At 57.2% G+C, this 55,499-nt stretch carries 62 protein-coding genes (2 of these 62 only partly in view); 31 read left to right on the forward strand and 31 right to left on the reverse strand.

All coding sequences use genetic code 11. From position 1 onward, the window contains the following. A protein-coding gene (locus tag A8B84_RS07665; protein ID WP_064227303.1) for a hypothetical protein crosses the window boundary here: on the forward strand, nt 1-160 show its 3' portion. It extends 1,826 nt beyond the left edge of the window; 160 of the gene's 1,986 nt are visible here — the last part of the coding sequence; the start codon falls outside the window, past its left edge; it ends in the stop codon at nt 158-160. 18 nt (nt 161-178) lie between these two features. Here A8B84_RS07665 and A8B84_RS07670 read toward each other — a convergent pair whose 3' ends face one another. The 5 genes from A8B84_RS07670 to A8B84_RS07690 all read right to left on the reverse strand — a co-directional run bounded on the left by A8B84_RS07670 (nt 179) and on the right by A8B84_RS07690 (nt 5,363). Beyond that, the gene (locus tag A8B84_RS07670; RefSeq protein ID WP_064227302.1) at nt 179-1,450 is read right to left on the reverse strand and encodes an MFS transporter; all 1,272 of its coding nucleotides are present in this window, start codon (nt 1,448-1,450) and stop codon (nt 179-181) included. A gap of 87 nt (nt 1,451-1,537) precedes the next feature. Then, entirely contained in the window at nt 1,538-2,281 is a 744-nt protein-coding gene (locus A8B84_RS07675) for an ABC transporter permease (protein WP_064227301.1), read from the reverse strand. After that, a complete protein-coding gene (locus A8B84_RS07680) occupies nt 2,281-3,228 on the reverse strand; it encodes an ABC transporter ATP-binding protein (RefSeq protein ID WP_064227300.1) in 948 nt (315 codons plus the stop codon). The genes A8B84_RS07675 and A8B84_RS07680 overlap by 1 nt, the downstream gene beginning before the upstream one ends. Before the next feature lie 20 nt (nt 3,229-3,248). After that, a complete protein-coding gene (locus A8B84_RS07685; RefSeq protein WP_064227508.1) occupies nt 3,249-4,403 on the reverse strand; it encodes an ABC transporter permease in 1,155 nt (384 codons plus the stop codon). A gap of 36 nt (nt 4,404-4,439) precedes the next feature. Next, on the reverse strand, nt 4,440-5,363 hold the full coding sequence (locus A8B84_RS07690) for an ABC transporter substrate-binding protein (protein WP_064227299.1): 924 nt from the start codon (nt 5,361-5,363) through the stop codon (nt 4,440-4,442). 188 nt (nt 5,364-5,551) lie between these two features. On the opposite strand from A8B84_RS07690, the gene A8B84_RS07695 reads away from it, so the two are divergent. Beyond that, nucleotides 5,552-6,628 (forward strand): TauD/TfdA dioxygenase family protein, encoded by a 1,077-nt coding sequence (locus tag A8B84_RS07695; protein ID WP_064227298.1) that lies wholly within the window; start codon nt 5,552-5,554, stop codon nt 6,626-6,628. 49 nt (nt 6,629-6,677) lie between these two features. Beyond that, nucleotides 6,678-7,484 (forward strand): substrate-binding periplasmic protein, encoded by an 807-nt coding sequence (locus A8B84_RS07700; RefSeq protein ID WP_064227297.1) that lies wholly within the window; start codon nt 6,678-6,680, stop codon nt 7,482-7,484. Between the two features lie 78 nt (nt 7,485-7,562). Here A8B84_RS07700 and A8B84_RS07705 read toward each other — a convergent pair whose 3' ends face one another. The 12 genes from A8B84_RS07705 to A8B84_RS07755 all read right to left on the reverse strand — a co-directional run bounded on the left by A8B84_RS07705 (nt 7,563) and on the right by A8B84_RS07755 (nt 15,102). Continuing rightward, entirely contained in the window at nt 7,563-8,231 is a 669-nt protein-coding gene (locus tag A8B84_RS07705; protein ID WP_064227296.1) for an HAD-IA family hydrolase, read from the reverse strand. A 73-nt stretch (nt 8,232-8,304) separates the two neighbouring features. Continuing rightward, nucleotides 8,305-9,240 carry a M14 family metallocarboxypeptidase gene (locus A8B84_RS07710; protein ID WP_064227295.1) on the reverse strand — a complete coding sequence of 312 codons (936 nt, stop codon included), beginning with the start codon at nt 9,238-9,240 and terminating at the stop codon, nt 8,305-8,307. Then, nucleotides 9,237-10,451, reverse strand: coding sequence for a serine hydrolase domain-containing protein (locus A8B84_RS07715; protein WP_064227294.1), 1,215 nt, complete (start codon nt 10,449-10,451; stop codon nt 9,237-9,239). The genes A8B84_RS07710 and A8B84_RS07715 overlap by 4 nt, the downstream gene beginning before the upstream one ends. Nucleotides 10,452-10,495: 44 nt before the next feature. Continuing rightward, complete coding sequence (locus A8B84_RS07720; protein WP_064227293.1) at nt 10,496-10,897, reverse strand: GFA family protein; 402 nt, start codon at nt 10,895-10,897, stop codon at nt 10,496-10,498. Nucleotides 10,898-10,962: 65 nt separating this feature from the next. Next, nucleotides 10,963-11,289, reverse strand: a complete 327-nt coding sequence (locus A8B84_RS07725; RefSeq protein ID WP_064227292.1) for a TfoX/Sxy family protein — start codon at nt 11,287-11,289, stop codon at nt 10,963-10,965. A 305-nt stretch (nt 11,290-11,594) separates the two neighbouring features. After that, on the reverse strand, nt 11,595-11,897 hold the full coding sequence (locus A8B84_RS07730) for a type II toxin-antitoxin system RelE/ParE family toxin (RefSeq protein WP_064227291.1): 303 nt from the start codon (nt 11,895-11,897) through the stop codon (nt 11,595-11,597). Beyond that, entirely contained in the window at nt 11,885-12,142 is a 258-nt protein-coding gene (locus A8B84_RS07735) for a type II toxin-antitoxin system Phd/YefM family antitoxin (protein ID WP_022992576.1), read from the reverse strand. Before A8B84_RS07735 ends, A8B84_RS07730 begins: the two co-directional genes overlap by 13 nt. 116 nt (nt 12,143-12,258) lie before the next feature. After that, complete coding sequence (locus A8B84_RS21830; protein ID WP_082905113.1) at nt 12,259-12,480, reverse strand: GDCCVxC domain-containing (seleno)protein; 222 nt, start codon at nt 12,478-12,480, stop codon at nt 12,259-12,261. 141 nt (nt 12,481-12,621) lie between these two features. Beyond that, a complete protein-coding gene (locus A8B84_RS07740; RefSeq protein WP_082905114.1) occupies nt 12,622-13,080 on the reverse strand; it encodes a hypothetical protein in 459 nt (152 codons plus the stop codon). A 14-nt stretch (nt 13,081-13,094) separates the two neighbouring features. Continuing rightward, the gene (locus tag A8B84_RS07745; protein WP_064227289.1) at nt 13,095-13,898 is read right to left on the reverse strand and encodes a hypothetical protein; all 804 of its coding nucleotides are present in this window, start codon (nt 13,896-13,898) and stop codon (nt 13,095-13,097) included. Between the two features lie 174 nt (nt 13,899-14,072). Next, nucleotides 14,073-14,378: an NIPSNAP family protein gene (locus A8B84_RS07750; protein WP_064227288.1), complete on the reverse strand. Its 306-nt coding sequence runs from the start codon at nt 14,376-14,378 to the stop codon at nt 14,073-14,075. Nucleotides 14,379-14,490: 112 nt separating this feature from the next. Continuing rightward, entirely contained in the window at nt 14,491-15,102 is a 612-nt protein-coding gene (locus A8B84_RS07755) for a BRCT domain-containing protein (protein WP_064227287.1), read from the reverse strand. Between the two features lie 180 nt (nt 15,103-15,282). Here A8B84_RS07755 and A8B84_RS07760 point away from each other — a divergent pair, with 180 nt between their 5' ends. Continuing rightward, complete coding sequence (locus A8B84_RS07760) at nt 15,283-16,326, forward strand: IS110 family transposase (protein WP_064227286.1); 1,044 nt, start codon at nt 15,283-15,285, stop codon at nt 16,324-16,326. 463 nt (nt 16,327-16,789) lie between these two features. Here the strand turns inward: A8B84_RS07760 and A8B84_RS07765 are convergent, their stop codons facing one another. The 5 genes from A8B84_RS07765 to A8B84_RS21480 all read right to left on the reverse strand — a co-directional run bounded on the left by A8B84_RS07765 (nt 16,790) and on the right by A8B84_RS21480 (nt 20,373). Continuing rightward, nucleotides 16,790-17,287: a hypothetical protein gene (locus A8B84_RS07765; RefSeq protein ID WP_064227285.1), complete on the reverse strand. Its 498-nt coding sequence runs from the start codon at nt 17,285-17,287 to the stop codon at nt 16,790-16,792. Between the two features lie 510 nt (nt 17,288-17,797). After that, nucleotides 17,798-18,337, reverse strand: a complete 540-nt coding sequence (locus tag A8B84_RS07775; protein WP_064227283.1) for a hypothetical protein — start codon at nt 18,335-18,337, stop codon at nt 17,798-17,800. Nucleotides 18,338-18,431: 94 nt separating this feature from the next. Continuing rightward, entirely contained in the window at nt 18,432-19,247 is an 816-nt protein-coding gene (locus tag A8B84_RS07780) for a DUF6602 domain-containing protein (protein ID WP_064227282.1), read from the reverse strand. Between the two features lie 87 nt (nt 19,248-19,334). Next, nucleotides 19,335-19,961, reverse strand: coding sequence for a DJ-1/PfpI family protein (locus A8B84_RS07785; RefSeq protein ID WP_064227281.1), 627 nt, complete (start codon nt 19,959-19,961; stop codon nt 19,335-19,337). A gap of 115 nt (nt 19,962-20,076) precedes the next feature. Further along, on the reverse strand, nt 20,077-20,373 hold the full coding sequence (locus A8B84_RS21480; RefSeq protein WP_138103019.1) for a hypothetical protein: 297 nt from the start codon (nt 20,371-20,373) through the stop codon (nt 20,077-20,079). Nucleotides 20,374-21,201: 828 nt separating this feature from the next. Here A8B84_RS21480 and A8B84_RS07790 point away from each other — a divergent pair. From A8B84_RS07790 to A8B84_RS07815, 7 genes are all read left to right on the forward strand, one after another. Beyond that, the gene (locus A8B84_RS07790; protein WP_064227280.1) at nt 21,202-21,534 is read left to right on the forward strand and encodes a DMT family transporter; all 333 of its coding nucleotides are present in this window, start codon (nt 21,202-21,204) and stop codon (nt 21,532-21,534) included. A gap of 28 nt (nt 21,535-21,562) precedes the next feature. Next, nucleotides 21,563-22,276 carry an SGNH/GDSL hydrolase family protein gene (locus A8B84_RS07795; RefSeq protein WP_064227279.1) on the forward strand — a complete coding sequence of 238 codons (714 nt, stop codon included), beginning with the start codon at nt 21,563-21,565 and terminating at the stop codon, nt 22,274-22,276. Between the two features lie 106 nt (nt 22,277-22,382). Beyond that, nucleotides 22,383-23,690, forward strand: coding sequence for a short-chain fatty acid transporter (locus A8B84_RS07800; protein ID WP_064227278.1), 1,308 nt, complete (start codon nt 22,383-22,385; stop codon nt 23,688-23,690). Nucleotides 23,691-24,049: 359 nt separating this feature from the next. Further along, nucleotides 24,050-24,832, forward strand: coding sequence for a DUF5602 domain-containing protein (locus A8B84_RS07805; RefSeq protein WP_082905115.1), 783 nt, complete (start codon nt 24,050-24,052; stop codon nt 24,830-24,832). A gap of 97 nt (nt 24,833-24,929) precedes the next feature. After that, nucleotides 24,930-25,436: a YciI family protein gene (locus A8B84_RS21690; RefSeq protein ID WP_201257866.1), complete on the forward strand. Its 507-nt coding sequence runs from the start codon at nt 24,930-24,932 to the stop codon at nt 25,434-25,436. A gap of 24 nt (nt 25,437-25,460) precedes the next feature. Next, nucleotides 25,461-25,751 carry a VOC family protein gene (locus A8B84_RS21695; RefSeq protein WP_264753890.1) on the forward strand — a complete coding sequence of 97 codons (291 nt, stop codon included), beginning with the start codon at nt 25,461-25,463 and terminating at the stop codon, nt 25,749-25,751. 23 nt (nt 25,752-25,774) lie between these two features. Beyond that, nucleotides 25,775-26,257 carry a VOC family protein gene (locus tag A8B84_RS07815; RefSeq protein ID WP_064227277.1) on the forward strand — a complete coding sequence of 161 codons (483 nt, stop codon included), beginning with the start codon at nt 25,775-25,777 and terminating at the stop codon, nt 26,255-26,257. 18 nt (nt 26,258-26,275) lie between these two features. Here A8B84_RS07815 and A8B84_RS07820 read toward each other — a convergent pair whose 3' ends face one another. Together A8B84_RS07820 and A8B84_RS07825 are read right to left on the reverse strand one after the other, a co-directional pair. Then, entirely contained in the window at nt 26,276-27,934 is a 1,659-nt protein-coding gene (locus A8B84_RS07820; RefSeq protein WP_064227276.1) for an acetolactate synthase large subunit, read from the reverse strand. A gap of 58 nt (nt 27,935-27,992) precedes the next feature. Further along, complete coding sequence (locus tag A8B84_RS07825) at nt 27,993-29,606, reverse strand: FAD-dependent oxidoreductase (RefSeq protein WP_064227275.1); 1,614 nt, start codon at nt 29,604-29,606, stop codon at nt 27,993-27,995. An 88-nt stretch (nt 29,607-29,694) separates the two neighbouring features. On the opposite strand from A8B84_RS07825, the gene A8B84_RS07830 reads away from it, so the two are divergent. From A8B84_RS07830 to A8B84_RS07890, 13 genes are all read left to right on the forward strand, one after another. After that, nucleotides 29,695-30,708 carry an AraC family transcriptional regulator gene (locus A8B84_RS07830; protein WP_064227274.1) on the forward strand — a complete coding sequence of 338 codons (1,014 nt, stop codon included), beginning with the start codon at nt 29,695-29,697 and terminating at the stop codon, nt 30,706-30,708. Nucleotides 30,709-30,837: 129 nt separating this feature from the next. Next, the gene (gene phnC, locus A8B84_RS07835) at nt 30,838-31,677 is read left to right on the forward strand and encodes a phosphonate ABC transporter ATP-binding protein (protein WP_064227273.1); all 840 of its coding nucleotides are present in this window, start codon (nt 30,838-30,840) and stop codon (nt 31,675-31,677) included. Then, on the forward strand, nt 31,674-32,537 hold the full coding sequence (phnD, locus tag A8B84_RS07840) for a phosphate/phosphite/phosphonate ABC transporter substrate-binding protein (RefSeq protein WP_064227272.1): 864 nt from the start codon (nt 31,674-31,676) through the stop codon (nt 32,535-32,537). The genes phnC and phnD overlap by 4 nt, the downstream gene beginning before the upstream one ends. 8 nt (nt 32,538-32,545) lie before the next feature. Next, nucleotides 32,546-33,376 carry a phosphonate ABC transporter, permease protein PhnE gene (gene phnE, locus A8B84_RS07845; protein WP_064227271.1) on the forward strand — a complete coding sequence of 277 codons (831 nt, stop codon included), beginning with the start codon at nt 32,546-32,548 and terminating at the stop codon, nt 33,374-33,376. Between the two features lie 9 nt (nt 33,377-33,385). Then, nucleotides 33,386-34,396 carry a phosphonate dehydrogenase gene (locus tag A8B84_RS07850; protein WP_064227270.1) on the forward strand — a complete coding sequence of 337 codons (1,011 nt, stop codon included), beginning with the start codon at nt 33,386-33,388 and terminating at the stop codon, nt 34,394-34,396. Continuing rightward, on the forward strand, nt 34,390-35,250 hold the full coding sequence (locus A8B84_RS07855; protein ID WP_064227269.1) for a LysR family transcriptional regulator: 861 nt from the start codon (nt 34,390-34,392) through the stop codon (nt 35,248-35,250). Before A8B84_RS07850 ends, A8B84_RS07855 begins: the two co-directional genes overlap by 7 nt. Nucleotides 35,251-35,352: 102 nt before the next feature. After that, nucleotides 35,353-36,585, forward strand: coding sequence for an RNA polymerase sigma factor (locus A8B84_RS07860; RefSeq protein WP_064227268.1), 1,233 nt, complete (start codon nt 35,353-35,355; stop codon nt 36,583-36,585). Nucleotides 36,586-36,669: 84 nt separating this feature from the next. Then, nucleotides 36,670-37,029 carry a YciI family protein gene (locus A8B84_RS07865; RefSeq protein ID WP_064227267.1) on the forward strand — a complete coding sequence of 120 codons (360 nt, stop codon included), beginning with the start codon at nt 36,670-36,672 and terminating at the stop codon, nt 37,027-37,029. A gap of 14 nt (nt 37,030-37,043) precedes the next feature. After that, entirely contained in the window at nt 37,044-37,397 is a 354-nt protein-coding gene (locus A8B84_RS07870) for a DUF1428 domain-containing protein (protein WP_064227266.1), read from the forward strand. 127 nt (nt 37,398-37,524) lie between these two features. After that, complete coding sequence (locus A8B84_RS07875) at nt 37,525-37,911, forward strand: cupin domain-containing protein (RefSeq protein WP_064227265.1); 387 nt, start codon at nt 37,525-37,527, stop codon at nt 37,909-37,911. 150 nt (nt 37,912-38,061) lie between these two features. Next, the gene (locus tag A8B84_RS07880) at nt 38,062-38,670 is read left to right on the forward strand and encodes a sigma-70 family RNA polymerase sigma factor (RefSeq protein ID WP_064227264.1); all 609 of its coding nucleotides are present in this window, start codon (nt 38,062-38,064) and stop codon (nt 38,668-38,670) included. Further along, a complete protein-coding gene (locus A8B84_RS07885; protein WP_064227263.1) occupies nt 38,667-39,398 on the forward strand; it encodes an anti-sigma factor domain-containing protein in 732 nt (243 codons plus the stop codon). The genes A8B84_RS07880 and A8B84_RS07885 overlap by 4 nt, the downstream gene beginning before the upstream one ends. Nucleotides 39,399-39,515: 117 nt before the next feature. Further along, nucleotides 39,516-39,944, forward strand: coding sequence for a hypothetical protein (locus tag A8B84_RS07890; protein WP_064227262.1), 429 nt, complete (start codon nt 39,516-39,518; stop codon nt 39,942-39,944). 50 nt (nt 39,945-39,994) lie between these two features. On the opposite strand, the gene A8B84_RS07895 is transcribed toward A8B84_RS07890, so the two are convergent. From A8B84_RS07895 to A8B84_RS07910, 4 genes are all read right to left on the reverse strand, one after another. Next, nucleotides 39,995-41,320, reverse strand: coding sequence for a sensor domain-containing diguanylate cyclase (locus tag A8B84_RS07895; protein ID WP_064227261.1), 1,326 nt, complete (start codon nt 41,318-41,320; stop codon nt 39,995-39,997). After that, nucleotides 41,317-41,553, reverse strand: a complete 237-nt coding sequence (locus A8B84_RS07900) for a hypothetical protein (RefSeq protein WP_064227260.1) — start codon at nt 41,551-41,553, stop codon at nt 41,317-41,319. Before A8B84_RS07900 ends, A8B84_RS07895 begins: the two co-directional genes overlap by 4 nt. Nucleotides 41,554-41,642: 89 nt before the next feature. Beyond that, a complete protein-coding gene (locus A8B84_RS21585) occupies nt 41,643-43,139 on the reverse strand; it encodes a fibronectin type III domain-containing protein (protein ID WP_082905116.1) in 1,497 nt (498 codons plus the stop codon). A gap of 368 nt (nt 43,140-43,507) precedes the next feature. Continuing rightward, nucleotides 43,508-44,464 (reverse strand): helix-turn-helix transcriptional regulator, encoded by a 957-nt coding sequence (locus tag A8B84_RS07910; RefSeq protein WP_064227258.1) that lies wholly within the window; start codon nt 44,462-44,464, stop codon nt 43,508-43,510. 150 nt (nt 44,465-44,614) lie between these two features. On the opposite strand from A8B84_RS07910, the gene A8B84_RS07915 reads away from it, so the two are divergent. Both A8B84_RS07915 and A8B84_RS07920 read left to right on the forward strand, forming a co-directional pair. Continuing rightward, entirely contained in the window at nt 44,615-45,250 is a 636-nt protein-coding gene (locus A8B84_RS07915) for a glutathione S-transferase family protein (RefSeq protein ID WP_064227257.1), read from the forward strand. 170 nt (nt 45,251-45,420) lie between these two features. Continuing rightward, nucleotides 45,421-45,915, forward strand: coding sequence for a gamma-glutamylcyclotransferase family protein (locus A8B84_RS07920; protein WP_064227256.1), 495 nt, complete (start codon nt 45,421-45,423; stop codon nt 45,913-45,915). A gap of 13 nt (nt 45,916-45,928) precedes the next feature. On the opposite strand, the gene A8B84_RS07925 is transcribed toward A8B84_RS07920, so the two are convergent. Beyond that, entirely contained in the window at nt 45,929-47,209 is a 1,281-nt protein-coding gene (locus A8B84_RS07925; RefSeq protein WP_296625164.1) for an NAD(P)/FAD-dependent oxidoreductase, read from the reverse strand. A 185-nt stretch (nt 47,210-47,394) separates the two neighbouring features. Here A8B84_RS07925 and A8B84_RS07930 point away from each other — a divergent pair, with 185 nt between their 5' ends. Beyond that, nucleotides 47,395-48,912 (forward strand): aldehyde dehydrogenase, encoded by a 1,518-nt coding sequence (locus A8B84_RS07930; RefSeq protein ID WP_064227254.1) that lies wholly within the window; start codon nt 47,395-47,397, stop codon nt 48,910-48,912. Between the two features lie 69 nt (nt 48,913-48,981). Here the strand turns inward: A8B84_RS07930 and A8B84_RS07935 are convergent, their stop codons facing one another. Further along, nucleotides 48,982-50,346, reverse strand: a complete 1,365-nt coding sequence (locus A8B84_RS07935; protein ID WP_064227253.1) for a glutamine synthetase family protein — start codon at nt 50,344-50,346, stop codon at nt 48,982-48,984. Between the two features lie 403 nt (nt 50,347-50,749). On the opposite strand from A8B84_RS07935, the gene A8B84_RS07940 reads away from it, so the two are divergent. From A8B84_RS07940 to A8B84_RS07955, 4 genes are read left to right on the forward strand one after another with little or no spacing between them, the layout of a single operon-like run. Next, nucleotides 50,750-51,856 (forward strand): polyamine ABC transporter substrate-binding protein, encoded by a 1,107-nt coding sequence (locus tag A8B84_RS07940; RefSeq protein WP_064227252.1) that lies wholly within the window; start codon nt 50,750-50,752, stop codon nt 51,854-51,856. Between the two features lie 3 nt (nt 51,857-51,859). Continuing rightward, entirely contained in the window at nt 51,860-52,978 is a 1,119-nt protein-coding gene (potA, locus tag A8B84_RS07945) for a polyamine ABC transporter ATP-binding protein (RefSeq protein ID WP_064227251.1), read from the forward strand. Nucleotides 52,979-52,982: 4 nt separating this feature from the next. After that, nucleotides 52,983-53,912: an ABC transporter permease subunit gene (locus tag A8B84_RS07950; RefSeq protein WP_064227250.1), complete on the forward strand. Its 930-nt coding sequence runs from the start codon at nt 52,983-52,985 to the stop codon at nt 53,910-53,912. Then, nucleotides 53,905-54,732, forward strand: a complete 828-nt coding sequence (locus tag A8B84_RS07955) for an ABC transporter permease subunit (protein WP_064227249.1) — start codon at nt 53,905-53,907, stop codon at nt 54,730-54,732. The genes A8B84_RS07950 and A8B84_RS07955 overlap by 8 nt, the downstream gene beginning before the upstream one ends. Before the next feature lie 24 nt (nt 54,733-54,756). Here A8B84_RS07955 and A8B84_RS07960 read toward each other — a convergent pair whose 3' ends face one another. Continuing rightward, nucleotides 54,757-55,499, reverse strand: the 3' portion of a protein-coding gene (locus tag A8B84_RS07960; protein WP_064227248.1) for a LysR family transcriptional regulator. It continues 148 nt past the right edge of the window; 743 of the gene's 891 nt are visible here — the last part of the coding sequence; the start codon falls outside the window, past its right edge; the stop codon is at nt 54,757-54,759.

Here is a 55,499-nt window from a genome sequence, read left to right on the forward strand (position 1 = left end):
CTCCCTGCCCGTAGCCGAATTCACCTCCAGGCTGTACGCCTTCCACTACGACACCCTGGAGCTGGGCGACCTCTCAGCCATACCCGATGAGGAAGTGGCACGGGTGATGGATCTTGGCTACACCAGCTGGGCGGCGCGGACCGATACATCCGAGGAGTAACGCTCCCGGCTATCCGCCCTAATAACTCTCGGTCTTGCCAGTAACCGGTGAATAGGGTTCGCCTTCCTCGTCTTGAAGCTGATAGTCGTAGGCCGCCTGCAGACCAGTATCTTCTTCCGCCTCTTCTTCCGGTTCATATTCCAGATACCGTGGATAGAACGGAGAGAGCATGGCCACGACGATCCCGATGGCGCAGAACATGCCAAAGGCATCAGCGTAACCCACGCCGCCGACCAGCATACCAACCACCGGCGAGCCAGCCGCCTGGCCCAGGGATACCGCTATGAATGGCAGCACCGGCCCCATGGACAAACGCCCCGGCAACAGGCGAATGCCAGTCATCAGATACAGCCCGGTCAGACTCATGTAAGCCAGACCAAAAACCAGCGCCGAAAACGCCGAAATCAGCAAGTTGTCGGGGCTGGCAGCCAGCAACGCCAGGCTCGCAGCCAGCATCATCAGCATCAGGGCCTGAGTGATCGGCGGATTGTTGCGATCGGCCAGATCGGCCACCACCGCGCCACCCAGACCTGCAATACCAACGCCCAACCACAGCCAACCGGTGGCGTCAGATGGCATGGACCCGAGGTTAACCACCAGGTCGGGCGCGAAGATCCAATAAGCGGCAGAGACAAAGCCCATCATGAAAGCGAACAGCGAGAGCCTGAGCAGGCGCCACCACTGGTCGGCGCTGATTGGCTGCACCGGCGCCGCATTGGCGGGGACAACACGGGAAACAGACGGAATAAAGAACCAGGTGGCAACGACACCGATAACCGCCAGCACCGCAAAGGAAGCGTAGGCGTAGCGCCAGGCACCGGCCAGGAACAGTATGGTCGGCACCGCGATCATGACACCAACACTCGTGCCTGCATTCATTACCGAGCTGACCCGGCCGTGGAGAGAGCGTCGAACCAGCGCCTGCATGGCCGCTGTAAGCGCCGGCATCATCAGGCCCGTACAGATGCCACAGAGAACCACACCAACTCCAAGGGAAACAGCTCCCACCGCCTGACTGATCAGCGCCAGGCCAACAACACCAAAAATACCGGAGGCCATGGCGGTATTGCGGGCGCCGAGCCGGTTTGCCGAGAGCGGCGCAACCATGGTTGCGAATACGAAACTGATCAGTGGAAGCGCACCGATCACACCAATCACATCCGGCGCCAGCCCCAGTTCTTCCCGGATAGGAGGAACGAACAAACCGAACGCAAAGCGCGCAAGCCCGTAACTGATCGCGATCAGTGCTGCGCCCAGGAGTGCAAATGACGTGCTCGAAGGAAACTTCATTCCGATGTGCTCCTTGCGCTGTGCATGCCTCTCAGCCTAAACATCAAAGCAAGGTATTTAAAGCACCGGGCAGCCGCGGCGCGGCTTTCAGCCTGCGGTCTGGGGCAGAAACCGACGGTCCCAGACCCGCTCAGCGGCTTCAAACAGGCTATCCACCGTGAGCGCCAAAAGGCCAATCAGAATCGCACCCTGCAACACATAGGCCGTGTTGCCATTTACCAGCCCCGCAATCACCGGATCACCGAGGGTTCGGGCACCGATTGTTGAGCCAATGGCAGCGGTGGCAATATTGATCGTAACCGAGGTCCGGATGCCGGCCAGGATCACCCTACCCGCCAGCGGCAACTCCACCTGCAGCAACACCTGAAAAGACGACATGCCCATACCCAGCGCAGCCTGCCGGACGGTGGCATCCACTCCTTCAAGGCCCGCCAGTGTGTTGCGAAGAATGGGCAGCAAGCCATACAGAATCAACGCCACCAGAATCGGTGCCTCACCAAAACCAAGAACCGGCACCGCCAGGGCCAGAACCGCCACCGGCGGAAAGGTCTGGCCAATGGACGCGATCTGGCTTACCAGCGGCAGAAAGTCCCGGCCCGAGGGACGGGTTGCGAAGATACCGCCCGCTACCGCAGCGACGGTTCCAACAAGTGCGGAAATCACCACCAGCATCAGATGGTTCTGAAGCAGAAACAGGAAGCTCTCCCGCTCGTAGATCACGTTCTGTTTATCCGGCTGGACCCACTGGAACAGCGGCTCCAGAACCGGCATGCCGGCGCTCAGGGCACACAGAAGCGCGGTCAGCAGTACAGGCGGCAACCAGATCCGCATCAGGCACCTTCCCGGATAATGCGTTCGCGGGTGATGGTTCCGGTTTCCTCGCCATCGGCATTGAACACTGGCACCTGATTCCAGTTCTGCCAGAGCATAATCGAGAGGGCCACTCTCAGGCTGTCGGCTTCCTTGAGGCCGTCGGCGCCGGGCTCAGGCTGCCTGGGCTGCGGGTAGCTCTGCATCAGGTCTCGTACAGTGCGCAGGCTCATCAGCTTCAGGCCCCGGTCCTGCTTGCCCACCAGATTCTCCACAAAATCGGAGGCCGGCCGTCGGAGAATGTTCTCCGGCGTGTCGTGCTGGATGATGCGGCCCCGGTCCATCACGGCAATGCGGGTCGCCAGCCTCAGGGCTTCGTCGATATCGTGGGTCACAAACACGGTGGTTTTCCGCAGCTGGCTCTGGATGCGCAACATTTCAAGCTGCAGGTTTTCCCGGGTGATAGCGTCCAGTGCGCCGAAGGGTTCGTCCATCAGCAGAATATTGGGGTTGGCCGCCAGCGCCCGGGCAACGCCCACCCGCTGGGCCTGGCCGCCTGACAGTTGCTGAGGATACTTATTGGCGTGGGTGGCCGGGTCGAGATCCAGCAGTGTCAGCAGCTCATGCACGCGCTCGTCGATCCGCTCGCGGGGCCATTTCAGAAGCTGGGGCACCATGGCGATGTTGCGGGCCACCGTCCAGTGCGGAAACAGGCCCGTGCCCTGGATGACATAGCCCATGTTCAACCGCAGCTGCTCCGGGTTCATGGCGGTAACGTCCTTACCGTCCACCAGAATCTCGCCCTCGCTGTGGGGCAACAGCTGGTTGATCATCCGCAGGGTGGTGGATTTGCCGCAGCCTGAACTGCCCACCAGCACGCAGACTTCTCCGGATTCGACCGTCAGGTTGATCCGGTCCACGGCCACGGCATCGCCGAAGCGGCGGGTTACGTTTTTCAGTTCGATCATTCGGACATACCCTTTTCCTGTCAGGCCGTCGCCGGTGTCGGCTTGAGAATGGCCGCCAGCATGGTGAGCAACGCATCAGCAAGCAGAGCGAGTGCGATGGTGGGCAACGCACCAAGCAATACCAGATCCATCGCCGCCTGCCCCAGGCCCTGAAAGATAAAGCTGCCAAAACCGCCGGCGCCGATCAGCGCGGCAACCGCCGTCAGGCCGATGGCCTGAATCGTGGTGATGCGAACGCCCTCCACCATCACCGGCAGTGCCAGGGGTAGCTTGAGTTTGAAAAACAGCTGCCGCTCGTTCATGCCCATGCCTCGCCCGGCATCCGCCAGGCTTTCAGGCACTTCGGTAAGGGCGACGAAGGTATTGCGCACCATCGGCAGCAGACTGTAGGCCACCAGCGCCAGCAGCGCCGGCGCCCAGCCAATGCCACGGATGCCGATGGCCTGAAGCGCCGGGAAAGCAGCCGCCAGCGCGCTGAGCGGTGCGATCAGCAAGCCGAACACCGCCAGGCTGGGAATGGTCTGGAGAAAACTGACGGCGCCGAGGATAGGCCGGCGCCAGACCACACTGCGAATCATCTTCAGCGCCAGCAGAAAGGCCAGACAGGCGCTGATGCCGACCGCACCGAAAGCCAGTGCCATGTGAGTCCAGAAGGCCTGCTCAAACTTATCCGGCCGGGCGTTGAACTCCCGAACCAGAGACAGACTCTCCAGGCCGTCACTCCGCAGGAACCACAGCCAGCTTCCACTGATAACCGCCAGGATCAACAGTTGCAGCCCTCGGCCACTTCCGAGGCGCCCCAGGATTTCGATCAGCATCAGGGACAACAAAAACAGCAGGCACCAGAAACCGGCTCCGATGGAAGATCGGGCATAGGGGGCGTCTTCCGGCAGATGCCGGCCTGCAAAGACCTCAAGCAAAAGAGGCAGCAGCGCCAGAGAGAGGCCCACCAGAGCCAGGAGCGGCAGGTACCGGCGGCGCACCGGCAGAAGAGACAACACAACGCAGCCCGCCAGAATCAGTGAGACCAGCCCAGCCCCTGCTCCGCCTACCGCCGACCAAAGACCATGCCCGGTACCCGGAACGATCCGGTTGGGTTGAATGACGCCCAGTTCCAGAAGCCAGACCAGTGCCAGGGCCAGCAACCCCAGCACGGGCAGGACACGGTTCGGCATGGAGTTCGGGGAAACGGAGCTGAAAATCGACAAACCTCAGTCCTGGGCCAGGGAATCCAGGTAATCCCGGGCAACGGTATCCGCCGGCACACCGTTCACGGCTACCTGGCCATTCAGGCGCTGCAGCGTTTCGAGATCCAGCGACTCGAAGATGGGGGTCAACACCTCCCGGATCTTCGGATAGGTTTCCAGCACCTCGCCACGCACGATGGGTGCAGGCTGATAGACCGGCTGAACGCCGGCGGTATCTTCCATTACCTTCAGATCCAGGGCATCCAGGCCGCCATCGGTGCCATAGGTCATCGCCCCGTTCACATCGTTGTTGTTCAACGCCGCCGCGCGGAGGGTGGCCGCCGTGTTGCCACCGGAAAGAATCAACAGCTGGTCGGACTCAAGCTCGAAGCCATAGGCCTCCTGGAAGGCTGGCAGGGCACTGGCGGATTCCACAAACTCGGCGCTGGCCGCAAACTTGAAGGCACCGCCTTCATTGATATAGCGGGCCAGGTCCTCAAGCGTGGCCAGGTTGTTGTCACGCGCCAGATCCCCCCGCACGCTCATGGCCCAGGTGTTGTTGGCCTCTGCCGGTTGCAGCCAGACAATGTTGTGCGCCTCTTTATCCAGGCGAGCAGCTTCCTGGTAAGCCTTGTCGGCATCCTTCCAGATATCCCGGTCGGCCTGGTCGTGGAAAAACGCGGCATTGCCGGTGTATTCCGGATAGATATCGATTTCTCCTGCCTTTATGGCATTGCGGACAATGCTGGTGCCACCAAGCTGGAGCCGGTTCTCAACTGGAATGCCGGCCTCTTCCAGGGACTGCAACACCATCTGCCCCAGCACCGAGCCTTCGGTATCAATTTTCGACGACACCACCACCGGATCAGCAGCCAATACCGATCCGGACATTGCCAACGCTATCAATGCCGCTGTGCGGCGAAAAAGGGATTTGGGAGTCACGGCCATTCCTCTGGGTTTTTAGTTACCTATATCAGTCTAGAGGGCCCATCTACGAAGGCAAACGCGAATTGGTCTTGCCCCCGCAGGGCCACCTCGCCCAATTCAAAACATGTACATGGAGATATCAGGTTTGAATTTCAAAAACCCGCTGGGTTACGCTGGCTATAAAACGAGCAGCATGGTAGTTGAACGCTATGGCACAGCCCCTGGAAACACCCCGCGAACCAACCTCCACCGTAGCGCCCCTGAACCCGGAGAATGTGGCCCTGCTCGAACAGGAAGGCTTGGCGCTCAAGCCGCTGGATCCTATTGGCGTTGAAATCTACGGCGCAGACGTGCGCAACCAGCTGCCAGAGCCGGCTATCAAGGCGCTGGAAGAGGAAATGGCAAATCGCGGGTTCATTGTTTTCAAGCACCAGGCGGGCCTCTCGCCCGAAGAACTGATTGATGCCTGCAAATGGTGGGGCGGCCGTGAGATCCACTCCACCCACGGTGTTCATCCCGCAACGCCTGGCCGTAATCGGCACATCTTCCGCTGCTCCAACGATGGCCGCCAGGGGATTCTCGGCGTCGGCCCGCAGTGGCACAACGATGGCAGTTTCGAAGCTGCCACCTTCTCCCACAGCGCCTACTACATGGCCCGCGCACCAGAGAACGGCGGTGGTACCCACTTCGCACACCAGGGCGCCGCGTTTGATTCACTACCGCCGGAAAAACAGGATCTCTGGGAACGGCTGGTGTCGGTGAATTCCGCCTCCAGCGTGACCCACCCCGTGGTTCATACCCATCCGATTTCCGGCCGCAAAAGTGTGTGGCTGCACCTGGGCATGACCGGTGCCGTAATCGAACGCCTGCCGGACGACGGGCTGACTGTCGACCAGCTGAAGACCCTGCCCGCCCCCGCCGACAGCTTCCGGTTGCTCAACGAAGCCGCCATGAAAGAGCTGTTCAACGATTACAACGACCTGCTGAACGATTCCTTCCGGGATGGCTACGGCATTCGCTACGAATACGACACCGGCGATCTGCTGTTTATCGATAACTGGGCTGTAGCCCATCGTGCCTCACCGGAGGCGCACCTACCGGCAGAGCAGCAGGGCCTGCGCATCATGGACCGGGTAACCATCAAGGCCCCGCGGAACCTGGCACCCCACTTTGGCCTGCCGCAATACATCAACATGGCCGGCCCTCACCCGTTCAACAAAGATGGCGTATGGCAAGCCGGCGGCGTGGGCTTTCGCTGGAAAGACGACATTCGCATGCAGAACTAGGCGGGGCGGTTTAAGATAACCCTGTTATTGCAATTTGCTGGACTCTGCCATGAAAGCGCGTGTGCAGTCTTACCTCGCACTGATCCCTCTCTGCCTATTCCTGGCTGCGTCCCTGCCTGCGGTTGCCGAAACTGTCCTGCATGTTGCCTATGAGGATAAAACCCAGTTCCCCTACTACATGGGTGACACCGAAAAGGTTCTGGAGAATCCCGGCGCAGCCGTGGAGCTGGTCAGGTTGGTAGAGGAACGGATACCGGGGTTGCGGATCAAGTTCAGCCGATACCCCTGGAAACGATGCCTGGCCATGCTCGAAACCGGCCAGGTGGATGGTATTTTCAATGCTTCTTACAATGCTGCGCGTACCCGAATTGGCGAATACCCCCGACGGGACGGCCAGGTTGACCCCACCCGACGACTGACGACCATCAGCTACCATTTGTACGCCCTGCCAGATACCGATCTCGGCTGGAGCGGCGAGGCCTTCAAGGATACTGACCTGGAGATTGGCGCGCCCCTGGGTTACTCCATAGTGAACGATCTGGAACAGTTGGGCGTTTCCGTGATGAAAGTTCGCAGTTCCAGGCAAAGCCTCCAACTGCTGATCGCGGGACGAGTCCATGCCGTTGCCCTGCAATCCGTCACCGCCGATTTCCTGTTGAGCCGTAACGCCGATCAGCTCCCGGGCATTGTCCGGATTGAACCACCCCTGAAAACCAAACCTTACTATCTGATGCTCTCGCGGGAGTTCAAAGCGGCAAATCCGGAGCTTGCAGAGCAAATATGGGATGCCATCGGCGAACTCAGAGAAGAAAAGCTTGAGACCCTGGCACAGCCCTATCTGTCGGAACCGGGTTAATCATATTTTCGAACGCTGGTTGAGCAGATTGATATGCCACCCCTCAGGGCCGAAGCCCCGAGGAAGTGGCAGTGGATTTCAATGCAGCCCCATAAGTTTGTCGGCAACCTCAACCAGAGTGCTGCCAGTCACATCGGCGGGGATGAACACATCGCCGGGCTCGCATTCAAGGCGATCACACCAGCCCGCCTGGGCCCCGGCTTTCTTGGCGCCGTGGCAGTCCCAGGCATGCACCGCAACCAGTGCCAGGCGCTCAATCGGGATACCAAGGCGCTTGGCGGCGTGGCGGTAGATATCCGGATGAGGCTTCCAGACACCGGCGTCCTGGGCGGTGATCACGTGGTCAACAAACCCGGAAAGCCCTGCCCCTTCCAGAAAGTCTCGGGTTTTTTCAGGGCTGTTGACGGTAAGGCAGCCAACGGATGCGCCCGCCTCCGAGATTTTCTTCAGCGCCGGAGCGGTATCATCAAAGGTAGGCAGCGTGGAGAACCCCTCAACCACATACTCAATATCACGCTCATTGAGCGTGTATTTGGTTTCCGTGCGGAGGGATTCCCGTGCGAGAGGTTCGAACGGTGCCGAGTCGCCGGCGAGGGTCAGTGCCATGGCATCGCGCTGGAAGCGCAGGAACCAGGGCTGCAGGGTGGTCGCTGGCTGGCCCACCTCTTCAAGCCGTGCCGCCAGCGGATCCAGATCGATCAATGTCTCGAGGACATCGAATAAAACGACGTTCGGTCGGTCAGCCATAACCAGCCTCCCTATGCCGTGTGCGTTCACAGGAAGTGTAGTTCAGGTTATGGCTATATGCTGACCTGCTACATCATTCGGCGGTCTTTGAATGGGCCAACCCGTAATCGATCGCCGCACACACCGCAGCAGCCTGCGCGGCATTGCATTGCTCGGGGGTTACACTAGGGCTATCGGGGTAAACCTCGGTGGTGGTCCGGTAGGGCGCTCTCGTAATACCGGCGCAAAGGCCCCACTGCGTGAGCGGATACGCGATCACGCCCCGGGCGACCACGGGGGACCCGAAGATCTCGCCGCTGTCATCGGCCGGCGCAATATGCGTCACCTGCTCCACCGCCCTGATCAATGCCTGCTGGAATTCAGGCTGTGGATTCTCGCTGTCGTCGACCACATAAAAGCCATCGGGAATCCCGGCCGGCTCGAACGGCTTGCCGTCACGGGCAGCCAGCGCCGGGCGAAACTCCGATTCGTCGGTATCGGTGGTCTCGTGCAGGTCGATATGAATCAGGGCACTATCACGAACAGGCGCTACCAATCGCATAAGTGCAGCTGACTCCTCCGCCCGACTGCCCTCGTGGAATGAACGGTTGGGATCAATCGCATTATAGTTCCAGCGATGAATGCGCTCATACGCCCAGGGACTGACACAGGGCGCAACCAGCAAGTTCACGCGGCCGGCGTAATCCGCTGCGTGCTTATCCAGGAACTGCAGCGCGCCATGCACACCACTGGTTTCATAGCCGTGAACCCCGCCGGTTATCAGCACCACCGGCAGATCGTTATTCCAGTCGCGGCTGCGAATCGCCATCAGCGGATAGTAATCCGGGCCGTAATCCAGAGCGCCGTACTCTTCCACATCAAAGCGCGAGCGCAGGCCCTCGATCACACTCAACACCGCCGCCTCGTAACTGCGCTGACGAGTCTGCCGTGACAACCACTCGGCGAGTTCCGCATCGCCCCAGGGAGTGCCGGGGGTGCCGATTGGATAGGGTGTTGAAACTGTGTTCATAGCAGCGCTCCGTTAACGATCGCCCGTAACTCCTGACGGATGGGGTATGTTGATGAGGGAATCAGTTGCGTCAAGAAGATCATCACCAGTTCCTCCACGGGATCGACGAAAAAGTTGGTGCTCGCAAGGCCACCCCAACCGTACTCACCGACCGATCCGTTGGTCTGGGATTTGGCGACGTCGGTTTTTACCGAAAAGCCCAGACCAAAGCCAGTCCCGGCATAAGGTGTCTCGCTGAATGCACCGACAGACAGGCCCGGTAGGTCCTGATTGTAAGGCAGGTGGTTACGACACATGAATTCCAGAGTTTTTCGACCAATAATCCGCCGCCCCCGGAACTCGCCACCCTGACACAACGCCTGGGCGAAGTGGAAATAATCGTCAATGGTGGAAACCAGCCCGCCGCCGCCGGACACGAACTGAGGCTTGCGCCGGAAGGGAGACGTCTCGGGGTCATCCTGGAGCGTGAACTGATCTCCAGCCTGGTACTGATAGCAGGCAGCGAAGCGGTCAAGCTGATCATCCCGAACATGGAAGCCGGTGTCAGGCATATCCAGAGGCTCAAAAATATGCTCCCGCAGATACTCATCAAACGGCTTACCCGACAGCAACTGCACCAGATACCCCAGCACATCCGTGCTGACCGAATAATTCCAGGCAGTGCCCGGGGAAAACTCCAGCGGCAGCTCTGCCAGGTGATCGACCAGGGCTTCCAGCGTCATACTCCGGCTGCCATCCAGCTTAAGCTCGCGGTAGGCAGCGTCAACGTTGGTGCGCTGCATAAATCCGTAAGTCAGGCCTGACATATGCGTGAACAGGTCGCGAATTGTCAGGGTACTGGATGCAGGCGTGGTCAGGAAGTTGGGGTAAACACCGCTTTTATAAATCCGCCGGGTTTTCCAGGCAGGAATATACTTGTGTACGGGATCATCCAGTAAAAACCGCCCCTGCTCATAAAGCTGCATCATGGCGATAGATGTGATCGGCTTGGTCATGGAATAGATGCGGAACACCGTATCCTGGCGGACCGGCTTGTTGCGTTCCACGTCCATCAGCCCCTGGGCTTTCACATAGGCAATTTCCCCTTGCCGGGCGACCAGTGTCAGCGCGCCGGGTAACTTACCGGGCTGGATGTAGCAACGGTCAAGGTGGCTTTCAATGTTTGAAAGATGATCCGTAGACAGGCCAGCAACCTGAGTGTGTTCCGTCATAGAGGGGGCACCTACTTGCGGGTTTTCGGATTTATGCGACCAGCTTACTCTGGCAGGCCCTCGAACTCTGGCACGTCGCCAAAGTCGCCATCCCAGGGTGCTTTACTGGCTGTGAAAATGTGGGCTGTGGGTACCATGGAGATTCCGGTGTCCAAACAGCCCGCCGGAACGACGAGAACACCTTCAAGCGGACTGCTCGGCAATGCTGACCCGCACAACTTACAAAAGCTCCTGTTGTGACGAGTGCCAGAGAGCGTAAAGGAAGTCACAGCGCCTTCACCGGACAACCAGGTCAATTCAGCGGACTGCGAGAACAAATTTGCCGCATGAGCAGATCCGGTATCTTTTTGGCAGTGTTGGCAATGACACAGATAAAAACTGTCAAAACTGCCTTGTACCTCAAATTTCACAGTGCCACACAGGCAGGAACCAGAATGAACAGTCATCGGTTTTTCTCTATCGCCTCTTACTGAGACACCTGAAACATCGCGAACAGGCAGCCCGGCAGTGATTATTGTTTACGTGATCTTAGTGCTGCACCGTAGGCCATTGTCGCCCAATGACGCATTTCTGATGGGTCTTCCAGCGCCTCTTCGGGTGCCAGGTAGTATGACATTCCCACCATTCTCTGCCCCTTCGGATACATGAACTGTAATAACCCACGTTCTTCGAAACAGCTGACGGACTCCGAGTCTACTTTCAGGTAGAGCATGTCGTCGGCGACAAGGCCTATCATCACATCATCGTGGTAGATGCCGTAGCCACCAAACATCTTTCTGGCGCGAATTTCACCGAATTCGGAAAAAGTTTCTTTTAGGTATTCGATGTATTCACTCACTCTTCAGCACTCGCATATCTAAAAGCCTGTTGTGCGGCAGGGCATCCAACCATTGAACAAGAGGAATTTCGAATGCCTTATGTCAATATCAAGGTCACCGACGACAACTGGGGCGTCAAAGGGGAAACTGTCACCGAACTGCGAAAGCGATAACCAACTAACAGGGGAGCAGAACTCACGGGCGCCTACCAATAATCGCCAAAACAGTTTCAGGGGGCTTTCTGCTACGGAAAGTCTCCTTGATTTAACGCTTGGCTTTGCTATGTAGCGAAGCGGAGACAAAGGCATCCGAGTGCCGCGACTGTTTAGCTGTTCCCAAGCATGTACGCCCGAAGCTGTCGCTCCTCTCGCATGACATAGAGAATGAGAACTCGCTTATCATCCTCACGATAAAAAATGCGACACGGTGGAACCACTACCTCCCTGTATACTGATTTAGGAAGTTCTGGAGGAATCCGTCCGGATTGGGGAAAATCTTCCAAACGCTCGGTCTTATCGAAAACCTCCTGGACCAGGTGACTTGCGGCTGCAGGATTATCCAGAGCAATGTACTCGGCGATGGCCTCCAACTCTTGAATGGCGGGCTCCGTCCAGATTACTTCAGCCATTTACTCATTTTCTCCCTGGCCTCACTCTGGCTGTACGTTCTTCCCTCAAGTACAGCACGCTCTCCCCGTGAGAGCCCCTCAAGCAGCTCAAGTCGACGCTGCATAAACTCATAATCCTGCACATCAACAAGGTATGCGGATGGCTGACCATGCTCCGTGATCAGTATCGGCTCCTTAGACAAGTGCAAATCTGCAAGAATCTTTGTGGCTTGGCGCTTGAGGTTCGTAACAAGCTCAACTTTCATGGGCTCACCCTGATCTAAATTTATAGTGATACTATAGTATCACTTAGCGGGTAAGGCAATCACAGCTAACGCGAAAACGAAGCGGCGCGTCTCACGCGTCCGCCTTACGTGACTTGCTATGGGCCAGGAGCACAACACCCTGCCCCTTGCTGAATTGGCGGGCACGGTACTGTGCCGTATGAACAAAAGACACAGCAGTCGCCATGCTTGGGCTTCAGTAAAACATGGCACGACTCACACTCGTAAAAATACTGGCATGAGTCGGTAGGCATGGTTTCCGTTTTCTGATGGCCACAGTTTGGACATTTGATCGTTGATTCCAAAATCATATCTACCATAGCCATGCCCTCCCGAAAGGTATGGATTAGCCTAACCTACATTGGACTAGGCTGTGCACAGAAATCGACCAGGCCTATAACGCTTGCCATCAACGATGACATAACGGCACCGGAGGTTTTGGCATTCGGTGCATAGCCTGGTTATGCGCTCTCACGGATAGCACGGATATCTTCGATATCCACCCGACGTGAGAGCGCGCTCTTATACTGGACCAAGTCGTCCTTCAACATTAAGGGAAGCTCAAGGCCCAGCAAATGCACGGTCGCATATCGAGAAAAATCTATGCTAAGCGGAACCCAGGTTTCGCTTCCGGCATCGTATATTCTTGGACCATCAGCGCTACCTACCTCCACTTTGATGCCTTCATACTTGAACTGGACATAGGTTAGATCCCAGCCTTCCTCCTGTCGGTGAGCGGCAGCTTTAGATACAAACTCCTGGCCAGCCTGAACCACTGAAGAAAAGTATTCACCAGGAACGAATAGGTCGATGTCATTCAGATCGCGCTCAGAGCCATATCCCTTTGCTGCGAGTCCGCCACAGATCAGAAAGGGAATATTCCTATCCCTCAATAACCTCACAATCCATTGGGATGCCAAATGATGCACGCCAGCTACCCGGGTGGATTCGCTGGCGGAAGTGCTCCGACCTGCTCCTGCAGATCGATGAGCGGCTGCTGGCTCACCTTTAGGAATCCGTCGCGCGGTCGATCGAGATCGACCACGAGGGTGATAACCGCACCAAGGAGGGCAATCAACACGATGGTAGTGAGGGGGCTGCGCCGCTGGATCAAGCCTACGTTGTAGCCCACCATCCCCAGCGCCAGCATCGAGCCGCAGAAGAGGAGGAGGATGACCGTTTCGGGTACGCGTGCGTAGATGCCCGCCGTTACCCGCGTCTCGTTCAGGTCGATCGTCTCGTTCAGTGAGTCAATGAACAGGGCCAGGACGTCAGATTCGGGTGTGGCGCGGGCCAACTCCTCGGCAACTGACCAGAGCTTCTCCTGGAGCTCGACCGATCGAGCTATTCTCGCTCGGACTTCTGCGAGATCGTCGGTCGCGATGCGCAGGGGAACGTACTCACGGAGCAGATGCCGGATCTCACTCGAGGCCGGCTCTGGCAGGTAGCCGGCCCTGAGGTAAGTGGTACCAATGGAATTCGCCTCGGCCAGCACGAGCCCGCGGCGCGTGTCGAAGCGATCGGATGCCATCCCCATCGCGACCGCGAGCAGGAACGCCATAAGGGCCAGGAGCGAGCCCACGATCATGCCCGTGGGGCCCTCCTTCTCGTCATGCGTGCGCTCCTGCCACCAATATCCGTAGCGGTAACCAACCTCGATAACGGTCAGCGCGAAGATAGCGAACGCTACGAAGACGCCACCGATCGGCAGTGAATCAAGTACTTGCTGGAAACTCACCTTCCCTCACGCTTCGGTAGTAGGCGGGTTCGCGAGATGTCGCGAATAGCCGTTTTATCTGGCATAGGATAGTCCTTGTGTCATGCCGCCCAACGCTTGCATAAGGGGCGCCCGACTACGGCGTCCGGTGGAGGCCCTTCGGGCCGGAACAGACTTAATGCACTTGTTACAAGCTCACTCAAAAACCCGTCTCATAAAACTGCGCTTACAGCTTAGTACACAACGAGTTTCTTCGGCATATCGGAAGGCGGCTAGGCAATCCGAGTCTTTGAACGAGGCCTCACGATACTTTTCATAGGCTGCCAGCGACTCGAACGTGAATAACGCGATAGCTATATTGTTTGCGCCCTCGGAGGGCAAGAAATACCCATGATGCTGACCGCCGAATTTCTGGACCAAAGGTATCCACATTTTCGAGTAGCGCTCGAACTCGGCGGTTTTGTAGGGATCTATGACGTACTTCAGATAGCAGGTAACCACTTGAACTCCCTTTCAGTTGGCCTGGTAACGCCAATATTCAGCGGCGGCTGAAAGCCGTCTGGTGGGCGGCCATCAGGCCGGCCACGAACTTGATTGACTGGTTAAGCAGCACTTAGGTCAGCTTGCCCGATTGGGCCCAATGTTCCTCAGTCAATATAACGATAGGCACACCGCTATCTCTATACTCAACCGCCTTCTCAATTTTTCGACCGAATGTCTCGTGAGCCCAACTGTCCGTCACATAAGTTCCGAGAACAAGATAGTTGAGATTTTTGTTAACGGTTTTCGAGATAGCTCCTCCGAGAGCCTCGGTTGCTTCATGGCATTGCTTGCGAGTCCCGAATGCGCAGGTTCCGGTGAACAAAAAAGATGCTCCCTCAAATCCTATTTCGGGAAGAGGCTCATTAATCGGAAGTGAAGAGGTTTTCGCTAATTCACCGATCTCAGCCGAATCACCAGAAATTTTGCGAAGTATTCCCAATAGCTCCTCTGACTCTTCTTTGTCGAGCACACCGTCCTCGAGCATAGCGGAGACTTTCTGGAGTAGATTGATAATTACCGGATTATCACTGGATTGACGATTTTGAATCAGCCAGCTCATCAGAAACTCGGCTTCGGCTTGATTTACAGTTCCGTCAGCCAAAACCCCTTTGCTCAAACCTATGAGCGTATCGATTTGACGGTCTTGGATGTTCTTTCTATTGAATTTCACAAAAACGTCCATGGTATAAATTTCCTCCTTGATGCTTAACGCCTGCAGCAGGCGCGGTTTTGGCGTTGTGACGAAGGAGCAAAGACTAAACCGTCGCTCTGCCTGCACTTGATACTGATTGAGCCTTCTCCCCAGCCCAACGGTTGCCCGCTAAGCTGGAAGGCGACCAAGCTCTACAAGGGAGAAGACTCAATGAACTTTTACCATAGCACCCACCGCCATTATTGTGGAATCGACCTGCACGCCCGCAGCCTGTATGTCTGCATCATCGACCAACAAGGCGAGGTGTTGCTGCACAAGGAAATCAAAGCCCGCCCGGAACCGCTACTGGCGCTGCTGGAACCCTTTCGCGATGATCTCGTCGTGGGTGTCGAATGCATGCACTGCTGGTACTGGATATCAGACCTGTGCGAAGAACACGGCATCAACTTCATTCTGGGCCATGCGCTTTACATGAAGGCGATCCATGGCGGCAAAACCAAGAACGACCGTATTGATTCCTTCAAGATCGCCATGCTCATGCGCGGTGGTAATTTCCCGCTGGCTTACGTCTATCCCAAGGAGATGCGGGCCACCCGCGATCTGTTGCGCCGCCGGACTCGCATTGTCCGTCATGGGGCCATGCTCAAGGCCCACGCGGTGAATACTCTGGGCCAGTACAATCTGCCACCCAGCAAAGCCAACCTCAACAACCCTGGCGGCCGGTCACAACTCACCGCTGCTTTTAGCGATCCAGACGTTCAACGCAACATCGACCTGGATCTGGCGATCGTCGATTGCTATCAGCACGAACTCAAAAAGCTTGAATGGCATCTGGAGAAGCAGGCCAAACAACACGACCCGGCGTCACTCAACGTGCTGAAGACCATTCCCGGAGTCGGTCGCATTCTGGCGCTGACCATTCTCTACGAAGTTGGCGATATTCAACGCTTCGAATCCGTTCAGAAGTTCGCGTCCTACGCTCGCCTGGTGAAATGCAAAGCCGAATCCGCCCGCAAGATCTACGGCACCCAGGGCAACAAGATCGGCAATGCTCATTTGAAGTGGGCGTTCTCTGAAGCAGCCGTGTTGTTTATTCGCAACAACGACAAGGCCAAACGCTACGTTGAGAAGCTTCAGAGGCGGATGAACAAACCCAAAGCTCTGTCGGCTGTGGCCCACAAACTGGGACGTGCGGTGTACTTCATGCTCAAAGACAAAAGGGTGTTCGATGAACAACGGTTCCTGAAAGGTTAGTCACGCCACGGGCTGAGCAAGACGTCTAACTGGATCAGAAAGGATGACACCGAAGACTGCAAGTCCGCTGACTGGTACCCGATACCCAAGCGGTTTTCTGTCACCGATGTTGAAGCCAGAGCGACTTGATTAGCCAGCCCGTGGGCGTGCCTTAATACCATGAGCCAGTGCGCTTACACCGGTCCTGAGCCTGACACTAACTGGAGCCATGCAGCCCGACGCTTGAATAGCGCCAGTGACCGGTTAACCGATGAATGTCTGGTACCCCTGACCCACCGATGGAACGACCGGTCAGGCTGTGGCCTAAAGCCACGTAAGAGAGCCCCTATATGTGTTTGCTGTAAGTGCCTGACAGCTCCGCGAGACTGACGAAGCAGGCGTTCTTGCTCATGGGTTTAGGTTGGCCGCTGGCGCGGCCAAAAAAATGACTATTGCCTGTTGATTCCGAGAAGGCTCATATGGGTTATGTGCTTTCCTTTAGCTCACCTCGCTCTCCGGCGAACCATTTACCCCAGAAAAGATAGGCATCAACAGAGCTATCGCATACCGCCACTTTTTGGCCATTCTCAGTTGTGTAATACCACTCAGGAAGATCCTCACCCTCTGTGGGTTGATCGAGCTCAGTGCGCTTCCTAGTAGTGAAACTTGAATCCAGCTTTGCCCGATGCTTTACGTCATTCGAAAAAAGTCTGACAGCATTTAGGGCTGCTCCCTCGATCGGATAGTGACGCGAAATCTCGCCGATTAAAACGCCTGCGCTTGGATAATTCAGTTTGTGGGCGACCTTATCTGCCTGGTGATTTAATGTCAGGGAGAGATTCACCATCTTGCGAAATACCCTGGTTAGCTTTCCTCTATCGCACACCTCGTCAGACTGAAAATCCCAGTAGAAATCGGTGAAATTAGGATCCACGATTTCCCTGAAAAAGCCAAGGGTATCGTCCAAATTCAGGTTTCCCACTTGCACTCCTGAAACACATAACGCCCGCAGCATGCGCGGCTTTGGAATGGAGGCGAAGCCGCAATGGAAAAGACGTCGCCGTGCCTGCGATGGTTATGCCTTAGGCACAATAAACTTCTCATAACATTCGGAGCAGAGCCAGGTGCGGCCATCAGTTGTATACCCTACACCTGACTCAGGATTATCCGTCTCGTACAACGACCACCAACATATTTCACAATGGTCGTGACTCCAACCATCCTCTACGAGCCTTGTATACTCAGGACGATAACTTTGGCCAACGTACTCTGACGTTTTACCTTTAGATACGAGAGCAGCTCGTGGCAGCCACTTTTGCTTTTTCCACACTTGCTCCCGCGCCCACTTTATTTGCTCATTAATATCGAAAATTTTCCATTTATCGCCGTGTATGGATACGTACTCTTCCATTTCCTCACCTGGCATAACGCCGGCGTAACGGGCCGGTTTGTGGAGCGGCAGCGGAACAAACCGGTCCCGCTGACGCACTGGTTATGCAGCTTGCGTGTACCGAGTAGCTGGCTCACCAACACGCCGATGCCACCAAAACTCAATTAAGCCAAGCTCAATTCTGTTTTCCCGATCGCCGAACTCTATTTCTTTGGCTTTTTCAATGATCTCTGAGAGGTCGCCGTCACCATAGAATAGATACACTGCTCTTTTGTATTCCGCATATCTTCGAAAGGCCGTTAGTGTCGATAAATCCTTAGAAATTCCTGCTCGAGAACAATTGATGGGTTTGACTTCGATCAATGTGTGATTGCCACCCATGTTACCGGGTATATGGATCAACAAATCTGGCTTGACCCTATCTAGGTTATTGCCCCTGATAAGGGGATGCCCAGATTTATCAACCTCACCGCTTAGCTCGAATTCTGAATCCTCAGGCCATGCCAATCTCATCTGGTGATAAAGCTCATAGCAGTAGACTCTTTCCCGATAAATCGGAACATCTTGGCCATCAATGGGTAACTGGAAATAGTTCTTACCGATACGCTCCGTAGCAGAAGACAAAAGTCCATCAATATCCATACTCTCTGTCTCCTTGCATAACGCCGCTCAGCACGCGCGGCTACGAAATGGAGGCGAAGCCGCAATGTAGTAGACGTCGCCGTGACTGTGATTGTTAGGAACCCCACTGCAATCCAGGCAACTTAAAAGAGGACAAATAAGGAACTGCATTAAGCCATCTACCTTCGATATTCGCAGTGGCCCCTTGAATCATCAGAAATAGCAGCAACAAGTTGCCTTCCGGTGTATCTGAAAATATCCATTTTGACGAAGGATTTTGCTGCCTATGCTCTTGATTTGAGAAGCCTAAAGGGACGTTGTCATAGTAAAGAAGCCCCTTCCCCAGAACAAAAACGGCATCTAGTGCATCTGCTGGCGTGGCTACTCGCTTTTTATCATCAGTAGGTATAGGAGTTTGAGGTATGCCAAGTTTCTGGTATTCAGTTGAGATCCATCCATGCACGGTTTTCATACTCGCTGGCCCGTCGTAGGCGACAACATAATTTAGGATAGATGGTGGGATATACCCTGAATGAAAGCTGGTTACGACGTTAGATTTCAACTTCTTACTGTTGTAGGCGGCGTTTGCTGCGATGCTAAATTCCTGCTGTGTTAGTGTTGATTTCACTTCGATTGTCGCAATAACCGACTCGACAAGAAATCCAGACACCCCACCACCAAAATCAAGTTTTGGATAAGATCTTTTATAGATGACAATATCATATTGATTTCTTTTTTGGCCCGGCCGAGAGTTTGCGTCAATTATTTCGCCCGTTCCAATAGCCACATTAGATGGCAAGTGAGCTTCCAAGTATTCCTTTATAAATGCCTCTCGGGGAGTCCCTTTATGAAGAGAGTGCCCCGAATTCGCTGGAATATGGCTGATAGCTATAAGCGATTTCTCTATCGCATCCATATGGCTTTTTAGCATTTAGACTCCTGCCTGGTAATGTTCCTAACGCCGTGGTAAGCCGCTGGGACGAAGCGCAGCGTAGTGCCGGTCGGCTTCACCTACTGGTTAACTGCGCTTTAAGTACGCCGGTGCGTCCGGATGCAGCACGAACCCACCATAATTAGTTGAGGCGGGATAATACTCAGAGTTGAATTGCACCTCTCCCGCTACTTCGTCTCCAGCGATACTCGCAATAAAAGCAAGCATAAGGTCAATTCCAGCTGATACGCCCGCAGACGTCCATATATTGCCGTCCCTGACAAAGCGTTTTTCCATCACTTCCACGTTGCCTAAAGCCCTTAGACGACCAAGCGAGGCCCAATGCGTTGTTGCCTTTTTATCGGCCAATAACCCGGCAGCGTGAAGAATAAAGGCACCGGTGCATACGGATAGCACGGCCTGGCAATGTCGTGCCTGGCTCTCGACAAACTCCAACAGAACCCGATTTTGAACTTCCTTCCTTGTTCCTTGGCCTCCTGGAACTAACAGGTAGTCAAGCTTCGGACAGTCTTCGAAAGAAATCTGGGGATTAACAGACAAACCACGAGCGCAACTAATAGCAGTTTGTGATTCACCAACGATGAAGCAATTTTCAGGGCCGTCGGCAATTTTGGACCAAATTTTGAGGATCTCCCATGGCCCAACGAAGTCGAGCTCCTCCACGCCATCAAACACTAAAATACCAAAATTCATGCCCGCTCCTTGAGCAGTTAACGCTTTTGTTTAGCGGCGCCCCGACAGGGGAGTCCGGTGGAGGCCGCAGGCCGGAACAAACTACAACTACTGGTTAAGTGCGGAATATGATGAATCACTCCCATTTCTCATAGGCTTCACTACAAGAGCCACCTAAAATCATGTTGAGGATGCACTCTGTATTTTGATCTTCTTTCGGGGGTTCGGTACCCCCATAAAATTCACATTCGTCCTGATACTGGCGATAGTTATCCTGATTACTCAGGTCATCTGTTGCTCTTTTTTTAAGGTTTAAACAGTACTCCGAGGCTCCGGAGTACCTATCGCTGCCCGCAAAGGATCCGCGGTCTTGATTTGAAGCGCATCCAACCAGTACGACCCCGAAAAAAAGAACCAATAGACGTTTCATCATTCCCTGTAACACCTAACGAAATATGTTCACGTGCCGGAGCGAAGCGCAGGTCGCGTGCAACGTGTTGTTAAACGGAACGTCCAGAAAAAGCATCATATTGCTTCTAACAACAAGCCATTCCATTCCCGGAAGACAAACCTGGATAGGCATCAGGCTAATCGTCAGCGCAGGCAACCAAGATGAGAAGGCACGGAACAAAGGCGACTACGATCGAGCTTTGATCGGCTTTCCCTCAAGAGCCAGAGCAGACGCATCAAGCCGCGACTTATGCGTCTGCTCTGGCTCTTGAGGGTAGCAAGGAGAGCGCTCAACGGCGATCCGCATTATTTGTTTTCTTGCACTCGATTCCAGACGCAAAATGATACTGTTTACTTATACAGTGCTTTGGCGATAACCTACGGTGAAACGGCAAGAAAACCTTTGCAATCAACCCACCGCTTTAACAGCTAATTATACGAACGCGTTCGTATATCACCCGTTCGTAAAACCCCATTCAAACGCGCTCAAATAACAGCATCTTCTTCAATAGAAACAACCGCTTGAGCACCAACCACCACTGCTACCGCCGGAGTTATACGCCCTCTTTTGAGCCACCCCTGCTCCCACCGTGGGCGTATAGTTCCACCCTTCCTTTTCCAACTTTCCAACCCTATCAGATAGTTACGTTCATTTCTCATCCTGCATTCCGGAGTTTTGCGAACGCGTTCGTATAACTCCGGCATGCACTACCAGCTTAGTGCAGTTTCCCTTTTCTGCAGTCACCCTGTAAGAAGGCACTGCCGGCTGGTATCGTCTGCTTCCCAATTCGTGCGGTACTGGAGATTCAATGTGAAAAGTTGGTTATTTCTGGGCATTGCCATTGTTGCGGAAGTGGTCGCAACCAGCGGCCTGAAAGCCAGTGAAGGATTCACCAAGCTCTGGCCCAGCCTGCTGGTGATTGCCGGCTATGCCGTGGCCTTCTACTTCCTTTCGATCACACTGAAGGAAATCCCGGTGGGCGTGGCCTATGCCATCTGGGCGGGGATGGGCGTTGTATTGGTTACACTTATCGGCTGGCTGATTTACGGACAGTCTCTGGATGCCGCCAGTGTGATCGGGATGGCGCTGATTATTTCCGGTGTTGTGGTGATCAATGTATTCTCCAAGTCAGTCGCTCACTAGTCTGTCGGCATAACCGGAGCCCCTTGAGATGCACTTCCCTTTCTGGCTGACCACCGCACTGCTCTTCCCGGTACTGCTGTACCAGGGCAAGCAGGCGCGCCGCACAACGCCCAGGCTGCCGGAAGCGGGAGGCTCTCCGTCTGGTCAATATGGTGAAGGTACTCCGGCCAGGCGAATCCTGGTGATTGGCGAATCCACGGCGGCCGGTGTCGGTGTTGAAACCCACGATCAGGGCCTGGCCAGCCAGTTGGCGAAGCAGATTTACGAGCGCACCGGCCAGACCATTGCCTGGCACACCTTCGGGGTTAACGGCATTCGGCTCGGGGCGCTGATTGGCGAGCTGAAAACCGCCGAATTGCCAGAGGCGGATGTGGTGCTGTTGAGTATGGGGGTGAACGACACCACGGGGTTCACTCCCCGTTTTCGTTTCCGCCGGCAGTTGCGGGAATTTCGCCAATTGCTCGCACCTCGGTATTCGGGGCCCATTCTGCTTCTCAGCGTGCCGCCCATGCACCTGTTCACGGCGCTGCCTTCGCCGCTTCGGTACGTAATGGGTTGGCGCGCGAAGCAGCTCGACAGGATCTACCAACAACTGGCCAGGAACGCCTCTGCAGACTTTGCCTACCTCAACTACCCAACCGTGACCGATCCGCATCTTCTCGCCAGCGATGGCTATCACCCCGGCCCAAGAGGCTACGCATTTATTGCTGATGCCATAGCCTCGCGAATCCGGGCGTCCTGAGTTCCCTCTGAAACACAATGCTCCGAAAGAATAATGGGTTAAGGAAGCGCTTTACGTTTAGGTTGCTACACTCGCACAGAGTCTAAATAAAACAACGAGGTAACAAATGCTAGACAGAGCGTCCAAACCAATGGTCAGCCTGGTGGATAAGTACCTGCCAGACCCATACCTCTTCGTCATTATTCTTACCCTGGTAGCCTTTGTTGCTGCCATGGTGTTTCAGGGCCATAGCCCCATGGCCGTGGTCGAGATGTGGGGCGACGGTTTCTGGAACCTGCTCACCTTCTCCATGCAAATGCTGCTGGTGCTGGTCACCGGCTTCATGATGGCCAGCACACCGCTGGTGCGAGGCATCCTGAACCGCATTGCGATGCTTGCCAAAACGCCTGGCCAGGCGATTGTGCTGGTAACCTTCATTGCATTGATTGCAAGCTGGATTAACTGGGGGTTTGGCCTTGTTGTCGGGGCCCTGTTCGCCAAGGCACTGGCCCGCCAGATCCGCGTCCACTACCCGCTTCTGATTGCCAGCGCTTACTCTGGCTTTATTGTCTGGCACGGCGGCCTGGCAGGCTCCATCCCCCTGACCATTGCCACCGAAGGCCACTTCACCCAGGACACCATCGGCATTATCGGTACCGGAAAAACCATCTTTGCGTTCTTTAACCTGGCCATTGTGGTGGCTCTGTTCATCATCGTGCCGCTGGTCAATCGGCTGATGCTGCCAGAAGAAAGGGACAGTATTTATGCCGACCCGAAGATTCTGGACGACGAGCCAGACACCTCTGTGGTGATCAACCGCCCTGCCGACTATCTGGAGAACAGCCGCACCCTGGCCTGGCTCATCGGCTTTAGCGGCATCGCGTTTATTTTCCAGTATTTTGTAGATGGAGGCGGCCTGAACCTGAACATCGTTAACTTCATGTTCCTGTTCATTGCCATCATCCTGCACCAGACCCCCAAGCGCCTGCTGGCCAGCCTGAACGAGGGCGTTAAGGGCGGTGCCGGTATCGTTATCCAGTTCCCCTTTTATGCGGGCATCATGAGTGTGATGACGGCCTCTGGTCTGGCTGCCAGCATTTCCAGTGGATTTGTTTCCATTGCCAGTGCCGAGAGCCTGCCGTTCTGGAGTTTCATCAGTGCCGGACTGGTAAACATCTTCGTTCCCTCAGGCGGCGGCCAGTGGGCGGTGCAGGCTCCGGTTATGCTGCCGGCGGCGCAGGAGCTGGGTGCGGATATTCCCAGGGTGGCCATGGCTGTAGCCTGGGGTGACGCCTGGACCAACCTGCTTCAGCCGTTCTGGGCGCTACCGGTGCTGGCTATTGCCGGGCTGAAGGCCAAGGACATCATGGGCTACTGCCTGATGCTGCTGATCGTCGCAGGCATCATCATCAGCGCTGGCCTGACTTGGCTGTAACGTCTACCCAACCACTGAATCCGGGGAGCTCTCAAACTCCCCGGATCCTCCCGATCTCTCCCAGGCCCAAACATTCCACGATGCGCCTCAGCGTCTTGGAATTCGAAAACGGCAAACACACCAAGCAGGCCATAAAAATCAGTTCTCGGCTCTGAATCTGGTGGTATATTAAACAAACCCAGCCAAATCCCGTTGTGGCGGTAGTAGGGAGAAGCGTGCAGACAGGAAGCGCGTTTTACTGCTGTCAGCCCAGCCTGCCAATTCCGATCTCCTCTGTGTCAGCCCGAAGGGCGATGGCTTTCTGGCCATAGCGGCCGCTACGTAATGCCGAACGGCATGTGTCATTGAGGAGTGATGAAATGAAGACTGCTCTTTGTCTGTTCCAACCTAACCGTTCCATCCTTGCTGCAGCCTGCCTGGGTTTTGCCAGTGTTGCGCTCGCCGCCGACCCTGTCGTTTTCACCGGAGCCCCAGTGCCGGTCGGTAATGGCACCGCGCGTGTGGAAGTCATTGCTAACGGGATGGACGAACCTGAATCTGTATCTGTCGTCATGACAAAGGATGCCCTTCAGGGGCTTCCCGCTGTTCAGGCTAACCAGATGGTCTGGGAGTTTTCATTACCCATGCCGGATGCAGGCCCCAGGACGGGATACGATCACGTGGTTCTTGACTGGAACCCGGCCGGCCATATTCCTGATGGGGTCTACACGGTTCCCCACTTCGACGTGCATTTCTACCTGATCAGCAATGGTGAGCGTGAAGCGATTACCTTCCATGGCGAGGGCCGTGAACTGGCCATGGCAGCACCAGACCAACAACTTGTGCCCGCTGGCTATGTGATTCCGCCAGACGCCGCAGTGGACAGGATGGGAATGCACGGCCTTGACCCTGCGGGGCATGAATTCCATGGCCAACCGTTCAGCCACAACTTCATCTACGGCTATTACAAGGGCGAGCTGATGTTCGTTGAGCCGATGGTGTCCTTGAGTTTTCTTGAGTCACTTCCAGACATGACGTCACCGGTTAAGAAGCCGCAACGGTACAGCTATCCGGCCTGGTACCCGGCAGCCTACCGGATCGGATTTGACGCAGGGAAAGGTGAATACACCATCGCGCTCCAGAGTCTTCAGAGGTCCGACTGAGATTCCCTCAGGAATCTTTTTTTCTCGGTGTCGATATTCAACAGGCTTGCGCGACTAACCAGTGAAAACAATCCGAAATTCACTGGAGACCAGCACTATGAAGTACATGTTGATGCGCAAGGCCGATGCCGACACCGAGAATGGCGTTATGCCCTCAGAGGACATCCTGCAGGCAATGGCGAGTTACAATGAGCGAATGACCCAGGCCGGTGTTTTTGCTGACGGCCAGGGGTTGAGGCCAACGAGCGAAGGTTGCCGCATTCAGTTCAGGGCCGGTGAGCCCAATGTTATTTCCGGCCCGTTCGAGCCGGCCGGCGAGCTGCTGGCCGGTTTCAGTGTGCTCGAAGTGGATTCACTGGAAGACGCCATCGCCTGGGCCAAACAATGGCCCCGGGAAGATGCCGGCGGAAACGTGACCCTTGAGCTTCGGCGTTTCTTCGAGCTTGAGGATTTCGAGCCCAGCCAGGCACTTGAGCAACATCGATCCCTGGGCCGCCTCCCACGGGAGATGAATGTGCATGTGGCGTTTGCGGGCACCTGCAGAGAAGCCATGGAGTTCTACTCGAAAGTTACCGGCGGCAAACTGGAAGGTGTGATCACCTAAGGAGAAACACCGGCGGCAGCGGATGTGCCGCCAGAAATGCATGACAAAATCGTACATTCGTCCCTGAATCTGCGCGGGAGCCGGTTGATGGGTGCCGATATGGCGGGCGACTGCTATCAGCCACCCCAGGGTGCCCAGATCCACCTTGAGTACGACGACCCGGAACAGGCCGAGCGGGTCTTCAATGCCCTGTCCGATGGGGGCTCGATCATCATGCCGTTTGCGGAAACCTTCTGGGCTTTTCGTTTCGGAATGACCACAGACCGATTCGGTGTCCAGTGGATGATCAGCAACCAGATTGAACACTGCCAGTAACGCCAGCCAGGAGGATCAGTTCGATGACCCATCCAAGAAATACCATTTGTCTCTGGTATGAGAGCGAAGCAGAAGAAGCCGCCCGATTCTACGAAAAGACCTTCCCTGATTCATCGGTGGGCAGAGTGCTTCGTGCGCCTGCGGACTACCCCGCAGGCTCGGAAGGCGATGTGCTTACGGTGGAGTTCACCGTGTTGGGCATCCCCTGCCTTGGTCTCAATGGCGGACCGGCCTTCCAGCACAACGAGGCCTTTTCGTTTCAGGTGGCTACCCCGGACCAGGAGGAAACGGATCGCTACTGGAACGCCATTGTTGGCAATGGCGGCGAAGAAAGCGCTTGTGGCTGGTGCAAAGACAAATGGGGCATCTCGTGGCAAATCACCCCGGTCGCCCTCACCGAAGCGATAAACGATCCTGACCCCGCCGCCGCCAAGCGGGCCTTCGAGGCCATGATGACCATGGGCAAGATCGACATCGCCGCCATTGAGGCGGCGCGTCGGGGCTGAGGGCGTTTATTGCACCTGTCAGGGTGCCAGTTTGCGCTTCAATGCCTTGGAAACCGACAGCGGCAGGCTAGGCAGTGAGCGCAGCATCCACGGCAGTATCCGGCGCTTGACCCCGCTCAGGGATTCCGGGATCACGGCTTCAATGAGGTGTGGTCCCGGCATTCTCTGGGCGTATTCCAGGGCTTTTGCCATTTCCTCGGCGGTGTGCACCCGCACGGCGTGAACGCCCATGCCGTTCGCCATTTCCGCGAAGTTGATCACCGGGCCGCGCAGGTCCAGCTGGGATTTGGCTTTTTCTCCGGCCTCTTCCGCGCCTACCCGTTCCAGTTCGATGTTGAGCACGGAGTAGGAGGCGTTGTTGAAGATGATGGAGGTTACATTCAGCTGTTCCCGGGCCATGGTCCAGAGGGCCTGAATGGTGTACATGGCGGTGCCATCACCGATCAGGGCGATGACCGGCCGGTCCGGGCAGGCCACGGCGGCACCTACGGCGTTGGGCAGGCCCTGGCCGATGGCGCCACCGGTGAGGGTGATCATGTCGTGGCGGGGCGCGCCGGCGGTCATTACCGAAAGCATCAGGCTGGAGGTGATGCCCTCGTCCACGATAATGGCGTTCTCGGGCATCAGCTCACCCACCGCTTTGCAGACTTTCTCGGCGGTGAGCTTGCCCCGTGGCCGGCCCGGCCGTTTCGCCGGTTGTAGCTTCGGTTCGGCCTGGCTGGCGCCAACGGCATCGTTGAGTTTGTTCAGGCTGGCCAGGATGTCCTGGTCGGGCGCCACCAGGGTATGTACCTGGCAGGTATCCGGCACCAGGTAGCTCTTCTTGCCGGGATAGGCGAAGAAAGAGACCGGCGTCTTGGCGTCCACCAGGATCAGTTGTTCCACGTCCGTCAGTTGCACTGTGGCCAGTTCAGCCAGGTAGGCCAGGCGTTCGATGTAAGGCAGTCCGGCGCCCCGCTCAATGCGGGTTGGGAAGGTTTCCGCCAGCAGGGTCACGCCGCTGTGCGCGGCCAGTTTGGCGGCCGCCAGCATGCTCGGTTCGCGCAGGGAATGGCCACCCATCAGCAGGGCGGTTTTCTTGCCGGAACGGATGGCCGAGGCAATGGCCTCTACCGTGGCATCGTCTGCCGGCTCCGGTGTCGGCGGTGCCAGGGGCGCGCTGGGCACACCGCCCTTCCCCCAGGACACATCGGCCGGCAATATCAGTGTGGCAACCTGCCCTGGCGCTGTGCGGGCAGCGGCAATGGCTTCGGCGGCATCCTGGCAGAGGGTTTCCGTGCTCTTTGCGGTGCGGACAAACCCCGGAGACACGTTGCGGGCAACGGTCTCGATATCAGACTGCAGCTGGGCATCGTATTTCACGTGGTAGGTAGCGTGGTCGCCAACAATGTTCAGCACCGGCACCTTGCCCTTACGGGCGTTGTGCAGGTTGGCCAGGCCGTTGCCCAGCCCGCAGCCCAGGTGCAACAGGGTGGCGGCGGGTTTGTCCGCCATGCGGGCGTAGCCGTCAGCGGCGCCGGTGGCCACACCTTCGAACAAGGCAAGAACCGCCCGCATTTTGGGCTCGTCATCCAGGGCGGCCACAAAGTGCATTTCACTGGTGCCGGGGTTGCTGAAGCAGACCTCAACACCGGCATCCACCAGGGTTTTCATTAGGGCTTGTGCGCCGTTTGTCATTGTTGTTCTCCAAGCTTTCCGGGTTCAGGGTTTCGGTTAAATAATTTGCCCACAGGATTCAGCCTCCGGCCACGATGGCCCGCACCGCCGCCCGGGCTGTCATGATGCAGCCGGGCAGGAAGGTACCTTCCAGGGAACGTTTTCCGTTCGCACCGCCGCCACCAAAGCCTGCCGCCTCGCCGACGCAATACAGGCCTTCAACCGGCTGCCCGTGGGCGCCCAGGACTCGGCTCTGCAGATCGGTTTGCAGGCCACCCAGGCTCTTGCGGGTAATCAGCTGCATACGGATGGCGATAAAGGGGCCTGCGCCGGATTTCTGCAGCGGGGCCGGCTTGCAAGTGCGCAGACGGTCCGGCTTCCATTCCCGGGCATGCTGGATCATCCGGATCTGGGGATCGTCATGCAGGCTGGTACCTGCCGTGAAGTTGGCATCAAAGGCATCCGCGGTGGCCTTGAGTGTTGCCGGGTTGATGTCGTTGCTGCAGGTCAGCGCGTTCATCTTGCCGGCCAGATCCGTCAGGCTGTCCGCCACCAGGAAATCCCGGCTTTCATGCTGCATCTGCCGAATCAGGGCGTGGTTGCCCAGCAACAGCTCTTTCACAAACTGGGGGAACTGTTTATCCCGGATGCGGGCATTGTGCTCCGCGCCGGAGATGGCAAATTCCTTGGCGGCAATGCGCCAGTTCAGCAGGTGCCAGGTCCAGGGCTTTTCTTGTTCCGCCACCCGCTGGCAAAGCCAGTGGGTATCAAAGCCGGTCACCAGGGGTTCCGGGCCAATCCGTTCACCCCGATGGTTCAGCCACAGGGCGGATTTGCAGGGAATGGTTGAAAGACCATGGCCGGGAAAGTGGGGGTACGGATGCGGGAAGCCGGCTGCGTAGTTCCACATTTCGCCGGCATGGGTAATCCGGCCTCCGAGGGTGTCGGCCACCCAGTGATGCATGCGGCCATCGGCATAGGGGTGGGCACCGTTCAACATGCGGGTGGGTTGCGGGCGATCCACCGGCCAGTTGGCCCGGCATTCCTTGTGGCTGCCGTTGATGCCGCCGGTGGCCAGAACCACCGCGGAAGCCGCGAAGCGGACTTCCTCACCGGTGGCTTCATTGACAGCCAGGGCCCCACTCACTTTTCCCGCTTCGTGGTCCAGTTCAGTAATACGATGCTGGTTCAGCAGGGTGAGCTTGCCGCTGGTGTTCTCCCGGTGCAGCGCCGTCATCAGGCGCCGGACCAGTTCCCGGGCGGTTCCCCAGACCACATGGTAACGAGGCAAACGGTTGCCGTCGCCAAAACGGCCACGCTCAACCCAGTTCACCGCCGGCAGGAATTTTATGCCTTCGTTGCTGAGCCAGTCGTAAACCTCGGAGCGTGAATGCTCCACATAGTAACGGGCCCATTGCAGGGGCAATTCATCGTCGGGCGCCAGCTCGCCAAAGCTGAGCCAGTCATCCAGGGCAATCTCAGGTGTGTCGGCAATCTTCATGCGTTTCTGCAGCGGCGTGCCCACCAGCATCATGCCGCCGAAGGCCCACAGCGCCAGGCCTCCCATGCGTTCTTCGGTATCCCGGTCTGCCAGCACAACGGACTTGCCGGCGCGCAGGCCTTCCAGAGCCGCGACAATACCGGCCAGCCCGCCGCCGACCACCAGAATATCTGAGGTAATTACCTTGGCCATATCGCATCCGACCTGATCGCAATGAGTTGTCAGCGTTAAAGATATACCGGTACCATGGCTTTAAAATTGACTTTAGAGGCCAACAAAATTGACGTTAGAGGCCACGGTTTCCATTGGCTGGGTCAACACCGTGATCGGTGCTGCAGAGAGGCTGTCGGTAACGGCCGAGCAACTGCTGGCCGCGGCGGGTATTGCGCACTCCGCCTGCGAACTGGAACGCTGGCCAATTGACGACATTACCCGGCTCTGGCACGCCGCCGAGCGTTGCACCGGTGACCCGGGCTTTGGCCTGAAAGTGGGCGCGGAGTTTTCTCCCATGAGTATCAGTGGTGTCGGGTTTGCGCTGCAGTCCGCCGCCACTCTGCGGGAAGCTATCGTGATGGTGCAGCGTTTCCAGCGGCTGATCTCCGATGGCGGGCGTTTCCAGGTTGTTGCCGGCAACGCGGCCACCTGGCTGGTTTACCACCCCAGGCAGGGCCGGCTGGCATTCAGTCCGCATCAGATTGAGGCGGTGCTGGCCTCGGTGGTGGGCTTCGGGAGCTGGGTTACGGGAACCCGGATGCAACCGGCCCGGGTGCAATTCAGCCAACCGCGACTGGGGCCGTTGGCGGGATATCAGACGGTATTCAACTGCCCGGTGGAATTCGAACAGGCTTTCAGCGGGGTACTGATCGACAATAGCGTTCTGGACCAGCCACTGCCCCAGGCCGACCCTCAGCTTGCGCAAGTGCACGAGCGCTACACAACCGCTCGCCTCGCCGCGCTTTCCATCAACAGTGCCTCGGTGCCCGAAATACGGAGATGGCTCACCGCCCGGATAGGACCGGTTCTGCCCCGCCGGGCAGACGCAGCGGAAGCCCTTGGCATCAGCGAGCGCAGCCTGGCCCGGCGACTCCATGAACAAGGCCAGACCTTCGATGGGCTTGTAGACGACGTACGCCGCGAAAAGGCCCTGCAGGCGGTTGCCGATGCCACCTCTTCCCTGCCGGAAATCGCTGAAGCACTGGGTTTTGCCGAGGCAAGCACCTTTTACCGCGCGTTCCGGCGCTGGACGGGCATGCCGCCGGTGCGGTGGCGCAAGCAGGGAAATCTGACTGAGTAAATCTTCTTTGGCTGGCGCAAATGGTCATTAAGGTGTCACCTCACTGACACTGCACTGTCACCTCCCAGGATTAGCGTTTGCATTGTAAGTCGCAATCAAGCGAGCTTATTCATTGCAAAAGGTGATCCAATGACGCCTGCTTCATACCCCGACATGATGCTTCGCATTGAGGACATGGGGGTGACTTACCCCGGCAATGTCCTTGCTCTACGGCCCACCACCGTTGATTTCAACAAGGGCGAGTTTACGGTCCTGCTCGGCCTTTCCGGTGCGGGCAAATCCACGCTGCTGAGGTCACTCAACCACCTGGTGCAGCCAACGGCTGGCAAGGTCGTTTCGGCGGAATTTGGTGACCTTGATAACCGCAGAACCGTGCGGCTGCATCGAAGCCGCACTGCCATGGTGTTCCAACATCATCAGTTGATCGAGCGCCACACTGCACTCCAGAACGTGCTGACAGGCAGGCTTGCCTATCACAGCACCTGGCGCAGCCTATTACCACTGCCCAGGTACGATCTTGAACTTGCCCTTCACTGCCTTGAACGCGTTGGGCTTGCCGACAAAGCTCTGGCCAGGATTGACCAGCTGTCTGGTGGCCAGCAACAGCGAGTTGGCATCGCCCGTGCGCTTGCACAACAGCCCTCAATGATTCTCGCGGATGAACCCGTTGCCAGTCTCGATCCGGCCACGTCGGAAAAGGTACTGGGGTTACTTCGCGATATCTGTCAGGAAGATGGTATTACCGCTGTTATTTCACTGCACCAGCTGGAATACGCCCAACGCTTTGCAGACCGAATCATCGGCCTGGCCAATGCCCGGATTGTGTTCGATGCACCACCTGCGCAATTGAAGCAACACCACCTGAATGAGATCTACCACGGGAACTACGAAACCAAACCCCGAACCGTCCCGGTTCCCGGCAATACAACCGTTAACCCCCAACCGACGAAACTGGAGATAGCCCGATGAAAGCGTTACTGAACCTCTTGATCGCACTCTGCCTGGTGACAGGATTGAATCCGCAGGCACTCGCAGCAGATCCAGACCCTGATCTTCTGAAAGTTGCTCTCCTGCCCGATGAGAACGCCTCTGAACTGATCAAACGCAATCAACCACTGAAAGACTATCTGGAAAGCACGCTTGGCAAGGAAGTTGAACTGATCGTTACTACCGATTATTCCTCGATGATCGAAGCCATGCGCTTCGGACGTATCGACCTGGCTTACTTCGGCCCCCTGTCCTACGTGATGGCCAAAAGCAAGAGCGACATCGAACCCTTTGCAGCCATGATTGTGGACGGCAAGCCCACGTACCGCTCCATCATCATTGCCAACGCAGATTCCGGGGTTGAATCCTATGCCGACATCAAGGGCAAGAAAATGGCCTATGGTGATCGGGCCTCTACATCGAGCCACCTGATTCCCAAAACTGTCCTGATGGAATCTGCGGGCCTGGAAGCCGGCCGTGACTATGAGGCACATTTCGTAGGGTCCCACGACTCTGTTGCAGTGAATGTGGCAAATGGCAACGCAGAGGCCGGCGGCCTGTCCGAGGTGATTTTCCAGCATGTGATGGATCGTGGCCTGATCGACCGCAACAATGTGAAGGTTCTAGGATATAGCGGCGAGTTCCCCCAGTATCCTTGGGCCATGCGCTCAAATCTCGCCCCTGAGCTGAAAGAAAAGGTTCGAAACGCCTTCATCAGCATCGACGACAAGGAAATCCTGAGCAACCTCAAGGCTGAAGGCTTTGCTGCTATCTCCGATTCGGATTACGACGTAATCCGGCGCATGGGTAGCCTCCTGAACCTCGACTTCGCCAAGATGTGAGGAATTCCATGAGTTATACCCCGACGGAACCGGCGACTCTGTCGTCGGCTCCGTCAGCGCCGGTGCTGGATGAGCATGCCCGGGGCTGGCGGAGAAAACTCCTGCAGGCAGGCCTGGTTCTTGCGGTGATTCTCATTGCCAGCTGGTACGTGGGCCTGCTCAATTTCAAAACCCTGGCCAATGGCGTGCCGGCGATTGGCGTCCTGTTGGGTGAATCGCTGCCGCCCGACTTTACCAATGTGATGAACTGGGTGTCGCCACTTGTCGATACCCTAGCAATGAGCATTGCCGGCACTGCAATTGCGGTTGCCGCTTCGGTACCGTTAGCTTTCCTTGCTGCCCGGAATACGTCGCCACATCCCGCGGTTTTCCACATAACCCGTACCATGCTCAATGGCCTGCGCTCGGTACCCGAACTGATCATGGGGATTATCTTTGTCGCTGCCGTCGGCTTTGGCGCGCTACCGGGCGTTCTTGCCCTCGGCCTTCATTCTATTGGGATGGTCGGCAAATTCTTTGCAGAAGCCATTGAACATGTGGACGAAGCCCCGGTGGAAGCAGCCGATGCTGCCGGAGCGACCCGCCTACAGGTTCTCTGGCACGCAGTTCTGCCTCAGGTTCTGCCACAGTTCGCCGATGTATCCATCTACCGCTGGGAGTACAACTTCCGCGCCTCAACCGTCATGGGCATGGTAGGGGCCGGAGGCATCGGTTTCGAACTCATGGGCTCGCTGCGCATCATGCAGTACCAGGAAGTCAGTGCCATCCTGATTGTTATCCTGCTGATGGTCACGATTGTCGATAGCCTGAGCGGCTTCCTCCGTAAGAAATTCAAGTAAGGAAAACGAATGAAACCAAGAGTTGTGATAACTCACCGGGTACACGATGAAGTCCTGGCTGCCCTCGAACCACATTGTGAGCTGGTAACCAATCAGTCAAACCGCACGCTCCCGCCAGATTCGGTAAAGGCCAGGGTATCCACAGCCGATGCCGTGATGGCCTTCATGCCGGACAGAATCGGCGAGGAGTTTCTGGCTGATTGCCCTAACCTGAAGATCGTGGGCGCAGCCCTGAAAGGTTATGACAACTTCGATGTGGACGCCTGCACTCGCCATGGGGTGTGGCTGTCATTCGTGCCGGATCTTCTAACCGTCCCCACCGCAGAACTGACCATCGGACTCACCGTTAGCCTTACCCGGCAGGTAAAGGCAGCGGACGAATTTGTTCGTTCCGGAGAGTTCAGAGGGTGGCAGCCGAAGTTCTACGGGCTGGGGATTGAGGGCGCAACCATTGGCATTGTTGGAATGGGTGCCATTGGTAAGGCCATCGCTGCCCGTCTGCAAGGATGGGGCGCGAACCTGCTGTACTCACAGCCGGAGGGCTTGCCTTCTGATGAAGAGAGGAAATTGGGACTGGCGCACACAGGGCTGGAAGAGCTTCTCGCCCAATCCGATATCGTAATATTGGCATTGGCACTGAACGAGCATACCTTTCACACCATAAACCCTTTACGCCTGGCACTGATGAAGCGGGGAGCCTATCTGGTCAACCCATGCAGGGGTTCCGTGGTGGATGAGAACGCCGTATTGGCGGCACTGGCTTCCGGACAGTTGGGTGGTTACGCCGCCGATGTGTTCGAAATGGAGGACTGGGCGCGATCGGATCGTCCGCATGAGATCAGTCCGGAGTTACTTGCCCATCCGAACACATTATTTACCGCTCACATCGGCTCGGCCGTACAAAGTGTAAGGCTCGCCATTGAGCAACGGGCGGCCGAGAACATTCTGCAGGCATTGAGGGGTGAACGGCCGCGGGATGCGATCAATTCTCCGTCGGTACGTGAGAACTCTCCATGCTGAATCCGGTCTGGCTCAAGAGCTTTATCGCGTTGGTCCAGCATCAGAGTTTTCAGGCCGCTGCCGAGAATCTTGGAATCGCCCAACCCACTCTCTCCCAGCATATCCAGAAACTGGAACAAGACCTGGATGTGTTGTTAATTCGAAGGGGAAGATCAGGCTGCGAGCCCACCAGGGCAGCTTTGGCACTGGCACCATTCGCAAACAGTATATTGCGCCTCGACAAACATGCCCGTGAAGCGGTTCGGGGGGCCGGCGTTCGGATAGGGGCGAGCTCAAACATCGGCATATACATGCTCCAGCCCTATCTTCGGGCCTTCAGGGACGATACAGCCTCGCCCGACGTAGACCTCGTAATTGATAATAACCCCTCAATTGCCCGGCAACTGACAATCGGTGAACTCGACATAGCCATAATGGAGTGGTGGCAGCCCAAACCCGGATTTCTGTCGCAGGATTGGCGGCAAGAACAGATGGTACTGATTGTTCCACCCGATCACCCATGCGCAGATCTTCAAAGCATAGATCGGGACACCCTCGCAGAAATGACGCTTCTTGGCGGAGAGCCTGGCACAGGCACAGGCCGGCTACTGGCACAATTTTTCGGTGATCAGGGACCGTTCCCGAAAGTGTCCATGCAACTGGGTAGCACAGAGGCTGTGAAACAGGCCGTCAAGGCTGGACTGGGAATATCCCTGGTTCTCGCAGCCAGTGTGACCGAGGAGGTTCGCGCAGGCACCTTGCAGGCCATTCCCGTTAGCGAGCCCGGGCTGGCAAAGGAGCTTGTGGTTGTCTATCCGGAGGCTTTTGCGGCCCACCCCCCAGTGTCCGCGTTCCTTGGTCATCTATGCCATTGAGATCCAGGCCTGGCAGTCAGGCCTGATCTCTGATAAAGAAACATTCAAGTACAGGAAAAAAGACATCTCGAACCCTGGAATTCAAGGGACCCCAGTTTAACGATGACTACCGATGATCAATGGATTGAACAGATCTACCAGCAGCATTCACGCCGCGTGCTTGCAACGCTGATCAGGCTGCTGGGCGACTTCACGCTGGCCGAGGAGGCCATGCAGGAAGCGTTTACCTCTGCCGTGCGGCAATGGCGGCAGGAGGGTTTTCCCGACAACCCTTCGGCCTGGCTTATCCGGGCCGGTCATCGCAGGGGTATAGACCACATTCGCCGTTCCCAGACGGCACAACATTATTCTCACCTGATCGATCAGCCGGAGGAGACCGGTACCAGCGCTATCGGGCAGACCTTCGACGACGATCAACTCCGACTGTTATTTACCTGCTGCCACCCCGCCCTGCCCCTGGATGCCCGCGTGGCTCTGACCCTTCGCGAAATGTGCGGACTGACCACCGAACAGGTGGCCAGTGGGCTCTTGCAGAAGCCCGCAACCCTGGCCCAACGGATCGTACGCGCCAAGAGAAAGATCCGGGATGCCGGCATTCCCTATGAGGTGCCGGAGGCGAAGGAGCTGCCGGAGAGGCTGCCCGGAGTACTCCGGGTAATCTACCTGGTGTTCAACGAAGGTTATTCCCGCAGTGATGGTGAGCAAATTTTCGACGTTCACCTTTCGGCAGAGGCCATTCGCCTGGCTGAAGTGCTGGCAAGACTGCTACCAGAGGGCGAAGTGTTCGGCTTGCTGGCTTTGATGCAGCTTCAGAACTCCCGACAGAACGCACGTCAGGATAACGAAGGAAATCTGATCACTCTGGAAGATCAGGATCGCTCACTCTGGGACCAGGCCAGCATAGATTCTGGCTTCAGATGGCTGGAGGCCGCCCTGGCCCGCACGCCAACCGGGCCTTACACCCTTCAGGCTTCTATCGCAGCGGTTCACGCCGAGGCGCCAAAAGCCAGCGAAACCAACTGGGCCCGCATAGTGCGCCTGTACAACGCTCTGTACCAACAGCAACCGTCTCCGGTAATTGCCCTCAACCGGGCCGTGGCCATTGCCATGCGGGACACCCCGGCAGATGGCCTGCAGCTCCTTGAGGAGCTGATGAGCCACAAGGCCTTTGCTGGTTACCACCTGTTCCATGCTGCCCGGGCGGACCTTCAGCGCCGGGCCGGCAACCTTGAAGAGGCAAGACAATCTTATGAGCGTGCACTGGGCCTTGTCTCCCAAGGTCCCGAACGGCGCTTTCTGGAGCGCAGGCTGACAGAGCTTGAGAAATTTTCCTGATTTCCCGCCTTTCTCTGTCGATTTTGCTCAGCGCTACGCGACTACTTATCGAAAACATCGAACAACACACATGGAGGAGCGCACATGAAATACGTGGCCCTGGTGTATTACCAGGAGAGCATCATCAATGCCATGACAGAACAGGAATGGCACGACCTCAACCAGGAGTGTATCGCTGGCGTGGAAAGGCTGGCACAGCAGGGCAACTTCATAACCGGCCAGCCACTGCAACCCGTGGAGACGGCAACGACGGTACGTGTGCGGGAAGATGAGGTGCTGGTGTCTGATGGTCCCTTCGCCGAAACCAAGGAGCAGCTGGCGGGGTTCTACCTGCTGGAAGCCAGGGACCTCAATGAGGCGCTGCAACTTGCCAGCCGGATTCCACCGGCCCGTTTTGGCAGCATAGAGGTACGGCCAGCGCGGGAACTGCCCCCTAAAGATTGAAAAGGAGACGCACCATGAGCTATGTCGATGGATTCGTTGCCGCCGTTCCAACCGCCAACAAGGAGAAATACATCAAGCACGTCAGCGATGCCGCTGTGGTTTTCAAGGAGCACGGTGTCCTGCAGATGGTCGAGTGCTGGGGCGATGATGTCCCGGAGGGTGAACTGACCTCGTTTCCCAAGGCTGTCCAGTGCAAGCCCGATGAAACCGTTGTGTTCGCGTGGCTGCTGTGGCCGTCACGGGAGGTGCGTGATAAGGCCATGCCACGAATCATGGATGATCCGCGCCTCCAGCCGGACGTAAACCCCATGCCATTCGATGGCAAGAGACTAATTTATGGAGGATTTTCTGTCTTAGTTGATGAATGAATACCGGTGACCCGGAACAAACCGAAAACATCGGGCAATCTATGCTATTTTGGTGGTCAGGGCCAAACCCGAAGTAAGCGTGCAGTGGGTATGGCCCTGGCAACAAATCGACACGGAGGTAATCTTTATGCATATCGCAAAAGAAGATGTACCTGTTCGGATCGATGCCCCCGGTGCAATAGCTCGGCAGAAAACCGATTTCGGTGATGTCACGGGCTACGGGAAGATGGGCGCTGAGTATTTTTCGTTTGGCGCCGGCACCGATATAACTGAGTTGCTTCACGGGCTTGAAAACGACAGTTGTCAGAGCCCCCATTGGGGATATGTTGTTAGCGGCGAAATCACCGCGATTTACACCGATGGCGAGGAAGAAACTTCCCGCAGTGGTGATCTATTCTACTGGCCTCCCGGGCACAGCGTGAGGGCAGAAGCAGACACCGACATTGTGATGTTCAGTCCACAGCACGAGCATGGCGAGGTGATCGACCACATCGGGCGCCAGATCAGCGGCTGAGCCGTTGCCCACAGCCCCTGCGTGAGGAGGGGAGGTAACCTCCCTTCCTCACATCCACCCGCTTCAGCCGACAGACTCCGGGCAAATTCCTGTTGAGCAGCGGCGAACCAACAAGTAACCTGCTGATCAGACACCAGAGCCTGAGGCACCATGAAGCCTGACTCCCATCAGCTCCCAGACAATGCCATCGGCGCGACGAGTTCGCAGTCGCCCTCAGACACCCCTGAGCGTGTTGCTGAGCTGATTCACCGTGTGGCTCGGAAAGACCGCCAGGCTTTCGCCCTCCTCTACCAGGCAACTGCTCCGAAACTTCTGGGCACCGTATTGCGTATCCTCAGAGACAGAGGATGGGCAGACGATGTTATCCAGGACAGTTACCTCAAGATCTGGCAGAAAGCAGAGCAATTTCAGGACGGCAAATCCTCGCCTATCACCTGGCTGGTTTCGATTGCCCGTAACAGTGCGATTGATGAGCTTCGCAAACACCCTGCCGGACGCACCACGAACAGCGATGAGCTGGACGAGATGCCGGGCAGACAGTCAACGGCTCAGGAACAGCTGGAAGACCAGCAGGCGGCAAATAAACTGAATCACTGCATAGACCAACTGGAGAAAGACCGACAGGACATGGTGCGGCTCGCCTACCTCAATGGCTGGTCCCGGGAAGATCTGGCAAGCCAGTTCGAGCAGCCGGTCAATACGGTGAAAACCTGGCTACACCGCGCCCTGAAACAGATCAAAAGGTGCCTGGAATCATGACGGAACGCGACGACCTGGACATGCTGGTTGCAGAGTTCGTTCTGGGTACCCTACCGGCCCAGGAACGGGAGTATGTTGAAACCCGGCGCAGCGAGGATCCGGAGGTGGAGGCCCTGATTCTGCAGTGGGAAGAGCGATTGGGCCGGCTAGCTGAAGAAACAGAGCCCGTGCAGCCGTCGCCAGCGCTGTTCGCAAAAATCGAGAAGGCTCTGGACCGAATCGAATCGACACCCCGCAAGGCTGCCGAAGCCTCCAACGTGGTTGCACTGCGCAGTCAGCTGAAGCGCTGGCGCTGGAGTACGGCGATTGCTTCGGCGGCTGCCCTGCTGTTGATGGCAGTCCTGGTGTTCCAGCCACAGCCCACACCTCAAACGCAGTCGTTTGTAGCGGTGTTCCAGCATAATGATGAACAGCCGGCCTTCCTGCTAACGGTGGACCTGAAGGAGCAACGGCTGAATATCCGGCCGGTGACCGCCGAGCCAAGACCCGGAAAATCCTATCAGTTGTGGATCAAGGCGGACGAGCTGGGACCAAACCCACGTTCGGTGGGCGTTCTGGGCAACGATTTCAAACTTGATGAGGGGGCCTTGAGAAGTTATGACCCGGCCCTTCTCAAGGAAGCCACGTTCGGGATCAGTGTCGAGCCCGAAGGCGGCTCACCCACTGGCCAGCCCACCGGGCCAGCGATTCATGGTTACCTCTACCCCACCGACGGCAACAATCAGTAGTCGGGACCACAAAAAATCAACGGTGCCTGAAACTTTGCGTACCCGCTCCCGTAGCTGCAGTTAAGCCGTCCAATAACAACCCAATGGACGGTAAACACTGAGACTTAGGAGAACGCAATGACCAAGCACGCAAAAACATCCGTACTTCTGGCCGCCCTGGTTTCCGGCGCATTCGCAACCGGCTCGGCACTGGCCGCTGAGCATAAGGCCGGTGTCTGGACCAATGATCAGTCCGTCGCCAACGGCGTAGTATCCGCCAGAAAGGTGGTTGCCGAGCAGAATGGCTGGCTGGTGGTTCATCGCACCGACGAATCCATGAAGCCCGGCCCTGTCGTTGCCCATGCACCATTGCGCAAAGGCATGAACATGGATGTCGCGGCTATCCTGACCGAGGAAGTGCAATCCGGTGACATGCTCATGCTGATGGTTCACAGCGAAGACGGCGGCATGAAAACCGGAATTTTCGAATACACCCTGGGCGCCAAGGAAGACGGCCCGATCAAGAAAGATGGCAAGCTGGTGATGCAGACCATTACCGCAAAATAATCGCTGACGCTAGGGCTGGCCGCTTGCGTATTTGACGCATTCAGCCAGCCCTACTGTGCCTGACGCTTGCTCGCGTACATTGCGGCATCGGCTTTGCTGACCAACAGCCTCGCGGTTTCCCCATCTTCCGGGTACATGGCCGAACCAATACTGCAAGACACGCGAACCGTTGTTCCGCCGAGAACTACGGGTAAGCTCAGCATATCGCGAATCTTGGCCATGGCGTTTTCGACAGACTCACGACCACGAACGTCGGTGAGTAGCACTGTAAATTCATCACCGCCCATCCTTGCAACGGTATCTGCCTCACGAGTGCAGTCCCTGAGTCTCTGGGCCATCTCGATCAGCAGTTGATCGCCAGCTTCATGACCCAGGGTATCGTTAATCTGCTTGAAGTCGTTCACATCGAGGTACAGCAGCGCCAGCCGACCTTCGTTCCGGCTTGCCGATCGCAGGGCGGTCTCCAGGCGGTCGTAGAACAGGGAACGATTGGTTAACCCGGTAAGCCCGTCGTGATGAGCGAGGAATCGAAGATTTTCTTCTGCACGCTTGCGCTCGACAACCGCAGCAACCTGGGTTGCCACGAACTCCAGTAATGACTTGTCGGCCTCGTCATACGATACGGCCATTGTCGCTCGCTCAATCACCAGGACGCCCAGAACGGACTCGTGGAAAACCAGAGGCACCGCCAGCCAGTTGGCAACCTCTGAGCCGGTTCTAGTGTGCATCCCAAGACCCGAATGCGCCGGATCCTTGGCCGCCATGAGCGATTTTCTGGTGTCGATAACCTCTTCGAGGGCAGATCCAGGGGGCACTTGCCAGTCGATCCAACCGCTGTCCGTGCGCCAGTCTGGCGAGCTGAGCCGACCAGACTGTGACTGATTGAAACCCAGATAAAGATCAGACTCCGGGAAAAGTTCACCAATAATGGAGTGAACACCATCGCACAGATCGCGGAGCGTCTCTGCCTCATGAGCTGCCTCGGAGATCCGGTAAAGCGCGTTGCGAGTCTGGTCGCCCCGCCGTAATGCAGTGACATCGCGAGCCACGGCAATCCGAAGACGATCTTCCTCAGACCAGCGAGCCGACCACAGGATGTGCACGGCATGCCCATCTCTGTGCAGGTAACGATTTTCAAAATCCGTGTGGGTGTGACCACTCATTACCCGGCGGGCTGCGACCAGGGTGCGCTCCTGGTCTTCCGGGTGAATATAGTCAAGCAGTGGCGTTCCGATCATTTCCGCTGACGAGTAACCGAGCAACTGCAGGCAAGCCTCACTGACGAAAACGATCTGGCCGGATTCGTCCACCACGAAGATCGTGTCGAGTATGAGGTTGACCAGCTTGGGGTAGAGAGCATTGAGATCGATCGTCACATTCCATCTCCCTTTACGCCCAACCGGTCCAGGTAGAGATGCAGGTCTGCCTCGCTCATATCCACATATTCGAGCACCCTGCCATAGAGCATGGCGGTCGGGACATTACGGCCATTCAGCTCTCGCTGGGTTTCGTGCAGCACGTAAAGAATGATTCTTTCAGTGCGGGTCAGGCCGTCTCTGGCATCAGGGATAACTTCAAGAAGCGCGCGAGAGTGGTCTGAAACAGCCATTATGTACCTGGGAAGATGCGATGGACCAGTACATAGTAGCAGGCTGGCAGCGAAGCCCACAGGGGGCAACGCTGCCTTTTAGTGGCAAATCAGATCTGTTTGTAGACCACCTCGGACAGACGGCTGCGGTTGCCATCGGTGTCCAGGGTTCGGATGGCGAAGTACCAGGTGCCCTCGGTAAGTTCGTCCACAAGCAACTCATCCACAGAGGCATCACCAATCGCGAGGCTCTGGTCCAGGTTTTCAGCGCTGTTGCCATAGACCACTTCGAAGCCAGCGATTTCGCCCATGGCCAGGCTCACACCATTCTCGCGGGTCAGCGGCGCGGTCCAGCTCAGCAGTGCCGTATTTGCCGGGACAGTTTCCTCGGGCGTCGTTTCGGTAACTGGCTCGCTGGTTTCCGTGTCTGTTCCTGTGTCCGCTACGGTTTCGTCAGTAGTGGTATCAGTTGATGTTTCGCCGCCTGAAGTAACATCACCAGAAGTGTCGGGCTCAGTCGTACCGGCAACCTGCTCGTCCGTTGAACCGGTAGAGGTATCGGTCGACGTATCAGTGCTGGTGTCTGTTGAGCTGTCAGGCGAACTGCCGGCATCGGTTCCAGCGGTTTCATCGCCGCCGGTGGCTTGTTCGGTGGTATCACCCGAGTCGGCAACACCGGTATCACTCTCTTCGTTTACATCGGCAATGGTCTTAAAGCGTTGCACGTTGCGGTACTCGACAACCACCAGCTTCTGGCTGATGACGCTTGAATCCACCGCATTCTGAAGCTCAGAAGACTGCAGTGCTGCGGCACTGACAAGATCCGCCAGCGCCACGTTGGTACCGTTACCCATCACGCTTATCTGTCCTGTCGCACTGACCTGTGAGGTAACATCCGTCAGTACATCAGAAATCGAATCCCATTGGGTATTGTCGTTTACCAGAGCCAGAAATGCCGCGTTGGCAATTGCCACCTGAATAGCGTCAGCCGTTACGCCGGTCATTTCGTCCAGGCTGGTCAGGTCCGGCGGGGTCAGGCGCAAGGCGCCGGCCGGAAGGCCGAACCAGTTTTCGACTGTGGTGTAAGCATTGGAAATGGCAACCGGTGAAAGGCCGTCACCACTGCGCTCGGCCAATGTTACGGCCAAGTGGGTCAGTGGAGTAAGGTTAACGGTTTCCATACGTAGATCGCCGGCACCTCGAAGGCTGAAACTGCTATCCAGAGGCATGGTCTGGCCAAACGCCACCGGCGCTCCGCCAGCCTGATCGCACTGGGGAACGACATCACAGATCATGCGGGTGCCGCTATCAGCCGTCAGTTCAACTAAAGCCCAGCCTTCGGCCTTGCCGCGAAGCTGCCACTCGTAACTGCCGTCGTCTGCCGTCAACACCGGTTTTGCTGCCTGGCGCTGGGGCGAATAATAGCCGTCTTTATCCGCAATCAGGCGATTGGCAACAACCAATCCCTGCTGGATGACGCCCTTCATCGCTGCGCCAGCAATCTGCACTGTCGGCTCGGTCGTGACCGACGACTGTGTCGAGGTGGTGTCATCGTCACTGGAAATGTCCAGACCGCAGCCCGAAAGCAGAACGGCCGCAGGAAACATCAGCAGTCCTTGCTTCGTTAGTTTTTTGCCGCAATATGACATTTTTCGCACCAATTATTTGACGAATTTGAGCGAATCTTACAGCGGCAGTTTTCGGTTATATGCGTCGCAGTTCCGGATTTCCCGGGGCGAATCCGTCAGGAAATTGGCGTTTACGCAGGGATACACGTTGTGATGGAAGGTTACAGCCCGAGGGCTAGGTTTCTGATCATAAGATATTGTTTTACCTGGCTTTTAAGGATCAAGCTAAAATTAGAACTCTGCGCTGGAATCTAGCGGCGATGCCTCGAATTACAAATTTAAACGTTGGCAAAACGAGAGCGGTTTCACAGTCTGGACGGGAACAGTCGAGCTGAATGGACAGGTATTCATCGACAGCATTCCAGCAGCCGTGTTGCATGCTCCCGCACGGCATCTTTGAGAGCGACAGGATTGAGGATGGTAAAACGGAACGGAAGCTGCGACAGCCACCAGGCGAACCAGTCGAGACTGTCTGTTTGAGTGTTGAACAACAGCCCGTCTCTGCACTGCTCAAACTGATTGCTGCAGGAGGAGTAGGAATTTATCACCGTTGCCGCTGTCTCAAGGTCTGCATGCAAGAGTACGGAAACCTCGTGAGTTCCACTCCAGTCGCGAAAACTCTCGCTAAGGAAGTCCGCCGCATCAAACCCTGGAGGTCGCTGGAAGGTACCCGACAGCACATGAACATCACTGATGCGGTCCAGACGGAACGAGCGCATAGCCTGCCGCAGATGGCAGAAGCCGGTGAGGTACCAGCGCCCTTGCCGGAACACCAGCCCATAGGGATCAACACTTCGGTCCATCCCTCCGCGATCCGGGGAGTGGTAGGTAAACCCTACCGAACGCATTGCTTCCGTGGCAACGGTCAGGGTTTGCAGGGCGCGGTCGTCCAGGCTGGGTTCGCCGCGCGGGAGGATCACCCGGGTTGTGTCGCTGACACCGCGGACCCGCTTCTTCAGGTTGGCTGGCATCACCCGTTCCAGTTTCGCCTGCACGCTGGCTATCGCCGGTGCGGCATCCGCCAGCCCAAGCTGTTGTGCGGCCAGCAGCCCAAGAGAGACCGCCAGGGTTTCCTCGTCAGTGAACATCATTGGTGGCAACTTGAAACCTGCCACCAATCGGTAACCACCGTAACGCCCCTGCTCGGTCATCACCGGAATGCCCAGGTCCTCAAGCACGGTGATGTAGCGACGGATGGTTCGCCGGTCCACGCCCAGCCGTTCTGCCAGTTCGGCCCCGCCGATCTGGCCATGGGCCTGCAACAATTCCAGCACGGTCAACACCCGCGTCGTGGGACCAGACATTGTCGCCTTCCTCCTGGCAGCTTTTCCGGTGATTTACATTAAAAATGCATCTTGCCATTTATTTAGGACAGATATTGGCCTATTTCCACATTAATCTGATCTCGCAGTAACCCATACCCCTGCAAACACAGGCTTGAAAAGGAGATCAGCATGTCGGAACTCACGTTTTACACCCACCCAATGTCACGCGGCCGTGTTGTACGCTGGATGCTGGAAGAAGTCGGAATTCCCTATACCGTCGAGACGATGGAATTCGGCCCGGACATGAAAACCCCGGAATACCTGACCATCAACCCGATGGGCAAGGTGCCCGCCATCAAACACGGCAACACCATTGTGACCGAGGTGGCGGCCATCTGTGCTTACCTCGCGGACCAGTTCCCGGACAAGAAGCTCGCCCCACCGTCAGGCTCTGCGGAACGCGGCGCCTACTATCGCTGGCTGTTTTTCATGGCAGGCCCTTTCGAGATGGCCACCAGCGCACTCGCCTATGGCTGGAAGATCGATAGCAGCAACGCCCAGGCGGTCGGCTGCGGCCGGGTGGAAGACAGCATCAATACACTGGAAAAAGTGCTGGGCGCGAGCCCCTATATTTGCGGCGATACGTTCACCGCAGCGGATGTGCTGGTCAGCAGTTACCTGTGGTGGGAAACCATGCAGAAGAACATCCCGCAAAACGCGGTGTTCCAGGATTACATCCAACGGACAGAAGCACGACCAGCGGCAAAGCGGGCCAATGAGCTGGATGATGCCTTGGCTGAAACCATGAAGGCGGTCGAGGCGTGAGGTTCTGCCAGCGGCGGCCGGCAATACTAAGCACAATACGCTGGGTACGTTCAGTACCCAATCGCGGATAGCCAGTATTGTCGGCGCCAGCTGGCGCACATGAAATGCAGCCCCTGCAATGACACCGAAATCGCTGGTAGGCTCAGTTTAGTCGCCAACAAGGACACTCCATGCTCTGCTTCACCTACGGCTCCAACATGTCACATCGACGCCTCCAGGCCCGGGTACCATCGGCCCGGTTTGTGGCTGTGGCAGAGCTTCCGGCCCATCGGCTTCGCTTTCATAAATCGGCCGGGGATGGCTCTGCCAAATGCGATGCAGAGGAAACCGGCAATCCGGACGATCGGGTAATTGGTGTAGTGTACGAGATTGACGATGGAGAAAAGCCGGACCTTGATCGACACGAGGCCCTGGGGTTTGGCTACGAAGAAAAGCAGGTGGAGCTGGCAAGCGGCCGCGACCAAATTCAGGCCTGGATGTATTACGCCACGCGCATCAACACTGCACTACAGCCTTTCCATTGGTACAAAGACCACGTCCTTATCGGCGCCAGGGAGAACGGCCTGCCAGTTGAGTACATTGCACAGATCGAAGCCGTGGAGTCTATTGACGACCCGAAGCCCGAACGTCATGGGCGTGAGTTGTCGATTTACGGTAAGTCCTGAACGGCCCTGGGCGTCAAACCCCCAGTCTGTCACGCAACGCATAGTACCAGGCCCCCATCGCCGTCAAAGGCACCCGGAACGCGCGGCCACCCGGGAACGGGTAATGGGGCAGGCTGGCGAATGCATCAAACCTTTCCGCCTGATCCTGGATCGCGAGTGCCAACGCTTTGCCAGCCACGTGAGTAAAAGTGACGCCATGGCCGGAACAGCCCTGGGAATAAAAGACGTTCTCGTGCAATCGGCCGAGCTGGGGCAGGCGCGACAGGGTGAGCAGAAAATTGCCGGTCCAGGCGTAGTCGACCTTCACGTTTGCCAGTTGCGGGAAGGTTTTCAGCATATTCGGGCGAATCAGCCGCTCGATATTGGCCGGATCGCGGGCACCGTAGACCACACCGCCGCCGTAAATCAGCCGTTTATCACCAGACAGCCTGAAGTAATCCAGCAGGTAGTTGCAGTCTTCGACACAGTTGTCGTTGGGCAGCAACTCTCTGGCAACAGCATCGCCCAACGATTCGGTGGCAATAATCTGCGAGCCGCATGGCATGGATTTGGCGCCGAGTTCCGGCACTAGGCCGCCGAGATAGGCATTGCCCGCCAGAACAACTGTTTGCGCCCTCACCTCGCCCATGTCGGTTTTAACGGTTACGGTTTTACCGGGGACGATGCTCGTTACCGTTGAATGCTCGTGAATCACGCCCCCGCGCGACTCCAGCGCCGCGGCCTCGCCCAGGGCCAGATTAAGGGGATGAATGTGGCCGCCGGTGTGATCGATGGTTCCACCGACATACCGCTCCGTGCCAACCCGGGAGCGGATAGCGTTCCGATCCAGCAGTTCCAGTTGGTCATAACCGAATCGGCGCCACAAGGCCTGCTGGGATTCCAGGTGTTGGAGCTGCTTTGGATTGAGCGCGGCAAAAATACCGCCCTCCTTCAGGTCGCAATGAATGCCGTAACTCTTCACCCTCTGGCGAATGATCTGGCTGCCCTCGAAGGCCATTTCAGAAAGCAACTTCAGGTGGTCTTCTGAGGTCTGGCGCTCAATGCTGTCCAGATCGCGGCTGAAGCTGTTCACGATTTGGCCGCCATTGCGTCCCGATGCACCCCAGCCAACCGTTGCAGCTTCCAGAATCACCACCCTGAAACCGGCTTCTGCCAGGAACAGCGCCGTAGACAGGCCGGTGTAACCGGCACCGACGACGCACACATCCGCCTCGCAGGATCCTCTCAGAGCCGGACGCACTGGGGCCGGGTTGGCAGAGGCTGCGTAATACGATGGAACCGGAGGATACTGGATCATTATGTGGCGCCAGAGAGGGTGAAAGAGACGTTCAGGATCCGGCGGGCAACGCTGCGCGCCGCAGAAAGTCTATGCCAGCGCCGGGCGTTCGGAAAGACACGTTCTTATACCTATATCGCGGGCGGCGCCCGGGCGTGAAAGTGCTGCTATGATTGCTCAACTCTACAGCCTGCGAGGCGCCCATGAATCAACCCGTCAGCTCTTCCACCCCAACCAGCCAGACCGAATGGCAGGCCCTGACCACAAACCTGACACTGGAAGGCCGCGCCTACCTGAACGGCGCCTATCAATGGGCTGCCAGCGGCGAGACCTTTACCTCGGTCAGCCCGGTTGACGGGCGTGAGCTGGCCACCATTGCCAGCTGCGATCAGAGCGATGCCGACCAGGCCGTTATGGCTGCCAGAGCCGCCTTTGAGGCAGGCACCTGGAGCCAGCTGGCACCGGCCAAACGCAAGGCGGTTCTGCTGCGATTCGCTGATCTGATCGAAGTCCACGGCGACGAGCTTGCCGTGCTGGAAACTCTGGATATGGGCAAGCCCATCAGCCATGCCAGGACTGTGGATGTGCCGGCCACTGCCAGAGCAATCCGCTGGACAGCCGAGGCCATCGACAAGGTTTATGGTGAACTTGCCCCCACGCCTCACAACCAGATTGGCATGATCTCTCGAGAGCCTATGGGTGTTGTGGCTGCCATCGTGCCCTGGAACTTTCCGATGATCATGGCGGCCTGGAAAATCGCCCCGGCCCTGGCCACCGGCAATTCAGTGATTCTCAAACCTTCCGAGAAATCGCCCCTGAGCGCTATTCGACTGGCCGCCCTTGCCGAGCAAGCCGGCGTTCCCTCCGGCGTTTTCAACGTGCTGCCGGGCTACGGCCACACGGTGGGCAAAGCCCTGGCCCTGCACATGGATGTGGACTGCCTGGTGTTTACCGGGTCCACAAATGTCGCCAAACAGCTGATGATCTATGCTGGCCAGTCCAACATGAAACGGGTGTGGCTGGAGGCCGGTGGCAAGAGCCCGAACATTGTCTTTGCCGATGCGCCGGACCTGAAAAAAGCCGCCGCCGAGGCAGCCAGCGCCATTGCCTTCAACCAGGGCGAGGTGTGCACCGCCGGCAGTCGCCTGCTGGTTGAGAACAGCATTCGCGCAGAGTTTGTCGGCCTGATTCGCGAAGCCCTGAAAACCTGGCGCCCCGGCCACCCGCTGGACCCGGCAACCACTTGCGGCGCCATTGTGGATCAGGGGCAGCTGGATCGCATCATCGACTATATTGGCATCGGTCAGTCGGAAGGCGCACGCCTGGTGGAAGGTGGCCAGCGGATCATGAAGGACACCGGTGGCCTGTTCGTTCAGCCCACGGTGTTTGACGGGGTGAATAACCAGATGCGCATTGCCTCCGAGGAAATCTTCGGGCCGGTGCTTTCGGTGATCGGGTTCGATACCGCTGATGAGGCCATCCGCATTGCCAACGATTCCATTTATGGCCTGGCGGCGGCGGTGTGGACTTCCAATATCAATACCGCTCACAAGGTGGCCAAGGCCCTGCGGGCCGGCAGCGTGTGGATCAACCACTATGACGGCGGCGACATGACAGCGCCCTTCGGTGGATTCAAACAGTCTGGTAACGGTCGCGACAAGTCTGTGCACGCCTTCGACAAGTACACCGAAGTGAAAGCGACCTGGCTGGTTCTGGAGTAGAGGGAAAAGAGCCACTTCGCAACTACAAACGGCGCCTTCTGGGCGCCGTTTTTTATCATTCACAAACCGCTAGACCGTGTGCAGGTACCAGAGATATTCCAGATCCGAGATGGTCATCTCGAACTCATTCAGTTCATGCTCTTTGCAGGCGACGAACACATCCAGAAACTGGCTGCCAAGATAGTCGGCCATCACTTTCGATTGCCCCAGCTCCCGCAAGGCATCCCGCAGGTTATTCACCAATGAAGCTTCGTGCTGTTCGTGGGCATTACCCACGGTCACCGGCGGTGGCTCTATCCTGTTGGAGATGCCGTAGTGAATGCCCGCCAGCACGGCTGCCATCAGAAGATACGGGTTGGCATCGGCACCGGCGACGCGGTGCTCGATCCGCAGAGCCTCGGGATCACCTCCCGGCAGACGCAGCGACGCGGTGCGGTTATCCACGCCCCAGGTGGCAGCACTGGGCACGTAGTATTCAGGGCTGAACCGCCGATAGGAGTTGATATTGGGGCAGAACAGCGCCATGGCATCGTTCATGGTCGCCACCAGTCCGCCTACGGCCCAGCGCAGCATGTCGTTTGGCTGCTCGGCGTCGCCGGCGAACACGTTACGACCTTCGCCATCCACCAGGCTCACATGCAGGTGCATGCCACTGCCGGCCTGGTTGTGATAAGGCTTGGCCATGAACGTGGTGTCCATTTCATGGTCGTAGGCCATGTTCTTGATCAGACGCTTCAGCAGAGTGGCGTGGTCGCAGGCCTGCACCGCGTCATCCACGTAGTGCAGGTTGACCTCAAACTGCCCGGGTGCTGACTCGGCCACCAGCGCATCCGCCGGCAATTCCTGCTCATGGGCGGCATCCAGCACGTCCGCCAGGAATTCCGCGTATTCATCCAGATCATCAATGGAATAGGCCTGGGTGCCCGCCGGGCGCTTGCCAGAGATGGGTGACTTGGGTGGCTGAGGGCGACCGGCGAGGTTTTCCTGATCGATCAGGTAGAACTCCAGCTCGAAGGCCGCCACGGGGTTCAGCCCCAGCTCCTCGAAGCGCTTGACGATGTTCTGCAATACCACGCGAGGGTCCGCGAAAAATGGTGTCTCGCGGTCCAGTTCATACATGGTCAGCAGCAGTTGCGCGGTGGGCCGCTTCTGCCAGGGTTCCATGGTGAGGGTATTCTCGATAGGCAGGCACACCCGGTCTGCCTCGCCGATATCAAGCCCCAGCCCAGTTTCTTCCACCGTGGTGCCCTGGATATTCAGGGCAAAGATGGAAGCCGGCATGGCCACACCACGCTCGAATACCTTCGCCAGCGCAGAGGGATCCACCCGCTTACCGCGAACAATGCCATTCATATCCGGGATCAGCAGATCAACAAACTGCAATTCGGGGTGTGCCTGAAGGAACGAGTCGGCACTCGTAGAACCAGAAGCCATAGGAAAAGCCTTCCACAACGCAAACAGGCCTGGTGCCGAGGAGCCGGCGCAGGGGTTTAAACACTCCTTTATCCCGTTTTCCGGGGTGTTTGGCAAGATAGGCATATACCACAAACCCCGAATTAATCACCGGCAGCGTAAAGTCCTCTGCCGATAGGCGAAAGCACGGATCCCCGGAGCGAAATTTTTTATAGCGCATCCCGGAATCTCATGGTACATATCGCGAGAATTCGGCAGGTTCCACTCTGCCGTTTTCCAGGACAAGCCTTAAAGGAGTCAAAAGGCGGCGACCGGCTCTTTCCGGGACAACAGCCAACTGCGGCCACCCTCAGCAGACCTGCACAACACTGCGTGCGTCCTGCACGTTTTGTATTAATCCCTTTTGAGTGAGGGACATCATCCAATGTTGAAGTTGTGTAAGCCACAGGCGCTGGCCGCCTCTGTTGCGTTGTCTCTGTGTGCCTCCTCCGCGTTTGCCGCTGAGGAAGTGCGTGTCTACAACTGGTCCGACTACATCGCTGAGGACACCCTGGCGAAGTTCACGGAAGAAACCGGCATCAAGGTCATCTACGACGTTTACGACAGTAACGAGATCCTCGAAGCCGCCCTGCTTTCCGGTCGCTCCGGCTACGATCTTGTTGTGCCCTCTAACCACTACGTGGCCAAACAGATTTCTGCCAACGCGTTCGTGGCCCTGGACCACAGCAAACTGTCGAACATGAGCAACCTGAACCCGGACCTGATGGACGATCTGGAGAAGGTTGACCCGGGTAGCCAGTTTGCTCTGCCCTATCTCTGGGGCACCAACGGCTATGGCTATAACGAAGGGCGTATCCAGGAAATCCTGGGTGACAGCGCCCCCACCGATTCCTGGGCCCTGGTGTTTGATCCGGAAGTGACCGGCAAGCTTGCGGCCGGCGGCTGCGGTATTGCCATGCTGGATTCGGGTGAAGAGATGGTGCGTGCGGCCATGGCCTACATCGGCCTGGACCCGAACAGCAACAACGCCGACGACATCAAAAAAGGCGGTGAGGTGATCAAGGCCATTCGCCCGAACATCACTTACTTCCACTCGTCCCGTTACATTGGCGATCTGGCCAACGGTGACCTGTGTGTGGCTGCCGGTTACTCCGGCGACATCCTGCAGGCCGCCGCACGTGCCGAAGAAGCCGAGAACGGCAACGTGATCCGCTACACCATTCCCAAAGAGGGTGCGGTGCTGTGGTTCGACATGATGACCATCCCGGCCGGCGCGCCGAATGTGGAGAACGCCCACAAGCTGATGAACTTCCTGATGCGTCCGGAGATCATCGCGGACGTGACCAACTACGTCTGGTACGCCAACCCGAACAAGCCGGCCAACGAATTTGTTGATCCGGAGATTCTGGGCGACACCAGCATCTACCCCACGGATGAAGTGATGAAGAAGCTGTACATCATGGAAGGCCGGCCTCAGGACGCACAGCGTCTGATGACCCGCACCTGGACCAACGTGAAGTCTGGTCGCTAAGCGGTGGAAAACGGCAACAACACCTCCGCGCAAGCGGAGGTGTTACTCAGCATTCGGGGCATTTCCAAAAGCTTTGATGGCACGCTGGCCGTGGACAATGTGAACCTGGACATCCATAAGGGCGAGATTTTCGCCCTGCTGGGTGGTTCCGGTTCCGGCAAGTCCACCCTGCTGCGCATGCTCGCTGGTTTTGAAACGCCCAACAACGGCACCATCGTGCTCGACGGCCAGGACGTTACCAGCCTGCCCCCTTTCCTGCGCCCGACCAACATGATGTTCCAGTCCTATGCCCTGTTCCCGCACATGACGGTGGAGCAGAACATTGCCATGGGTCTGAAACAGGACAAGCTACCCAAGAGCGAAATTCGCGACCGTGTGGCCGCGATGCTTAAGCTGGTCAAGATGGAACCCTATGCCCGGCGCAAGCCCCAGCAACTGTCTGGTGGTCAGCAACAACGCGTTGCCCTGGCCCGCTCACTGGCCAAGCGTCCCAAGCTATTGTTACTGGACGAGCCCATGGGTGCCCTGGACAAGAAGCTGCGCACTGAAATGCAGCTGGAACTGGTGGAAATCCTGGAAAACGTTGGCGCCACCTGCCTGATGGTGACCCATGACCAGGAAGAAGCCATGACTATGGCCAGCCGGATAGCCATCATGGCCCAGGGCCGGATTGCCCAGATCGGCTCGCCGATCGACATCTACGAGAGCCCGAACAGCCGCATGACTGCGGAGTTCATTGGCTCGGTGAATATCTTCGAGGCTCATATCCGGGAAGACGAAGCCGACAGCGTTACGCTGACCAGCGACCTGCTGGACGCCCCGGTATTTATCGATCGCGGCGTAACCACGCCGGCGGAAAGTACCGCAACACTGGTAGCCCTTCGCCCAGAGAAGATCTACCTGACCCCGGACAAACCGGACGGCGAGCACAACTGGAGCTGCGGAACGGTGGACAACATCGCCTATCTGGGCGACATCACGTCCTACTACGTAAAGCTGGCCAGCGGCAAACGCGTTCAGGCCACCATGGCGAACGTGGAACGCCGTGGCGAGCGGCCAACCTGGGGCGACAGGGTATTCGTATCCTGGGAAGCCTCCAGCCCCATCCTGCTCTGGAACTGAGCCAATGAGACGGAAACTTTTACCCACCCCTCTGACCGAGCGGGTGCGTGCAGTGCTGTTTAATCGCCGGGTGGTGTTCGGTATCCCGTTCCTTTGGCTGCTGCTGTTCTTCCTCCTGCCTTTTGCGCTGGTGCTGAAGATCAGTCTGACCTCAGCGGTGATGGCCATTCCCCCTTACGAACCGGTCTTCCGCTGGGTGGACAACACCCTCTCGGTGGTGGTGAATATCGGGAATTATCTGTTCCTGCTGTCCGACAGCCTCTATATCGCTGCCTATTGGGGGTCGGTGAAGACGGCATTCCTCGCCACCGTCGTGTGCCTGCTTATTGGCTACCCCATGGCCTACGCCATGGCGCGGGCGCCGAAGCACTGGCAGCTGGTGTTGCTGTTGATGGTGATGCTGCCGTCCTGGACCTCGTTCCTGATCCGTGTCTATGCGTGGATGGGCATCCTCGGCAATCAGGGGCTGCTGAACAGTTTTCTGATGTGGCTGGGTCTGATTGACCAGCCCCTGAAAATGCTGAACACCAACTTCGCGGTGGTGCTGGGCATTGTCTACGCCTACCTACCGTTCATGGTGCTGCCCATCTACACCAACCTGGTGAAGCTGGACGTGCGCCTGCTGGAAGCGGCATCAGACCTTGGTTGCCGCAGCCTGACCACTTTCTGGGCCATCACTCTGCCACTATCAAAGGCGGGGATTCTTGCCGGCTCCATGCTGGTGTTTATCCCGGCAGTCGGCGAATTTGTGATTCCGGAACTGCTGGGCGGGCCAGATACGCTGATGATCGGCAAGGTGCTGTGGGAGGAGTTCTTCAACAACCGCGACTGGCCGGTGGCGTCTGCCCTGGCGATCGTGATGCTGTTGTTACTGCTGGTTCCCATTGTGTTGTTCCATCGATTCCAGGCCCGGGAGATGGAGAAGCATGGTTAGATCCCGTTCCTTCAGTTTCTCCAAGGTGATGCTGGTTCTCGGCCTGCTGTTCCTTTACCTGCCAATGTTCGTGCTGATCGTGTATTCGTTCAATGCGTCCCGGCTGGTGTCGGTGTGGGCCGGTTTCTCGACCCAGTGGTACGGCGAGCTGTTCCGGGATGAGCAGATTCTGTCGGCGGTGTGGATGAGCCTGCGGATTGCCTTCTACTCCGCCAGCATGGCGGTGTGCCTGGGCACGCTGTGTGCGTTCGTGATCACCCGGTTCAAGAAGATGCGCGGGCGCACACTGCTGTCCAGCATGATTACCGCGCCGCTGGTTATGCCGGAGGTAATCACGGGCCTGTCTCTGTTGCTGTTGTTCGTGCAGATGGCCCAGACCATCGGCTGGCCGGTGGACCGTGGCATGGCAACCATCTGGATCGCCCACACCACCTTCTGCAGTGCTTATGTGGCGGTGGTGGTATCAGCCCGTTTGCAGGAAGTGGATCGTTCGATTGAAGAGGCGGCCATGGATCTGGGTTGCACGCCCCTGAAAACCTTCTTTGTCATAACCCTGCCGGTGATTGCCCCGGCGCTGGTGTCTGGCTGGCTGCTGGCGTTTACCCTGTCGCTGGATGATCTTGTGATTGCCAGCTTCGTTTCCGGGCCGGGCGCCACAACACTGCCAATGGTGGTGTTTTCATCGGTGCGGATGGGGGTTTCGCCGAAGATCAACGCGCTAGCCACCCTGATCATCGTGGCGGTATCGCTGATTGCGTTTATCGCCTGGTATCTGATGCGCCGGGCGGAACGCAAACGGCTTCAGACACCGGACGCCTAGCGTCCTGAGGCCCGCCCCGTGCCCTCACAGGGCATCGGGAAAGGCAGAGACAAGGTAGTCAACCAGCGCACGGACTTTGGGCGTAACGAACTTGCGGGTGGGATAGACGGCGTAAACGCCCAGCTCGGTGGAGCGATACTCCGGCATCAGCTCCACCAGCCGCCCGGCTTCCAGGTCTTTATGAACCAGAAAGCCGGGCTGCAGCACGATGCCCTGGCCGGCCACGGCAGCGCCGCAGCAGGTTTCGCCATTATTGGCGTACATCCACGGCCTTACCCGGACGCTGGTGGCGCCATCGGGGCCCTCAAAAGGCCAGTCGTTACCTGTGGTGAAGTTGCTGTAGCCGATAATCCTGTGGCCGGCCAGGTCTGCCGGTTTCACAGGGGAACCATGGGTGGCAATGTAATCCGGCGATGCACAAGCCATCAGCCGGGTGGAGGTTATCCGTCGGCTGACCAGCGTGGAGCTTTGCAGTGTGGCTATCCGGATGGCCAGATCAAAGCCTTCCTCGACTATATCCACCAGCCGGTCTGAAAGATCAATCGACAGCTTCACATCCCGATAGCGGGCGTGAAATTCTCCCCACAAAGGCGCCAGGTGGCTGATTCCGAAGCTGACCGGCGCGTTCACCCTTAACGTACCTCTTGCGACATTATTGCGGGCGGTAATTTCCGCTTCTGCCTCCTCAACGCCAGCCAGCAACTCCCGGCATCGGACATAAAACACCTCGCCCTCCCCCGTGAGCGACAGGCGGCGGGTAGTCCGCT

Source organism: Marinobacter sp. EhC06 (assembly GCF_001650915.1).
GTDB lineage: Bacteria > Pseudomonadota > Gammaproteobacteria > Pseudomonadales > Oleiphilaceae > Marinobacter.

What these genes read in the sequence shown, in the direction of transcription:
- A8B84_RS07670 (WP_064227302.1), bottom strand. Translation starts at nt 1,450, where the DNA reads ATGAAGTTTCCTTCGAGCACGTCATTTGCACTCCTGGGCGCAGCACTG.
- A8B84_RS07675 (WP_064227301.1), bottom strand. Translation starts at nt 2,281, where the DNA reads ATGCGGATCTGGTTGCCGCCTGTACTGCTGACCGCGCTTCTGTGTGCC.
- A8B84_RS07680 (WP_064227300.1), bottom strand. Translation starts at nt 3,228, where the DNA reads ATGATCGAACTGAAAAACGTAACCCGCCGCTTCGGCGATGCCGTGGCC.
- A8B84_RS07685 (WP_064227508.1), bottom strand. Translation starts at nt 4,403, where the DNA reads ATGCCGAACCGTGTCCTGCCCGTGCTGGGGTTGCTGGCCCTGGCACTG.
- A8B84_RS07690 (WP_064227299.1), bottom strand. Translation starts at nt 5,363, where the DNA reads ATGGCCGTGACTCCCAAATCCCTTTTTCGCCGCACAGCGGCATTGATA.
- A8B84_RS07695 (WP_064227298.1), top strand. Translation starts at nt 5,552, where the DNA reads ATGGCACAGCCCCTGGAAACACCCCGCGAACCAACCTCCACCGTAGCG.
- A8B84_RS07700 (WP_064227297.1), top strand. Translation starts at nt 6,678, where the DNA reads ATGAAAGCGCGTGTGCAGTCTTACCTCGCACTGATCCCTCTCTGCCTA.
- A8B84_RS07705 (WP_064227296.1), bottom strand. Translation starts at nt 8,231, where the DNA reads ATGGCTGACCGACCGAACGTCGTTTTATTCGATGTCCTCGAGACATTG.
- A8B84_RS07710 (WP_064227295.1), bottom strand. Translation starts at nt 9,240, where the DNA reads ATGAACACAGTTTCAACACCCTATCCAATCGGCACCCCCGGCACTCCC.
- A8B84_RS07715 (WP_064227294.1), bottom strand. Translation starts at nt 10,451, where the DNA reads ATGACGGAACACACTCAGGTTGCTGGCCTGTCTACGGATCATCTTTCA.
- A8B84_RS07720 (WP_064227293.1), bottom strand. Translation starts at nt 10,897, where the DNA reads ATGACTGTTCATTCTGGTTCCTGCCTGTGTGGCACTGTGAAATTTGAG.
- A8B84_RS07730 (WP_064227291.1), bottom strand. Translation starts at nt 11,897, where the DNA reads ATGGCTGAAGTAATCTGGACGGAGCCCGCCATTCAAGAGTTGGAGGCC.
- A8B84_RS07735 (WP_022992576.1), bottom strand. Translation starts at nt 12,142, where the DNA reads ATGAAAGTTGAGCTTGTTACGAACCTCAAGCGCCAAGCCACAAAGATT.
- A8B84_RS21830 (WP_082905113.1), bottom strand. Translation starts at nt 12,480, where the DNA reads ATGGTAGATATGATTTTGGAATCAACGATCAAATGTCCAAACTGTGGC.
- A8B84_RS07755 (WP_064227287.1), bottom strand. Translation starts at nt 15,102, where the DNA reads ATGGACGTTTTTGTGAAATTCAATAGAAAGAACATCCAAGACCGTCAA.
- A8B84_RS07760 (WP_064227286.1), top strand. Translation starts at nt 15,283, where the DNA reads ATGAACTTTTACCATAGCACCCACCGCCATTATTGTGGAATCGACCTG.
- A8B84_RS07775 (WP_064227283.1), bottom strand. Translation starts at nt 18,337, where the DNA reads ATGGATATTGATGGACTTTTGTCTTCTGCTACGGAGCGTATCGGTAAG.
- A8B84_RS07780 (WP_064227282.1), bottom strand. Translation starts at nt 19,247, where the DNA reads ATGCTAAAAAGCCATATGGATGCGATAGAGAAATCGCTTATAGCTATC.
- A8B84_RS07785 (WP_064227281.1), bottom strand. Translation starts at nt 19,961, where the DNA reads ATGAATTTTGGTATTTTAGTGTTTGATGGCGTGGAGGAGCTCGACTTC.
- A8B84_RS21480 (WP_138103019.1), bottom strand. Translation starts at nt 20,373, where the DNA reads ATGATGAAACGTCTATTGGTTCTTTTTTTCGGGGTCGTACTGGTTGGA.
- A8B84_RS07795 (WP_064227279.1), top strand. Translation starts at nt 21,563, where the DNA reads ATGCACTTCCCTTTCTGGCTGACCACCGCACTGCTCTTCCCGGTACTG.
- A8B84_RS07800 (WP_064227278.1), top strand. Translation starts at nt 22,383, where the DNA reads ATGCTAGACAGAGCGTCCAAACCAATGGTCAGCCTGGTGGATAAGTAC.
- A8B84_RS07805 (WP_082905115.1), top strand. Translation starts at nt 24,050, where the DNA reads ATGAAGACTGCTCTTTGTCTGTTCCAACCTAACCGTTCCATCCTTGCT.
- A8B84_RS21690 (WP_201257866.1), top strand. Translation starts at nt 24,930, where the DNA reads ATGAAGTACATGTTGATGCGCAAGGCCGATGCCGACACCGAGAATGGC.
- A8B84_RS07815 (WP_064227277.1), top strand. Translation starts at nt 25,775, where the DNA reads ATGACCCATCCAAGAAATACCATTTGTCTCTGGTATGAGAGCGAAGCA.
- A8B84_RS07820 (WP_064227276.1), bottom strand. Translation starts at nt 27,934, where the DNA reads ATGACAAACGGCGCACAAGCCCTAATGAAAACCCTGGTGGATGCCGGT.
- A8B84_RS07825 (WP_064227275.1), bottom strand. Translation starts at nt 29,606, where the DNA reads ATGGCCAAGGTAATTACCTCAGATATTCTGGTGGTCGGCGGCGGGCTG.
- phnC (WP_064227273.1), top strand. Translation starts at nt 30,838, where the DNA reads ATGACGCCTGCTTCATACCCCGACATGATGCTTCGCATTGAGGACATG.
- phnD (WP_064227272.1), top strand. Translation starts at nt 31,674, where the DNA reads ATGAAAGCGTTACTGAACCTCTTGATCGCACTCTGCCTGGTGACAGGA.
- phnE (WP_064227271.1), top strand. Translation starts at nt 32,546, where the DNA reads ATGAGTTATACCCCGACGGAACCGGCGACTCTGTCGTCGGCTCCGTCA.
- A8B84_RS07850 (WP_064227270.1), top strand. Translation starts at nt 33,386, where the DNA reads ATGAAACCAAGAGTTGTGATAACTCACCGGGTACACGATGAAGTCCTG.
- A8B84_RS07855 (WP_064227269.1), top strand. Translation starts at nt 34,390, where the DNA reads ATGCTGAATCCGGTCTGGCTCAAGAGCTTTATCGCGTTGGTCCAGCAT.
- A8B84_RS07860 (WP_064227268.1), top strand. Translation starts at nt 35,353, where the DNA reads ATGACTACCGATGATCAATGGATTGAACAGATCTACCAGCAGCATTCA.
- A8B84_RS07865 (WP_064227267.1), top strand. Translation starts at nt 36,670, where the DNA reads ATGAAATACGTGGCCCTGGTGTATTACCAGGAGAGCATCATCAATGCC.
- A8B84_RS07870 (WP_064227266.1), top strand. Translation starts at nt 37,044, where the DNA reads ATGAGCTATGTCGATGGATTCGTTGCCGCCGTTCCAACCGCCAACAAG.
- A8B84_RS07875 (WP_064227265.1), top strand. Translation starts at nt 37,525, where the DNA reads ATGCATATCGCAAAAGAAGATGTACCTGTTCGGATCGATGCCCCCGGT.
- A8B84_RS07880 (WP_064227264.1), top strand. Translation starts at nt 38,062, where the DNA reads ATGAAGCCTGACTCCCATCAGCTCCCAGACAATGCCATCGGCGCGACG.
- A8B84_RS07885 (WP_064227263.1), top strand. Translation starts at nt 38,667, where the DNA reads ATGACGGAACGCGACGACCTGGACATGCTGGTTGCAGAGTTCGTTCTG.
- A8B84_RS07890 (WP_064227262.1), top strand. Translation starts at nt 39,516, where the DNA reads ATGACCAAGCACGCAAAAACATCCGTACTTCTGGCCGCCCTGGTTTCC.
- A8B84_RS07900 (WP_064227260.1), bottom strand. Translation starts at nt 41,553, where the DNA reads ATGGCTGTTTCAGACCACTCTCGCGCGCTTCTTGAAGTTATCCCTGAT.
- A8B84_RS21585 (WP_082905116.1), bottom strand. Translation starts at nt 43,139, where the DNA reads ATGTTTCCTGCGGCCGTTCTGCTTTCGGGCTGCGGTCTGGACATTTCC.
- A8B84_RS07910 (WP_064227258.1), bottom strand. Translation starts at nt 44,464, where the DNA reads ATGTCTGGTCCCACGACGCGGGTGTTGACCGTGCTGGAATTGTTGCAG.
- A8B84_RS07915 (WP_064227257.1), top strand. Translation starts at nt 44,615, where the DNA reads ATGTCGGAACTCACGTTTTACACCCACCCAATGTCACGCGGCCGTGTT.
- A8B84_RS07920 (WP_064227256.1), top strand. Translation starts at nt 45,421, where the DNA reads ATGCTCTGCTTCACCTACGGCTCCAACATGTCACATCGACGCCTCCAG.
- A8B84_RS07930 (WP_064227254.1), top strand. Translation starts at nt 47,395, where the DNA reads ATGAATCAACCCGTCAGCTCTTCCACCCCAACCAGCCAGACCGAATGG.
- A8B84_RS07935 (WP_064227253.1), bottom strand. Translation starts at nt 50,346, where the DNA reads ATGGCTTCTGGTTCTACGAGTGCCGACTCGTTCCTTCAGGCACACCCC.
- A8B84_RS07940 (WP_064227252.1), top strand. Translation starts at nt 50,750, where the DNA reads ATGTTGAAGTTGTGTAAGCCACAGGCGCTGGCCGCCTCTGTTGCGTTG.
- A8B84_RS07950 (WP_064227250.1), top strand. Translation starts at nt 52,983, where the DNA reads ATGAGACGGAAACTTTTACCCACCCCTCTGACCGAGCGGGTGCGTGCA.
- A8B84_RS07955 (WP_064227249.1), top strand. Translation starts at nt 53,905, where the DNA reads ATGGTTAGATCCCGTTCCTTCAGTTTCTCCAAGGTGATGCTGGTTCTC.